The organism is Brevundimonas sp. GCM10030266 (genome assembly GCF_042666595.1).
Lineage (GTDB): Bacteria > Pseudomonadota > Alphaproteobacteria > Caulobacterales > Caulobacteraceae > Brevundimonas.
On record NZ_JBHTCY010000001.1, the window covers coordinates 795035 to 850651 of the forward strand.

Below are 55617 nucleotides of genomic sequence, written 5' to 3' on the forward strand. Positions count from 1 at the left end.
GCCAGTCCCCCTCCGGCGCCCGCTGCCCCTCATGGGCCAGCTCCGCCCACGCCTCACGGGCCAACTCGGCGTCTGACCACAAATCAAAAGCCCTCCCGATGGCGGAGGGGGGAGGGTTGGGTGGGGGTGCGTCCGCCGGACCCACGGAAGCCGGCGCGAGAGGCTTCGTCGCCCTCGCCTTCCGCGCCTTTCTCGTCACCAGCGAGCGCGCACCCCCATCCCCGACCCTTCCCCCCTCGAGGGGGAAGGGAGCAGAATGCCTACCCACCGGTCACCTCTTCCCCTTCGGAGGCCACGCCCCGCCGCGCCCTCAGGAAGTCCAGCGCCGCCTGCCGCCCGCGCGCCATGCCCGCCTCATCCGCGCTGCCGTCCCCGGCCATGCCCGTCACCCCGCGCGCCAGCCGCTCCAGCGTCCCCGCCAGCCGGGCGTATGTATAGGCCCGCGTCGGCTGCAGCTCGCCCAGCATCAGGATCGCGGTCCGCGCCGCCGCCCGCGCCGCCTCGGCCAGGGACGCTTCGCCGCCCAGCCCATTGCACGGCGCCTCGGCCGGCGACCCCTTCACCGCCCTGGCCTTCTCGTCCAGCGCCTCCGGCGTCAGCACACAGCCCGCCTCGGCCTCATCCTTCCGCAGGCAGTCGTGCCGCTTCAGATGCGCATAGATGGTCCGCTCGGCCGGCCCGAACGCCTCCGACAGCGCCCGCGCCGTCACCCCGCGCGCGAACAGCGCCCGCACCTCCGCCCACTGCGTCCTGCTCAGCCGCCCGTACGGCTTCCGCTCCAGCCCCGTCGTCTCCGCCGCCTCACCGCCCCGTCCCCGCGCCATCGCCTCTCTCCCGGGCTCCATGCCCGGACGCAATTATCGGGGCGCCCGCAGGGACCGCTGGAAGACTGCCGACTCTTTTCGCCAGGCCATTGATTCCGGGACGTTTCACCGCGCGAGTTCGGCCGAACTCAGCTCACCTCTCCGCATCGCGGGGAGGGGGACCACCGGCGCAGCCGGTGGTGGAGGGGTCTGCCCGCCCCCCGCACGGTCTCCCGTCTCCTCCCCATCGCGATGGGGAGGGGGACCGCGAAGCGGTGGAGGGGCTCTTCACCCCAAGCTCAATCCCCCGCCGCCTCCCGCCAGTGCGGCCAGGTGACATAGGCCGTCACCGCCCCGTCCGCCCCCGCCCGGATCGTCACAGTCTCGTCCTTCGGCATATGGACGATATCCCCGACCCCGGCCTCCAGCGTCTCGCCCCGGCTCTCCACCGTCAGCCGTCCCTCCAGCACGATCATGGTGTCATGCACCTTCATCGTCTCGGTCAGGCTCTGGTCGGGGCCATAGCGGCCATGGCCGACGGTCACCGGCCCGCCGTCCGAGGCGTCGATTCCGTCGGCGGTGAAGATGTCGGCGTCCTGCCCCGGCGACCGCTCGAACGCGGCCTCGGCCAGCCTCAGCCGCCGCACCCTCACGGCACGACGCCCGTCGTCGGCCCGACCCCGTCGTCCTCGTCTTCACTCGTGGGCAGCGGTATCGCCCGCCCCGGCCGCTCCAGCGCCTCGACGTCCTCGCGCAGGTCTTCCAGCTCGTCGTCCAGCGGGGTGTCGGGATCGGTCATGGGAGGCTCCTTCTGTTGCGGAGAAGGAATGGCGGGGGACCGGACGGTGTTCCCATTCCTCGCCCTGCGGGGGAGGGGGACCCTGCGAAGCCCTCCGGGCGAAGCAGGGTGGAGGGGACTGTCAATTCAGCTTCCCTCGCCCTCCTAAGAAGGAATGTCGCTCCGTCGCAGCGACAGAGTGGGGGCGGTATAAGGGTGCGGTCGTAGGCCGTTCGCTGTCCGCATGCCGTGTCGTGGGAGCGGCGGACAGATCCGCAAGACGCGTACGCTCGCTTCCCAGCACGAGTGCGCTATTCCTTTTTCTGCTCCGAGGAGGGGCTTACGCTCGCGCTTGACGTAACGTGGGGAGGCTCTTGCGGCGGCATCAGCTTCTGCATCCACATACCGGCAGTAAATGCGCCACCTAGAAGGATCGCGAGGGCGCCGAGTGCCGCCCAGACATGGGATAGGCGTAGTGATCTGATGAAAGCGTACAAGCTCACCGTTCCCAGATCAGGCACTGTCTCCGACGGTCTCGGGGAAGTAGAGAGCCGCTGGCGCCAGTTGTCGAGCAGTCCGGCGAAGGTAGGGGTGTTCAGTGAGTTGGGGTTGATCGGGAGCTGGTGGACAAACCAATCGTTCCCTTTTTCGAGCAATCCATCGCAGCGGACATTCTGGTCAACAAGCACCAAGAGTGGGAGGTTGCGATTGTAAGCGAGAGCCGCTTCGATCTGATTCCATGGCGTCGCGAGGCCCGCGTCTTTGACCGCCTTTTGAGCGTCTGAACCCCGTCGCTCAAAGCCATCTCCGATCCAGTAGCGTTCGACCGCGATCACAACTACGCCCGAACACTTGTCCATCTGGTTGGTGATCGCGCGAAGAGGCGCATCGGCGCTAAAAGTGTTTCTACCGATGGTGCAGGGGGAGCAGCCGAGCGCTCTCAGCCGCGCCTCTACCGCGCTCACGAAAGCCTCCTGCTCGGCGCTAAGGCCGGTTCCCACGCTAACGAAGACGTCAATCATTTTGTCCCCCGACAACCCGTCTTAACGGACATCCGCTGGATATCCGTTGGCAAGCGGATTCAACTACCTCAGCGGGAGCTGTACGGCTAGGGGCGGGCTGTCCTTCGAGAGTGTCCGTTTGACATTGGCTGGGACTCTCTCTTTGGTTGAGTCAAGCAAAGCTTGGGGAGGCAAATATGGCCCGGCGGGTATTTTTCAGTTTTCACTATGCGCGCGATGTCATGCGCGTGACCCAAGTTCGCAACTCATGGGTGGTTAGGCCGGAGCATGAAGCCCAGCCGTTCTACGATGCAGCCGAGTTTGAAGAGGCGAAGAGGAAGGCCGGCGGGATCGAAAAATGGATCGAGTCCCAACTCTCTGGCACATCGGTCACCGTCGTCCTTTACGGCCATGAAACTGCGCAACGGGATTGGGTCATACATGAAATCAAGCGCAGCTATCAGTTGGGAAAAGGCATTCTTGCCATCGACATCCATCGACTCAAACACCCGACGACAGGCGCCGACCAGCCAGGCGTCAATCCGCTCACTAAGCTCCATATCGACAGGGGGGGGCAGAAGGTGCTGCTGAGCACCCTCTACAAGAGCTACGATTGGGTGAACGATAACGGCTATAGCAACATGGCGACTTGGATTGAGGCCGCAGCAAAGGCGGTCGGACGGTAAGTGATGGCGAGTCCCGGCCGTACCAAGTTGCTAAAGTCTTTTCCGCAAGCTCTGCACCAAGGTTATGGTGCATTCTTCGTTGGCGCCGGTATATCTCGGGCGGCTGGTTATCCGACTTGGTCGGAGCTGCTTAAGGATATTGGGGAGGAACTGGGGGTCCATTCACATGATATCTCGGATCTTGCGGCTCTAGCTCAGTGGCACATCACTGAGCGTGGCAACGCCACGGGAGTGCGTAATGTAATCAAGTCAGAGATTGGCGTTGATCGACCGGTGCCTGAATCTTTGGAGGTTATAGCGCGGTTACCAGCTCGCCATATCTGGACGACCAACTACGATCGTCTGGTAGAGCGAGCATTCGAGACCGTAAGGCGGCCGATTGATCCAGTTTCAGCTCCCAGCGATCTCACCCTGAAGCCCAAGCCTGGGGCTGCTCACCTCTACAAGATGCATGGATCGATTGATCGGCTGGATGACATTGTCATTTCGACTGAGGATTACGAGCTCTATCGCTCTCGCCGCGGCGCCTTTCTGCCTCTTCTGCAAGCGCATCTGACAAGCATGTCGATGCTATTTGTTGGCCTAAGTCTGACTGACCCCAACATCAGGCAAGTCCTGTCGACCATTCGCGAAAGTTTCGCCGAAACTCCGGGTGAGCATTTTGCGATTGTTAAACCGCCGGCCAGATCTGATTTTAAAACAGATGCGGAGTTCGAAGCCCGTGCGGCGCAACACCGGCTGTGGGCACAGGACCTAAGACGCTATGGTCTTATAACTGTAGAGGTCGATGAGTATTCAGAAATTCCGGAACTTCTCAAACAGATCGAGCGTCGCGTCGCAAGTATGCGGGTATGGGTAAGTGGTAGTTGGCCCTTGGAGGGAAGTGCATCCGGGGCTGCGGACCTGTACCGGCTGTCAGAAGGTGTTGGCGGTCTGATCGGTAGGATCGGTCGGGATTTGGTTTCTGGATCGGGCGTGCTTGTAGGTTCAGCAGCGATAGCCGGCTTCATCGATGCGCTCCGCCAGGAGGGTGGGTGGGATCTTGACCGGCGTCTCATCGTGCGCCCGTTTCTTCAGCCTCTAGAAGGCAAAGACCCAGATCGGACTCAGTGGGCGGCGCTTCGCGTCGAAATGTCCCGCTATGCCGGAGTGGTGATCTTCCTCGGTGGGGCGAAGCTGCAGGATGGCATCCTTGTCGATGCCGACGGGGTGTTTGCCGAGTATGAAGCAGCCCGAGCGGCCGGTGCTTTTATATTGCCTGTTGGCGCTACCGGGGGGGCTGCCAAAGCAATTGCCGACAACATTCGTGGGTCGGATATACCAACGACCGGTGTCAGAGCTTCAAGGCCGACAGATGATGAACTTGACCGACTTGGAGACCCTAACAACTCATCCGAAATTCTTCTGGCGATAATCGGTGATATAATAAATCGTCTATCAAAGGTCGATTGAGCTATCGACATGGTGGAGTATGTCACCCGCGATGAACTGCGCTCTGCCGCCGCCGGATTAAAGCTGGATGAACAGGTTGCGCGGCGTCGTAAGGCGTCTAGCCAAACGCTGACGGGTTCAACATTCCTCTCTCATTCGAGCAAGGATAAGGATCTCGTCCTTGGCGCAACAATTCTCCTCGAGAACCACGGAGCCAAAGTTTATCTCGATGAGATAGACCCTGCGATGCCTCCTTACACTAACGACGAGACCGCACGTCTGTTAAAGTCTCGCATCCGGCAAACTCATAGGTTCGTCTTGCTGGTGAGCCCCAATAGCAAGGAAAGCCGCTGGGTGCCGTGGGAACTCGGCGTAGCAGACGGCTATAAGAGCTTGGGTACTATAGCCCTCTTGCCGTCGGCGGACGATCCGTATGACCGAGCTTGGGCGGAGTGGGAGTATCTCGGCCTCTACCATCGGATCGTTTGGGGTGAGATTAACGGTGAGCCCAAGCCGCTTTGGATGGTCCTTGATCATCGAGCGAACACAGCTACGCCTTTAAGGCGTTGGCTGTCGGGCGGCTAGTCAACCGCTGGGGCGTAGTTTGTCGTTTCCCGTTTTCCAGTCGTCATAACGTTTGAAAACGGCTGCAGTTTCAGTTTTGGCTGACTTGTTTATGTATATGTTTGGAGAAGAACTAATATCTGTGAAATCTACCTTTGGGTATAACTCAAGATACTCTTGACCAGAGAAATCTAGATGCCCGTTTGGTGGTATGAGGGGGAGAATTGCAACGTTTCCATTCATTCCATCGAAGAAACCGAGTTCCCATGGCATCCACAGAGAGGTCCGTGAGTGTCTTGAATGAAGATAGAAGCAAGAATCGCTCTTGCGCATCTGTTTTCGCAACGTCTCGGCAGTGCCAACAGATATCGCGTTCCGATCCAATTCCGGATCCTCAATCCAGTCAACATAAACAGTTTTTCCGCTGGCCTCGAGAATCTTTTTTACGCCCAGAACCAAACCAGCATCTCGCATCGAGTGCGATAGAAATATGTCGTAGCGGTCCTTCAGTGCTAAAGCGGCGTTACCTATCATCAAAATCAGTTGAGCTGCAATGTCGGCCGTGAAGTCAGTCGTGTCGCCGCCTCGCGCGCGGGCATCATTTTCTTTCAAATACACGCCACTCTCCATCAGGTCTGGGTGTGCGGTCTCGTAGATACTTGTCTGTAAAAGCCAAAGATCCGCCAAAAAAAGGCGCCCCGGTCTCCCGGAGCGCCTTCTTCGTTCTCAGCTTGAACCGCTGAACTTCCAACCCCCGGCCTTCGCCGGGGCGTCCCGAGGCGAGCCTTTCGGCTCGCCTCGATCCGCTTAGAAGTCCATCCCGCCCATGCCGCCCATGCCGCCGCCCATGTCCGGGGCGCCGCCGGCCGAGGCCTTCTTCGGCGCGTCGGCGACCGCGGCTTCGGTCGTGATCAGGATGCCGGCCACCGAGGCCGCGTCCTGCAGGGCGGTGCGGACCACCTTGGCGGGGTCGATGACGCCCATCTTGACCAGGTCGCCGTACTCTTCGGTCTGGGCGTTGAAGCCGAACGAGGCGTCGGTCGATTCCAGCACCTTGCCGACGACGATCGAACCCTCGACGCCCGCGTTCTCCGAGATCTGACGGATCGGAGCCTGCAGGGCGCGACGGATGATGGCGATGCCGGCGGTCTGGTCGGCGTTGTCGCCCTTGACGTCGGCCAGGACCTTGGAGGCCTTGAGCAGGGCGATGCCGCCGCCCGGGACGATGCCTTCGTCAGCCGCGGCGCGGGTGGCGTTCAGGGCGTCGTCGACGCGGTCCTTCTTCTCCTTGACCTCGACCTCGGTCGAGCCGCCGACGCGCAGGACGGCGACGCCGCCGGCCAGCTTGGCCAGACGTTCCTGCAGCTTCTCCTTGTCGTAGTCCGAGGTCGTGGCTTCGATCTGGGCCTTGATCTGGGCGACGCGGCCTTCGATGTCAGCCTTCTCGCCGACGCCTTCCACGATGGTGGTGTCGTCCTTGGTGATGGTGACCTTCTTGGCGCGGCCCAGCATGTCGAGCGTGACGCTCTCCAGCTTGATGCCGAGGTCTTCCGAGATGACCTGGCCGCCCGTCAGGATGGCGATGTCTTCCAGCATGGCCTTGCGGCGGTCGCCGAAGCCCGGAGCCTTGACGGCGGCGACGCGCAGGCCGCCACGCAGCTTGTTCACGACGAGGGTGGCCAGGGCCTCGCCCTCGATGTCCTCGGCGATGATGATCAGCGGGCGACCCGACTGGACCACGGCTTCCAGGATCGGGAGCATGGCCTGCAGCGACGACAGCTTCTTCTCGTGGAGCAGGATGAGCGGCTCCTCGAGCTGGGCCTCCATCTTGTCGGCGTTGGTGATGAAGTAGGGGCTCAGGTAGCCGCGGTCGAACTGCATGCCCTCGACGATGTCGACGGTGGTTTCGGCGGTCTTGGCTTCTTCAACGGTGATGACGCCGTCGTTGCCGACCTTGGCCATGGCTTCGGCGATCAGGCCGCCGACTTCAGCGTCGCCGTTGGCCGAGATGGTGCCGACCTGGGCGATTTCCGAGTTGTTGGAGACCGGCTTGGAGCTGGCCTTGACCTCGGCCAGGACGGCGGTGACCGCCTTGTCGATGCCGCGCTTCAGGTCCATCGGGTTCATGCCCGCGGCGACGGCCTTCAGGCCCTCCTGCACGATGGCCTGGGCCAGGACGGTCGCGGTGGTGGTGCCGTCACCCGCCTTGTCGTTCGTCTTCGACGCGACTTCGCGGATCATCTGGGCGCCCATGTTCTCGAAGGCGTCTTCCAGCTCGATTTCCTTGGCGACCGAAACGCCGTCCTTGGTCGAGCGCGGGGCGCCGAACGACTTCTGGATCACCACATTGCGGCCCTTCGGACCCAGGGTGACCTTGACGGCGTTGGCGAGCACGTTGACGCCGCGCAGCATCTTGTCGCGCGCGTCGGTGTTGAACTGTACGATCTTGGCGGCCATTGGCGGCTGCTCCTTGAAAGAGGTGATTGGTGTTTGGTGGTTGGTGAGGATGGGATCAGCGGCGGCGGCGAACCGGTCTCGGTCGCGCCAGCCACCAATCACCCATCACCAATCACTCAGCTCAGGACGCCCAGGACGTCCGATTCCTTCATGATGATCAGGTCTTCGCCGTCGATCTTGATCTCGGTGCCCGACCATTTGCCGAACAGGATGCGGTCGCCGGCCTTCAGTTCCAGGGCCTGGACGACGCCGCTGTCGTCACGGACGCCGGCGCCGACGGAGATAACTTCGCCTTCCTGCGGCTTTTCCTTGGCGGTGTCGGGGATGATGATCCCGCCCTTGGTCTTGGATTCTTCTTCAACGCGCTTGACCAGCACGCGGTCGCCGAGCGGACGGAACGCCATCGGACTTCTCCCTGTAAACCCCCGGAACGGGGCGTTCTGAAATGATGGGAAGCACCCGCGCCGGATCGCCGTTTTGGCAGCCGACCCGTGAGAGTGCCAACGCGAGCGGCAAGTAGGGGGCGGACCCCCGACCGTCAAGCGTCAGCGGCTGGATTCGGGCGGCGTCAGTCCGTCGCGGCGGACAGGGTCCAGGCGGCCTCGACCTGTCGGGCGAACAGGGGGCGGGCGCCGCGCACGCGGGTGCGCCAGTCGCGGCCGCGGGCCTGCTGGCCCAGCAGATCGCCCAGCCCATCGCGGACCAGCACCAACGCCTCGTCGGAGCGGGCGCGGTTGATCAGGAAGCCGGCGTACTGTTCGGTCCCCGACAGCGCCGTCGCGTGGGCGGGGGGCAGGCGGTCGGCGGCGATGGACCGGGCCCGCTGGTACAGGCCCTCAGCCTCGGGCGCGCGGCCCAGCCGGTCCAGCACGGCGGCATAGCCGGTCAGGGTGTCGAGCAGGTCGGGGCTGTCGGCGCCCACGCCCGCCTCATAAACGGCCAGCCCCTCGCGGAACGGCGCCTCGGCCTCGGTCCAGCGGCCCTGGTCGGACAGGGCGTAGCCCAGGTTGGCGCGGGCGTTGCCGGTGAAGGGATGGTCCGGCCCGACGATCTCCAGCGCCAGTTCCAGCGCCCGGCGGAACGGCGCCTCGGCCCGCTCGCCCTGCTTGGTCACATGCAGATACCAGCCGTAGTTGGTCAGGCACTGGGCCAGCAGGACGGGATCATTGGCGCCCTCGGCGATGGCCACGGCGCGGACGTAAAGCGGCTCGGCCTGATGCGCCCGCCCGGTGCGGCGCAGGGAGTTGCCCAGGTTCGACAGCACGATGGCGACATGGAAGTCGTCCGGCCCGTACAGCACCTCATACATGCCCAGCACCTGCCGGTAGAGCGGATCGGCCTCGGCATGGCGGCCCTGGGCGGTCAGGGCGTTGGCGACCAGGTTCAGGCTGTCGGCGGTCTTCTCGTGCACCTCGCCCAGCTGGGTGCGGCGCAAGGCCAGGCTGGCGCGGGCCGAGGCCTCGGCCTCCTCGTTGCGGCCCAGGGCGTCGAGGATACGCCCCCGGTCGTACAGCAGGGTCGCCTGTTCCGCCGGGTCCGTCAGGGCCAACGCCCGCTCGATGTCGGCCAGCGCCCCGGCGTAATCGCCGTTCTCCAGCTTCAGCCGGGCCTGTGTCGCCAGCGGATGGGCCAGGGCCCGATCGTTCGGTCCCAGCCGGGTCTCGATCACCTCGACGGCGGCCCGGATGGCGGCGGCGGCCCCGGCGGCGTCTTGCGCGCCATAGCGTTCGACGCCCAGCGCCACGAGGGCCTCGGCGGCGACCTTCGCATCGCCCTCGCGCCGCAGGATGGTCGCCACGGGGTCGATCTCGCTCGGCGCCGAAATGCGGACCTCGGTCGGCGCCGGTGGCGGCGGAGGTGGTGGCGGTGGAGGAGGCGGTGGCGGCGGGGGTTGCTGCACCACCTGGGCGGCGGCGGGCGCGGCGACCAGCGTCAGGGCTAGGCCCGACGTTGTCGCCAGCAGCACGATCGCCAACAGCCGTTTCACCCAGAACGCCTCCCTTTCGCGGCCATCAGCCGACATTACAGCGATTTATGCAAGGTGAACCGAAACTGAACGGCCCCCTCCCGGCTTGTTCAGGCTGGCCCCTCCATAAAGGCCACACACCCGGCGGAGACGCCGGTCCGTTTGAAAGGAGCCGACCATGAAGACGCTTTCGAAATTCGCTATCGCCACGCCGGCCCTGGTCGGCGCCATGACCCTGATGGCCGCCGCCCCGGCCGAGGCCCAGAGCCGCGACCGTGACAATACCAGCCGCAACGCCGTGATCGGCGCGGTCGTCGGTGGTCTGGCCGGCGCGGCCATCGGCAACGGCGACGGCACCTACGCCATCGGCGGCGCCCTCGCCGGCGCGGCCCTCGGCGCCGCCGCCAGCAACCGCGGCGACGACTGCGGCTACTACCGCGGCGGCCGCTGCTACCGGAACCAGGGCCACTGGGAGCGCGAACACGGCATCAACAGCCGCGACCCGCGCTGGGAGCAACGTCGCGACTACCGCGAATGGCGCCGGGAGAACCGTCGCGATGAACGCCGCGACTACCGCTACGACCGTCGCTGGTAATCAGACACCCTTCCGTCCGGCCGCGTGAGTTCAGCCGGACGTGTGGGCGAGGAAGGCGGGCTTCGGAAACGAAGGCCCGCCTTTTTCCTGTCTGACGCCCCCCTCTGGCGCCCCCTCTGGCGTCCGGCCTAATCCCGGCGCAGGGTGCTGTCGGACAGGGAGGACATCACATGGCGGTCACCGGCATCGGCGGCTTCTTTTTCCGCGCGAAGGATCCCGAGGCCCTTGCGGCCTGGTATCTGGAGCATCTGGGCGTCGGCGCCCCTCCGGGCGTCTTCCTGTGGAACCAGCAGGCCGGGCCGACGGTCTTCGCGCCGTTCAAGGCCGACAGCGACTATTTCGCCGCCGACAAGGCCTTCATGCTGAACCTGCGCGTCGATGACCTGGACGGTCTGCTGACGTCGCTCCGGGCGGCCGGTATCGAGATCATCACCAAGCCCGAATGGGACGCCTCGCCCGAGATCGGCCGCTTCGCCCGCATCCACGACCCGGAAGGCAACGCCATCGAGCTGTGGCAGCCGCCGGCCTAGCCTTCTTCGGCGGCTTCCGCAGCCGCCGCCAATTCGCCGCGCTCGATCAGGGCGCGTCCCAGCATGATGGCCTGCGCCGCCGTCATCACCGTATCGACGGTCTGGCCCTGCCCTGCGTCGTACTGAGCCCGGCTGGTCGCCCACTCCAGATCGAGCGTGACAAGATCGTCGATGATCCCCGTCCCGAAGGCGATCAGGGGATGCAGGTCGGGGAAATCGTCTTCGGCTTCGCTCATACCATCAACCGCTTCATCAGCTCCGTCGTGGACGGATCCAGCCCGGCCGACGGTTCGCCGGCGGCGACATCCTTCAGGATGGCCTTGGCCAGCACCTTGCCCAGTTCGACGCCCCACTGGTCGAAGCTGTTGATGTCCTCAATCACGCCCTCGACGAAGGTCTTGTGCTCGTACAGCGCCAGCAGGGCGCCGACGGCTTCGGGGCTCAGGGCGTCCAGCAGGATGGTCGTGGACGGACGATCGCCGGGGAAGGTCTTGTGCGGGGCCAGACGGTCCGCCTCGGCCTCATCGGCGCCCGCCGCAATCAGTTCGGCGCGGGCGTCCTTCTCCGTCTTGCCGACCATCAGCGCCTGGGCCTGGGCCAGGGCGTTCGACCACAGCGGCGCATCGCCTTCGCGATCGTCGATGGCGGCCGCGGAGGTATGGGCGACCACCACGAACTCGGCGGGAACCACGGTCGGTCCCTGATGGATCTGCTGGAAGAAGGCGTGCTGGCCGTTGGTGCCCGGTTCGCCGAAGACGATGGGGCCGGTGGCGGTGTCGACGGGCGTGCCGTCGCGCTTCACCCGCTTGCCGTTCGACTCCATCTCCAGCTGCTGCAGGAAGGCGGGCAGGCGGCGCAGGCCGTGGGCATAGGGGGCGACGGTGCGGGCGTTGCGCCCCAAGCCCTCGACATTAAAGATCTGCGCCAGCGCCAGCAGCACCGGGGCGTTCTTCTCCAGATCGGCCTCGACGAAATGCTCGTCCATCGCCCGGGCGCCGGCCAGCACCCGCTCGAACACGTCCCAGCCCAGGGCGACCGCGACGGACAGGCTGACCGCCGACCACAGCGAATAACGCCCGCCGACCCAGTCGCGGAAGCCGAAGGTGCGGCCGCAGCCCCAGTCCTTCGCCTTCTCCGGCGCGGCGGTGACGCCGATCAGGTGGCGCACCATCCGGCGCGGCGACAGGCTTTCGGCCAGCCAGGCCTTGGCCAGCTCCGCATTGGCCAGGGTCTCCTGGGTGGTGAAGGTCTTGGACACGACCACGACCAGCGTCGTTTCCGGATCCAGTCCGGCCAGGGCCTCGGCCATGTCGCGCGGGTCGATATTGGCGACGAAGCGCAGGTCGATGGTCGGCTCCAGCGGCTTCAGCGCGTCCCACAGCAGGCGCGGGCCCAGGTCCGATCCACCGATGCCGATGTGAACGATGGCGGTGAACGGCTGTTTCGTTCCGCCCGTCTCGGCGCCCGAACGGATGTCGGTGGCGAACTCGCACATGGCGTCGCGGGTCTCGTCGACCTCCTTCGACACCGCCTCGCCCAGGGCGTGGAAGTCGGCGCCCTCGGCGGCGCGCAGGGCGGGGTGCAGAACCGCGCGGCCCTCGGTGTTGTTGACCGCCTCGCCGGCGAACAGGGCGTTGCGCCGTCCCTCGACATCGCAGGCGCGAGCCACATCCAGCGCCGCCTCGAAGCCTTCCGCGCTCCACGACTGCTTCGACAGGTCCAGATACAGGCCCGCGGCGTCCAGGCTCATCCGGTCCACCCGACCGGGGTCGGTGGCGAAATGGTGGACGATGCGCGCCCCGGCGTCCTTGCGCGCCACGGCGCGGAGCAGGTCGAGGGCTTGTTTGCGGGCGGTCATGGCGATCTCGGCGGCGTCGGACGGGCGGGGAGGCGTAAACCCTCGTTTACGGGTCAGGCGTAAGCCGGTTCAACGGCGAATCCATGATTCGTCGAAACAAATAAGGTTAGCCCCCGAGGTTCCCATGTCCTGCGGCGTCGCCCTGGCTCTTTCCCTGCTGCTCACCGACCCGAACGTCGCGCTGGCGGCGGAGCAGCCGCCCGCCCCCGCCGGGGCGCCGGTCTCGGTCGCCGGTGAGCCGCTGTTCGCGGATATCATCAGCCGCGCGGGCGCCCTTCGCTCGGTCGTTGGCCAGTGGCAGGCCAACCTGGCGTCTTCTCCGGACTGGTACATGACCCCGGAGGCGATCGGCCGGTTTGAAACCGAGACCACGGCCCTCGCCGCCCTCGACATGCAGGGTCACCTGATCCTCAAGGAGCGCGGCACCGACGGCGACCTGAAATGCATCCTGCGCGGCATTTCGGAAGACATGCCCAAAAAGGTCGAAGCCATCCGCACCGCCGGCACCCCGGCCGAACGCCGGGTCGCGCTGGATGAACTCCACTACCTGCTGAACGACAACGTCGAGGTCATCACCGCCCCGCCGGCGCCGCCGGTCTAGGCGGCGTCAGGGGTTTGCGTGACGGCGGGCGTCAGGCGTCCTCGTCCGCATATTTGATCGAACAGCCGTAGGGCGCCGCCAGATCGGTGCGGAGCGGGCGCTCGGACATCACGTCGTCCAGCGCCGAGCGGACGAAATTGGTCGCGCCCTGCAGATCGGCGACCTCGACGGTCGGTTTGTCGTCAATGCCGCCGACGAAGACCAGCCGCCCCTCGCGGTCGATGACCCGCATGTCGGGCGTGGTCTTGGCGCCGTAGGTCCGGCCGACCTGGCCGGTGGGATCGAGCAGCAGATGGGCGGCGTTCGCCCGGGTCCGCGTCTTCCAGTCACGGGCGTCCTGGCCCTCGACATAGCCCTGCTTGCCCGGGGCGGAGGAGATGATGCTCAGCCACACCACGCCGTCCTCGGCCGCCTCGCGCTGCAGGGCCTGCATGGCGCCGGAATAGTGTTTCTGGACGTAGGGGCAGCCCTCATTGGTCCACTCCAGCACCACCACCTTGCCGCGGAAGTCGGACAGGCTGCGCTGGACGCCGTCCGCATCGACAAGGGTGAAGGCGGGGGCCGGCTGGCCCGGCATGGGCATCAGCGCCGGCGCGGGAGAGGGTGAGGAGGCGGGGGCTTCGGCCTTCTCAGCGGGCGCGGCGGCCTGCTGCTGGCAGGCGAGCAGGAGGCTGGACAGGGCGACAACGGCGAGGGTCGATCGGATCATGGCTCAGCTCAGCAAAAGGTGGGCATGGGGGAAGTTGGTCGCGCCCCAGTGGGCGACGTAGACGTGAGGGGCGTCAAGCGCGACGCTCAACTGAACATCCGGGCGCAGGGCCCTCAGTTCCCGGAACTGGGTCTCGCTGAGGCGGGTGTTGCGCAGGCGCGCCGCGCGGATCTGGTCCATGAACGACGACCGGAACAGGCGCAGATAGTCCTCCATCGGTGTGGAGTTCCACTCGGCGTCACCGCCGGGCTCCACCTCCATGACGGGCGACAGGGAGTCGCTGAAGTCGAAGAAATAGAGGCGCGGCAGCCGCTTCGCCTCGGCCAGCCGGCCGATGAAGCCGCGCGTGCGGAAGTCCCGGCCGGTGCGCAGGCGCTGCAGGTCGGGCAGGTCCAGGTCGAAGAAGCCGGGCTCGGGCGGCTGGGGCAGGACCAGATCGGTCAGTCGGGGCATCAGCGCCAGCAAGGCCGGCGACTGGTCGTCCTCGACAGCCTTCTGGTTATGGTCGCCGGTGTCCGACTGGGGGATGGTCAGCTGAGTCAGGCGCGGGAAGGCGGGTGCGCGCTCAATGAGGGAGGCGAAGTCCCAGGTCGCCATGCCGTTGGCGCCCTCGTCCGGCCCGTCGATCTTCAGCGAGCCGATCCACGGCGCGACGGCCGGATCGGCGAGGGCCTCGAGCGCCTCGGGCCAGCCCTCATAGGTCGAGCCGAAATAGGTGACCGCCAGCAGGCCGCCCACGTCCGCCGCCGTCAGCCGGGGACAGCCGCCGTCGATGTGCTGCAGGCGCGACGGCGGGTCGACCGGTTCGTCGGCGCCCGGATCCAGATCGTCCTCGGAGAGGGCGGCGTTGATGTCGGACTGGGCGTCCAGAATTCTCCGCAGGGCCGCTTCGATATCCGGGTTCGTCATCGACATCTCCCTACGGGTTCGCGCTTTCGTTCAGGGCCTCGACGACGACGCCCTCGGTCAGCAGTTGCGGCAGCACCTCCGGCTCGGTCTGGCCGGGGCGATAGAACAGGTACAGGGGAACGCCCGAGCGTCCGTGGCGCTGCAGCTCGGCGGTGATCGCGTCATCACGTCGCGTCCAGTCGCCGACCAGATAGACGGCGCGCGTCTCGTCCATCGCCCGTTTCACGCCCGGCGTGGTCAGGGAGGTGCGCTCGTTGATCTTGCAGGTCACGCACCAGTCGGCGGTGAAATTGACCAGCACCGGACGGCCCTCGGACAGGGCGGCCTGGACGGCCTCTGCGGACCAGGGCGACGACGCGAGACCGGATGTTCCGTCTTCGGACGATCCGTCCCGGGCCTCCACTGGCGCGCGGGCGGCGAGGGTCGCGGCACCCAGGGCGGCCAGCAGAAGGGCGGCGCCGGCGATGGTGTGGATCACCCCTCTGCGGCCCAGCGCCCGTTCGCCCTGACCGGCGCCGATCAGCCACAGGCCCGCGGCGGCGGCCAGTCCGGCGACGAACAGCAGGCCCAGCCCTTCGGCGCCCGTCTGGTTGCTGAACACCCAGGCCAGCCACAGGGCGGCGCCGTACATCGGGAAGGCCAGCAACGACTTCAGCCGCTCCATCCAGGCGCCGGGGCGGGGCAGCTTCGCCAGCAGGCGCGGGCTCAGGCTGACCACCACATAAGGCAGGGCCAGACCCAGTCCCAGCATCAGGAAGACCGCCAGCGCCATCGGCCAGGGCATCAGCAGGGCGGCGCCCAGGGCGAAGGCCATGAAGGGGGCGGTGCAGGGGGCGGCGACCACCACCGCCAGGGCGCCGGTGAAGAAGGCGCCGACGCCGCCGGGCAGGCGCGACAGCGGCCCGGAGCCCACACCCTGCAGCCCGCCGCCGATGTGGAAGACGCCGGACAGGTTCAGCGCCACGGCCAGCATCAGCAGGGCCAGCCCCGCCGTGACCGGGGCGGACTGCAGTTGGAAGCCCCAGCCGACCGCCTCGCCCGCAGCGCGCAGGCCAAGCAGGACGCCGGCCAGCAGCAGGAAGGTCGCCAGCACCCCCGCGAGGAAGGCGAGGCCGTCGGTTCGCGATCGCCTCGTGTCATGGGCCGAGGCCGCCAGCGCCGCCGCCTTCATCGCCAGAATGGGAAAGACGCAGGGCATCAGGTTCAGGATCAGACCGCCGATCAGGGCGAACAGCATGGCCTGTCCGAACACGGCCCATCCTGTTCCGGCGACGGCCGGCGCGGGCGTCGGGGCGGCGTCGTCCAGAGGGTCCAGATCGCCTGATCCGGTGGCGCCGGTCAGGGCCGGACCCGGCTCGGCGGTGATCTCGAAGGCGCCGTGAGAGGTGGCCAGCACGCCGGACACCGGTCCGGTCAGGCCGGCGGAGGCCAGTTTCATGCCCGCCGAGAGGACCAGCGTCAGGCCCTCCGGTCCCCACGATCCGCTCTGGGCGGCGGCGTGATCCAGCGCACCGCTCTCGAACGGGAAGAAATAGCTCGCGCCCGGATCCTTGCCCGCCAGAGGGCCGCCGGTCGCGGTGACGGTCAGGACGCCGTTCTCAAGCGTGGCGTGGGCGCGGATGCCGGCGGGGCGCGGGGCCTGTTCGAGGATGCGGGCGATGGCGGTGCCGTGGGCGCTGTCCTGCGGCGCGGCGCCCTCGCGAACCGGCAGGTCCAGGCCCAGCGTCAGCTCACGCGGGATGCACATCTCGTCGCTGCACACCAGAAACAGCGCCTTCACCCGCAAGGGCAGGGTCGTTCCGGGGCGGGCGTCGGCGGGCACCTCGATCGGCACGGGCAGATAGACCGCGCCCTCATAGCCGTAGTTGACGAGTCCCTGCAGGCGCTGCCGCTCGGGCAGGGGCCAGACGATCTCGCCCGCCGTGACGCCGGTCGGCAGGGTCCAGTCCAGGGTCGTCGGCCCGCCGGAATCGCCGGGATTTCGCCAATAGGTATGCCAGCCCGGCTCGATGGCCTGACGGACGGCGACCACGACGGTTCCTCCCGGCGTCGCCCAGCTGCTCATGGAGACCAGTTCGGCCTCGATCTCGTCGGTGCGCTGGGGGCCTGTCTGGCTGCTGGTCTGGCCTGTCGTCTGGGCGGCCGCCATGCCGGCCGGGGCCAGCAGCAGGGTCAGCAGGATCAGGAAGCGGAACAGGCGGCGCACGCGACGGTCTCTCTGTGAGGATGGGCGACCTTAGCCGCCCGGACCCCCCGCCGTCACCGTCGGCGACAGCGGCAGGTCGCCTCATCGGCGCCGGATCAGCTTCTGATCAGCTTCGGGGCGAGGCCTCGACGACCACCTCGGTGCGGCGACGCAGAGGCTCGTTGGCCCCGGCGGCGGTGGTCGCGCCGGCGTCGCCCACGGCGCCCAGCTCGAAGGCGGGGCTCGGCCAGCCGGCGGCGACCAGCGCCTCGGCCACGGCGATGGCGCGGCGCTCGGACAGGCTCAGATTGGCGGCCACGTCGCCGGTGGCCGAGGCCAGGCCGACGACCTGCACCCGCCGGATGTCGCAGCTCTGCAGCTGGGTCGCGGTCAGGCCGATCGCCTGCAGCGCCGCATTGGTCAGCCGCGCCTCATTCTCCGCGAAATAGACATCGAACCGCTTGGTCACGCACGGCGAGACCTCCGCCACCACGGCGCTTCGGTCCCGCATCCCCGGCGTCCAGCCGCAACCCGCCAGAACCGCCGCACCCGCCGCGATCACCACGAAACGCTTCATCTCCAACCCCTCTCAACCCGCCCAGCCCCCGCCGGCGCATGAAAAAGGGCGGCCCGCCTTCCGACAAGCCGCCCCTGAACTCAGGCTTTCGCCATTACTATCAGTAGCGGCGCTGACCGTTTTCCCAGTAGCATTCGCTCTGACGGCCATCGTAGCAGTAGTAATAACGGCCCTGGCTGTCGGTGTAGCGACGCTGGTTGGCGCGGTCCTGCGAGGAGCCGCGGATGGCGCCGGCGGCGCCGCCGACGACAGCGCCGATGGCGGCGCCGGTGCCGGCGTTGCCGTCACCCACATTGTTGCCGATGATGGCGCCGGCGACAGCGCCGATGCCGGCGCCGATGGCGCCCTGGCGGACGGTTTCGTTGGTGCCGTAGCCGTTTCCGTAGCCGTCGCTGGCGCAGGCCGAAGCCATCATGCCGACAGCCGCAATCGCGATGATCGCCTTCTTCATAATGCTATTCCTTCATCCCTCGGGTTTCCCCCATGGGGTGAGAACGCTGGATAAGCGTGGCGGTTCCCGGCCCTGTGAACAAGGTTAAGCCTGTACTAGGCTTGGCGACGGCGTGGCGGAGGGCTACGCCGGAAACGGGTGCAGACGGGGGTTTCGTATGCGTTTTTCCGAACCGGCTCGAATGACGGCCGATGATCACAGTCCGATCTGGGCGCGCAAGAAGCGTCGCCGCGGGCCCAATCCGCTGGCCAGCATCCTGGTGACCCTGCTGGCCGTGTTCGGCGTCCTGACGGCCGTGCTGGGCGTCAAGGAGCGGTCGCTGGCCGAGGGCGGCGCGATCATGGACGGCTGGATCGCCGCCGGGGTCGCGACGGTGCGGGGCGAGGCGCCGAAAGTCGCCGATGAAGCGGTCGACACCGCGGGCGCCGCCGCCGGCAAGGCCGGCGATGCGGTTCAGGCCGGCGCCGCCGCCGCGACGGAAGAGCTCAAGAAGTAGGCCTGCGCCCGGATCGCCGGAACTCTCGCAGACGCGAGGCGTTCGGGCGGCATGGGCGATACAATGGCTAAGGTTGAAGACATGGCGGCTCCGGCTCCGGACGGGGTCGCCGAAACGCATGCGCTGACCCCGCATGCCGCGATTTCGCGCGTCATCATGCTGGTCAACCCGCTGTCCGGCAGTGTCGGGCCGCGCGCCGCGGACGAGGCTGAGGCCATTCTGGCCGAGTACGGCTGTGAGGCGTCTGTGGTGGCGCTGGAAGGCGGCCAGTTCGACGACCAGATCAACAAGGCGCTGGAGGCCGATCCGGACGTCCTGTTCGTGCTGGCCGGCGACGGCACGGCGGGGACCATCGCGTCGCGCGCCGGGCCGGACGGACCTCTGGTCGCCCCCCTGCCCGGCGGCACCATGAACATGCTGCCCAAGGCGCTGTACGGCACCGCCGACTGGAAGCTGGCCTTGCGTCGGGCGCTGGAAGAGGGCGCGCCCCAGGCTGTGGCGGGCGGCGAGGTGACCGACGGCGAGTTCACCCAGTCCTTCTATTGCGCCGCCATCTTCGGCTCTCCGGCCCTGTGGGCGCCGGCGCGGGAGGCGATGCGAACCGGCAAGCTGAAGCTGGCGCTGACGCACGCCAGGCGGGCCTTCAAGCGGGCCTTCAGCGGGCGGCTTCGCTTCGCGCTGGACGGCAGCAAGGAACGTCGCGCCGAGGCGCTGGTTCTGATCAGTCCGATGATCTCCCGCGCGATGGAGGAGAACACCGGACTGGAGGCGGCGGCCATGAACCCGAGCGACGCCATGGAAGCCTTCCGTCTGGCCGCCCATGCGGTGATGGACGACTGGCGACAGGATCCGGCGGTGACGACCCGCGCGACCCAGAAGGTCGTGCTGCGCGCCCGTTCGAAGATTCCGGCGGTGATCGACGGCGAGCCGGTGCAACTGCATCACGAGACGAAGGTGCGCTTCGTCCGCAAGGCCTTCCGCGCCCTGGCGCCGGTTCCGCCGGCGGCGGAGGATTCCGTCTAGTGGGGCGCATCCTCCAGTTTTCGGACATTCATTTCGGCTGTGAGCACAGGCGGGCCTGCGCCGCCGCGCTGGACTACGCCCACGCCAATCCCGCCGACCTGATCCTGATCACCGGCGATATCACGCAGCAGGGCTTTCCGGACGAGTTCGCCGCGGCGGGGGACTGGATCCGGCGCATGCCCGATCCGCGCTTCGTTATCGTGGGCAATCACGACGTCCCCTACTGGAGCCTGACGGCCCGCCTCTTCCATCCGTGGAAGGCGTTCGAGAAGGCGACCGGGCATCCGGCCCATGACCACCAGTTCCTGAGCCCGAACCTGATGGTGCGCGGCGTGGTCACGGCGCGCGGTTGGCAGGCGCGGCCCAACTGGTCCAAGGGCGTCATTGATCTGGACCAGACCCGCAAGGCGGCGGAGGCCCTGCGCCAGGCGCCGGTGGGGGCGCTGAGGGTGCTGGCCTGCCACCACCCGCTGGTCGAGATGATCGGCACCCCGATGACCGGGGATGTGAAGCGCGGCGACGAGGCGGCGCTGATCTTCGCCGAGGCCGGCGTCGACATCATCACCACAGGCCACGTCCATGTGCCCTTCGCCCTGCCGATCAATCTGGGCGACCACTGCTCCTATGCGATCGGGTGCGGAACACTGTCCCATCGTGAGCGCGGCGCGCCGCCCAGTTTCAATCGCATCGAGTGGGATGCGCACGAGATCACCGTGACCGCCGTGGCCTGGACCGGCGACCGGTTCGAGGACAAGCAGGTCTGGCGTCTGCCGAGGCGTCAGGACACCCGCAAGCCGGCGACCGCGCCGGATCCCAATGTGCCCGGCGAACGCGAGGCCGCGGCGGTCTGAGGTTGCGCGCTCGCCCGAACCGCGCTTGAGGTCCGGACATGAAAATCATCCATGTGATCGGCGCCGGCCCCGCAGGCCTGATGGCCGCCGAGCGGCTGGCCGGGAGCGGTGTTCGCGTCATCGTCCACGAAGCGATGCCGTCCGTTTCGCGCAAATTTCTCATGGCGGGCCGGGGTGGCCTGAACCTGACCCATTCCGAGCCCATCGAGGGCTTTCTCGCCCGCTATGGCGAGGCGTCGCCCGTGGTCGCGCGCTGGCTCGACCGGTTCTCTCCCACCCGGCTGATCGGCTGGGTCGAGGGACTGGGTCAGTCGACCTTCACCGGCTCGTCGGGGCGGGTGTTCCCGAAAGCGATGAAGGCCTCGCCCCTGCTGCGGGCCTGGCTGAAGCGACTGTCGGACCTCGGCGTCGAGGTGCGGACCCGTTCGCGCTGGACCGGACGTCGTGACGGCGGCTGGGTGTTCGCCGGGCCCGAGGGCGAGACGGTCGAACAGGCCGACGCCGTGGTGCTGGCCCTGGGCGGCGCCAGCTGGCCGCGCCTGGGGTCGGATGGATCCTGGGTGCAGACGCTGCGTGAGGCGGGTGTGGAAGTCGCCGATTTCAGGCCCTCCAACGTCGGCTTCGACGTGGCGTGGAGCGAGGTGCTGATCGAGCGGTTCGCGGGCGAGCCGCTGAAGACCATCGCCCTGGGCCACGCGGGACAGAGCGTGCGCGGCGACCTGATGCTGACCAGATACGGACTGGAGGGCGGGGCCGTCTATGCGCTGTCGGCGGCCTTGCGCGACGCGATCGCGCGGGACGGTTCGGCGGAACTGGTCGTCGACCTGCGGCCGGACCTGTCCATCGAGGCGCTGGCGGCCCGGCTGACCAAGCCGCGCGGCAAGGACAGTGTCACCAACTGGCTGCGCAAGGCGGGCGGGCTGTCGCCGGCGGCCGTCGGCCTGCTGCGTGAGATTCCCGGCGCTATCCCGGAGGGCGCGGACAAGCTTGCGCGACGGATCAAGGCGGTGCGTCTGACCCTGATCGGAGTGCGGGGGCTGGAGCGCGCCATCTCCTCCGCGGGCGGGGTCCGGCTTGATCAGGTCACGGATGATCTGATGCTCAAGGCCCTGCCGGGCGTCTTCGTCGCGGGCGAGATGCTGGACTGGGAGGCGCCGACGGGCGGCTATCTGCTGCAGGCCAGCTTCGCCTCCGGCGTCGTGGCGGCTGACGGCGTGCTGGACTGGCCGGGCGCGCCGGGGCAGGGTGCCGCCCTCCCCTGATCGTCTTCCTCACTGCCCGGAGTAAATCATGCGCCTGAAATCGATCCTCGTTTCGACCACGGCGCTGCTCTGTTTCGCGGGGGCGGCCCCCACTCTGGCATGGGCCCAGCAGGCCGATCCGGCCCGGCTGAATGAGTACACGCGGGTTCTGGCCTCGGACGAGTTCGAAGGGCGCGGCGTAGCCACGCCGGGTGAACAGAAGACGGTCGACTATGTCGTCAGCCAATTCCAGGCCCTGGGCCTTGAACCCGGCGGGCCGGACGGTCAGTGGGTGCAGGTCGCGCAGCTGAGCCAGACCCAGCAGTCCGGTCCGGCGACCATCACCGCCACCGTCAACGGCCAGACCCGCACGCTGGAGCGGGGACCGCAGATCCTCGTGTCGAGCGACCGGCCGGTGGATCGCATCACCCTGACCGACGTGCCGGTGGTCTTCGCCGGCTATGGCGTCGATGCGCCCGAGAAGGGTTGGGACGACTTCAAGGACGTCGATGTGCGGGGCAAGATCATCCTCGTCATCGTCAACGACCCGGACTTCGGCGCGCCCGAGGGGCATCCTGTGGCCGAGCGGTTCGACGGCAACGCCATGACCTTCTACGGCCGCTGGACCTACAAATTCCAGGAGGCCGCGCGGCAGGGCGCGGCCGGCGTGCTGGTCATCCATGACACACCCGGGGCCGGCTACGGCTGGAGCGTGCTGGAGGGATCCTCGACCGCGCCGGACTTCGACATCGTGCGTGCGAACTGGGAGGCCGAACGGGTTCCGGCCCAGGGCTGGGTCCAGGGTGACGTGGCCGAGCAACTGATCCGTGACGCGGGACTGGACTACGCCCAGCTCCGCTATCAGGCCCGTAGCGAGGCCTTCACCCCGGTGGAGCTGCCGGGGGTGACGATGTCGATCGACTTCGGTCAGACCCACGCCACGATCGAGAGCCGCAACATCCTGGCCCGTATTCCGGGTTCGGAGCATCCAGAGGAGACGGTGCTCTACGGCGCGCACTGGGACGCCTATGGCCGCGCCAAGCCGCAGAACGGCGACGACATCTATAACGGCGCCGTGGACAATGCGACGGGCGTGGCGGCGATGATCGAGCTGGCCCGGATGTTCAAGGAAGGGACGCCGCCGGAACGCTCGGTGGTCTTCGCCGCCTGGACCGCCGAGGAGGCCGGGCTGCTGGGCGCCGAATACTATGCCGCCAATCCGGTCTGGCCGCTGGAGACCACGGTCGCCAACATCAACATGGACAGCTTCCTGCCGGGCACGGAGGTCTCGCCCGAGATCGTCGTCATCGGCGCCGGCAAGAGCGAGACGGACGCCTGGGTCGAGCGGCGCGCCACCGAACAGGGCCGTCGTTTGATCCCCGATCCGGCTCCGCAGGCAGGCGGCTTCTACCGCTCGGACCACTTCCCGCTGGCCAAGATGGGCGTGCCGGCCCTGTTCGCCGCCGCCGGCTTCACCGGTCATAACGACGCCAGCCGCGACTACGTCCAGAACCGCTATCACAAGCCCACGGACGAATGGACGCCGGATTGGGTGATGGACGCCGCCGCCGTGGACGTGAACCTGCTCTACGCCGTGGGCCGCGATCTGGCCGACAGTCGCGAGTGGCCGGAGTGGAACGAGGGCGCGGAGTTCGAGGCGGCGCGGGAGGCTTCGGCGGATCGGCGCGAATGACCCCGAGTTTTCATGACGGCAGTCTGACGGGTATCCGGACCTCTGTCGGGACTGCGACCTTGTTCATCACGCGAGTGGATGGCGCACACTGGGCAGTGGAACTGGAGGATGTGGAGCAGTTGCTGGCTAACGATTTCCGGCAAGGCAACATTATCTCCAGCTTTGAAGTGCTGACCGGAGTTTCCGTTCGGCGAGATTGGCTTGAGGAACTCATGCCGGGTCCGCACCCTTCAGCAGCAAACCCCTTTCACGATGCGCATGTCGTTGTTCTTGATCGGACCCTGTCACGGATCGCCGCGAGCGAGCTCAATCTGGTGGTGATTAGCCCTTCCTACGGATGTGATTTTCTGGCGCTTTGTGGGCGAGTGAAGATAGCCCCCGCGTGACGGATGATCCCGTCGGCGCTAGACCCCTCGCATGACCGATCTTCCTGACATCCACGGCGTCTGCCCGCCTCAGTTCGCCGCCGTGAAGGACGCCTTTGCGGCCAACTTCACCGACGCCCCCGAGGGGCTGAACGAGCAGGGCGCGCGGTTCAGCGTCCGCATGGGCGGCGAGACGGTCATCGACCTGTGGGGCGGATCGGCCGATGCGGCGGGGACGGTCCCGTTCGGAGAGCGGACCCTGACCCCGGTCTTCTCGACCGGAAAGGCGGTGATGGCCCTGCTGATCGCCACCTGCGTCGAGCGCGGTCTGCTGGACTATGAGGCGACCGTGGCCAGCTACTGGCCGGCCTTCGGTCAGGCGGGGAAGGATCAGATCACCGTCGCCCAGATGATGAGCCATCAGGCGGGCCTGCCGGGCTTCGACACGCCGGAAGATCCCGCCATCTGGTTCGACCGCGAGGCGACCCTGGCCCGGTTGTGCGCCCAGGCGCCGATGTGGGCGCCGGGCACGGCTTCGGGCTACAGCCCTATCGTCATCGGCTATCTGGCGGGCGAACTGTTCCGCATCGTAGACGGCCGGACCATGGGCACGGCCCTGCGCGAGGACTTCCCTGGGCTGGATCTGTGGATCGGCCTGCCGGAGGCTGAACACGACCGGGTGGCCCAGATGCGCAAGCCGGCCAAGGCCACCAATCTCGGTGAGATCGACGCGATCAAGAAGGCCGCCTTCCTCGACAGAGGCTCCTCGCCCGGCGGGCGCGGCTCGACCGAATGGCGGATGATCGAGATCCCGTCGGCCAATCTGCACGGCACGGCGCCCGATCTGGCGCGGATCGTGGGGATTCTGGCCGATGGCGGCGCCTTCGAGGGGCGTCCGGTGCTGTCGCCGGAGGTGCTGGCCGCCGCGACCCGTGAGCGTATCCATGGGCAGGACCGCGTTCTGCCCTATGAGATGAGCTGGGCCGCCGGCTTCACCCGGAACGCGGGCCTCAACATCTTCGGGACCAACCCGGACGCCGTGGGCCACTGCGGCTGGGGCGGCTCTTGCGTCTTCGCCGATCCGGCGAAGGGCCTGTCGGCGGCCTATGTGATGACCCGCCAGTCGCCGCATCTGATCGGCGACCCGCGCGCCCAGCGGCTGATCAGGGCGCTGTACGGGGCGCTCTAGCTAGCCGTTCACGACCTCGCTGGCGCTGTTCTTCAGCGCCAGCCTCGCCGCGCGCTGGCGCAGGAAGGCCGCCGCCGCGAAGACGCCCGCCCCGGTCCAGATGAAGGCGAAGGAGGCGATGCGCAGGCCGGTCAGTTGCTCGCCCGCCCAGACGCCGACCGCGAACTGCAGCGTCGGGGCCAGGAACTGGATGAAGCCGATGGTCGACAGGGGCAGGCGCCGCGCTGACCAGGCGAACAGGGCCAGAGGCAGGACGGTCGCCGGACCGTTGGCCAGCGCCCACATCAGGTTGGTCGGGCTGTCGAAGCCGGCGCTGGCGCCGGTGTGGACCAGCCACAGCACCCACAGCAGGCCCAGCGGGGCCAGCAGCAGGCACTCGATGAACAGGCCTGCCTGCGCCTCGATCGGCACGCGCTTGCGGATCACGCCATAGCTGGCGAACGAGATGGCCAGCGCGATGGAGATCCACGGCGGACGGCCCAGCGCCAGCGCCTGCAGCAGGACGCCGACCGCCGCCAGACCGATGGCGACCCAGCCCCATCTGTCGATCTTCTCGCGGAAGAGCCACAGCCCCACGACCATGTTGAGCAGCGGGTTGATGTAGTAGCCGAGGCTGGCTTCCAGCGTGGCGTGGTGGGTGGTCGCCCAGACGTACAGGCCCCAGTTCACCGCGATCAGGGCGGTGGACAGCATCAGCCACGCCAGGGTCTTCGGCGAGCGAAACACCGCCAGCACCTGCCCGCCCTGTTTCGCCAGCACCACCAGCAGCCCGGCCACCAGAACCGCCCAGAGGGCGCGGTGGGCCAGAATCTCGAAGGCGTCGAAACCGATCGCGTGCTGGCCCATGAACAGCAGGGGCATCAGCCCCCACAGCACATAGCAACCGAAAGCGGACAGCAGGGCGGGGCGGCTCGCGTCGGAGCCGGTGGCAGTGGTCATGGGCTTCTCCATCGCCGGGGGAGCGGCGAGACGGAAAGGGTCTTAGACGGTCAGGGTGCGGTAGCCGGAGGACGACTTGATCGTGCCCGTCTCGTCCAGAAGCTGGGCGATCTGGACGGCGTTCAGGGCCGCGCCCTTGCGCAGGTTATCCGAGACGACCCAGAACGACAGGCCGTTCTCGACCGTGTGGTCCTTGCGGATGCGGCTGACGTAGACGGCGAACTCGCCCGCGGCGTCGACCGGGGTGATGTAGCCGTCGGCCTCGTGCTTATCGACGACCTGCACGCCCGGGGCATCGCGCAGGATGGCGCGGGCCTCGTCCGGGCTGATCGGGCGGTCGAACTCGACCGTCACGGCTTCCGAGTGGCCGACGAAGACCGGGACGCGGACGCAGGTGACGGTCAGCTTGATGGACGGATCCATCATCTTCTGCGTCTCCATCCACATCTTGGCTTCCTCATCGGTGTAGCCGTCGTCGCGGAACGAACCGATGAAGGGCAGGACGTTGAAGGCGATCTGCTTGGGGAATTTCTTCGGCGTGGCGTCGCCCAGGCCGTAGATGGCCTTGGTCTGGTTCCACAGCTCGTCCATGCCTTCCTTCCCGGCGCCCGAGACGGACTGGTAGGTCGAAACGACGACGCGCTTGATCTTGGCGGCGTCATGCAGCGGACGCAGGGCGGTGACCAGCTGGATGGTCGAGCAGTTGGGGTTGGCGATGATGTTCTTCTTCGTCGCCAGCTTGACGTCGTCCGGGTTCACCTCCGGCACGATCAGCGGCACGTCCGGGTCCATGCGCCAGGCCGAGGAGTTGTCGATCACGATCGGACCGGCCTGGCCGATCTTCTCCGACCATTCCTTCGACACCGAACCGCCGGCCGACATCAGCACGATGTCGACGGTCGAGAAGTCGAACTGCTCGAGGTCCTGACACTTCAGGGTGCGGTCGCCGAACGCGACCTCGACGCCCTTGGATTTTCGCGAGGCGATGGCGTGGATTTCGTCGACGGGGAAGTCGACTTCCTCGAGGATGTTCATCATCTCCCGACCGACATTGCCGGTGGCCCCGACGACGGCGACGCGATAGCCCATCTTGGTGTGTCCTTCGGACGCGCTATCGCTCGGCTCGCGGAGCCTCGCTGCTTGAGCGCGAAAAGAGTGTGATCGTGGAGCCCTGCATGTAGTCCTTCGCGGCTGCGAAGCAATCGGTTTTGCGAGGGCGGGCGGACGATCCAGCCCGAGAACGACGCCGTTTCCCATACATTGGCCTTATGGCCGAACCGTGATGGGCGCTTTTCTCGCCGCCCCTGCGGGGCTAGACCGTGGGGCGATGACCTCCCGCATCCGCTCCGCCTACGACATCCGCATCGAGGAAGGCGTCCTGGTCCCCGACCCGGCGCAGGAGCCGCTGATCGCGGCGCTGGAGCGGCTTGAGCTCGACCTGACAAAGAAGAGCCTGTTCGGAAAACCGCCCGCGGTGCAGGGGCTCTACATCTGGGGCCCGCCGGGACGCGGCAAGTCCATGCTGATGGACCTGTTCGTCTCCAGCTCGCCGGAACCGCGCAAGACCCGCGCCCATTTCCACGCCTTCATGGCCCGCATCCACAAGCTGGTCGACCAGTGGCGCAAGGGCGACAGGAAGACCCGTCAGGCCATCTTCGGCACCCACAGGGGCGATGACCCGATCGAGCCGATCGCCGAGCTGATCGCCTCGGAGGCGCGACTGCTCTGCTTTGACGAACTGCAGGTCACGGACATCGCCGACGCCATGATCCTTGGGCGGCTGTTCGAGGCTCTGTTCGAACGGCGCGTGGTGCTGGCGGTCACGTCGAACCGGGCGCCGACGGACCTCTACAAGAACGGCCTGAACCGCCAGCTCTTCCTGCCCTTCATCGCCGAACTCGAGAAGCGCTGCGTGGTGGTCGAGATCGACGGCGCGCGTGACTGGCGGCTGGACCGGCTCATGGGGTCGCCGGTCTGGTTCACGCCGGACCAGCGACCGGCCTTCGAGACCCTGTGGTCGGAACTGCGCGGCGGCGAGCCGGAGGAACCCGCGCAACTGGTCGTGCTGGGGCGCGAGGTGACGGTCGAGCGCACGGCCGGGGGCATGGCCCGCGCGACCTTCGAGGAACTCTGCAGCCGGCCGCTGGGTCCGCAGGACTATCTCGCCATCGCCGAGCGCTTCCACACCGTCTTCATTGATGAGGTTCCGGTTCTCGGGCCCGGCAACCATCACGAGGCGCGTCGTTTCGTGACCCTGATCGACGCGATGTACGAGGCGAAGACCCGGCTGGTCGCCCTCGCCGCCGCCCCGCCCGAGGCGTTGTATACCGAGGGCGTCGGGGCGTTCGAGTTCGAGCGGACGGTGTCGCGCCTGAATGAAATGGCTTCCGCGGACTGGCTGTCCCATGAGCGGTCGGTCTAGCCTGCGGCCACAATTCCGCTCCGGCGATCCGGCTGGATCAGGAGCCCTACGGAGATCGACATGCGCCGACTGACCGCCTTCGCCGCCCTTTCCGCCGCCGCCGGCCTGCTGCTCGCAAGCGCGCCCGCGATGGCCGGTGACCGGGGGCAGACGCCCGTGGCGCCGACCGCGGGGCAGGCTTCGGCGCAGGCCTCGCCGGCGGATCGCGGGGTGACCGGGGCGGAGGTCAAGACCTGGCTGACGGGGCTGGGCGGCAATGTTGCGGACCCGTCGCCGATCGAGGGCGGCTTACTCGTGCGGGTCGCCGATGAGCCCTTGCCGTGGAGTCTCAGCCTGTTCGGCTGCCAGACCCGGTGTGACGACGTCCAGTACAACGCGGTCTTCACCGGCCCGATCACAGAGGCCCAGGTCACGGCCTGGAATCGCGAGAACCGCTATCTGAAGGCGGTATGGATCGCGCCGACGACGGCGGGTGGCGATGCGACGATCCGGGCCCAGTACGATGTCCTGCTGCTGACCAACGGCGCCGAACAACTGCAGGAGCCGACCTATATCTGGCTGCAATTGCTGACCCAGTTCGCCCGGACCCTGTTCGCCAGCCTCGCGCCCGCAGAGGCGCCGGCCGCGCCGCCTGCCGGTCAGTAGGCGCCCGGGAGGGCGTCAGTCGTGATCGGTGCGATACGCTCGCGTTCCACTCTGAAGGGGCGGACGGAGAAAGAAATCGGGACGGAGCAGTTCTCGATCCGACGCTCCAGCAGCAGGTAGCGGCGCACCGTATCGCCTTCGCGATAAAGGAGGTCGTTCGCCATCACGCGGTCGCTGAGGGCCTCAGCGACGCCGGGCGCGGCGTATTGTAACTGCGGATTGGTGCAGGTGCGCTCCTGCCGGGACAGCAAACGGTCGTCCTGCGACACGAGAGGCAGCGGTTCGACCCAGAGGGGCTCGGTGATTGTCGGGTCGGTGATCAGGGCCAGAATGAGGGGCAGCATGAGGCGTCTCCCTAGTGTCTGGCCCGCAGGATAGTCGCATCTTCGGGTTGCGTCGAGGTTGGGCCACATCGGGAGGTCGCGCGCGAAAAAGGGCCGCGGATTGCTCCACGGCCCTCATTCTTCTTGGCCCTAACGCTCGGCTCGCGGAGCCTCGCTGCTTGAGGGCGAACGGCTTGCGCTCAAGTCGCGAGCGTTAGCGCCGCTGGCGTCAAGCCAGCGACGGCTCGATGTCCTTACAGGCCTGGATAAGGCCCTGGACCGACTCCACCGACTTGGCGAACATCGCCTTCTCTTCGTCGTTGGTGGTGAACTCGACGATCTTCTCGACGCCGGCGGCGCCGATCAGGGCCGGGACGCCGACGTACAGGTCCGACAGACCGTATTCGCCCGACAGCCACACGGCGCACGGCAGAACGCGCTTCTGGTCCAGCAGGTAGGACTTGGCCATGGCGATGGCCGATTCCGCCGGGGCGTAGAAGGCCGAGCCGGTCTTCAGCAGGGCGACGATTTCGCCGCCGCCCTTGCGGGTGCGCTCGACGATAGCGTCCAGTTCGGCCTGCGACAGGAAGCCGGCGGCGACGGCGTCCGGCAGCGGCAGGCCGCCAACGGTCGAGTGACGGACCATCGGGACCATGTCGTCGCCGTGGCCGCCCAGGGTCCAGGCGTGGATGTCCTGCACCGACACGCCGGTCTTTTCAGCCAGGAAGTAGGCGAAGCGGGCCGAGTCCAGCACGCCGGCCATGCCGACGACCTTCTCCTTCGGCAGGCCCGAGAATTTCTGCAGGGCCCAGACCATGGCGTCGAGCGGGTTGGTGATGCAGATGACGAAGGCGTTCGGGGCGTGCGCCTTGATGCCTTCACCCACGGCCTTCATGACCTTGAGGTTGATGCCGATCAGGTCGTCGCGGCTCATGCCCGGCTTGCGCGGCACGCCGGCGGTGACGATGCAGATGTCGGCGCCGGCGATGTCGGCGTAGTCATTGGCGCCCTTCAGGGCCACATCCTGACCGAAGACGGCCGAGGCTTCGGCGATATCCAGCGCCTTGCCCTGCGGCGTGCCCTCGGCGATGTCGAACAGGATCACGTCGCCCAGCGCTTCGCGCGCCGCAACGTGGGCCAGGGTGCCGCCGATCATGCCGGCGCCGATAAGGGCGATCTTCGCGCGAGCCATACTGTCAGTCTCCGGGAGGGAAGGTGTGTGCGGTTGCGAACCGCGGTCGGCGGCGGTCTAGACCCGCAAGGCCGGACCTGCAACCGTGACGCCGCGAGAGGCCTTGATGACAGCATGACCCGACCCCCCGAAACCCTGCCCGAGTTCGTCTCTCCGGACGAGGTGCCGTCCGCCCTGGTCCCCATCACGGACGAGCGCGAGGTGAAGGCCCAGATGGAGATCTGGCGCGAGAAGGTGCTGAAGCGGCCCGGCCTGTGGGACAAGGCGACGCGCGGAACGCAGGACCGGATCAATCGCATCATTCCCGAACGGGTCCACGCCATCATCACCACGGGGGTGGAGGCGATGACGAAGGGCATCCTGTTCGGCTCGGACCTGCTGAAGGCGAAGCCGGTGCATCAGGGCTCGTTGGCCGCGCGTGAGGAAAAGGCCCGGGCGACGATCCGCGCCTATCGCAACACCGCCAGCATCGAGGGCGGCGTGGCGGGGGCGGGCGGCTTCGTGCTGGCCGCCGCCGACTTTCCGGCCCTGATGGCCATCAAGGTGCGGATGCTGGGCGAGATCGTCGCCGCCTACGGCTGGGGCGGCGGTTCGGTGCGCGAGCGGCTGTTCGTGCTGCATATCTTCCACCTGGCCTTCGCCAGCGCCCGCCGACGGCCCGAGGCCCTGGCCGATCTGGAGAAGTGGATGGCCGATATCGATCAGCCGCGGGTCCTGACGGAATACGACTGGCGCACCTTCCAGATCGAGTACCGGGACCACATCGACCTGGCCAAGATGGCGCAGCTGCTGCCTCTGGTCGGCGCACCGGTGGGGGCCGTGGTCAACTGGCGACTGGTCGAGCGGCTGGGCGAAACCGCGATCATGGCCTGCCGGATGCGATGGTTCGCGGAGGCCGGCGCGGCCCTTCCGCCGCCGGATTAGGGCGGGTCGGTCCCGTCGGACGCCGGACGGCCTCTGCTGAGCCGCCGCGCGGCGAGTGCGCCGGCGAGCAACAGCGCACCCACGACCAGGAAGGAGGCGGCGCGGACGATGCCCTCAAGCTGGCTGAGATCGAAGAACAGCACCTTCACCGCCGTCGCCAGCAGCACGATCAGACCGGCCCAGCGCAGTGTCGCATCGCGATGGATCGTCCCGAGGCTGAGTGTCGCCAGACCGAAGGCCGTCCACAGGGTCGAGAAGGTCCAGGTCTCCAGCCCGCTGCCCGGCGCGGCGTCATGCATGGCCACGCCGTGGAAGACCGCGCGGATCACAAGGGTCAGCAGGACGAAGAGGATGCCCACCGTCACCGCTCTGGCGCCCTTGCCGAGTCCGTCGGGCCGGCTTCGCATTCCGAACGCCAGTCCAGCGCCGGCGGCGTACAGGCCGAGCAAGAGCAGAACATGCGGGAGGGACGACATCGGCGTGTTCTGCGGCCCCCACCAGGGACTGGCGCCGTAGCCGAACACCAGCGCCGACACGGTCAGCGCGATCCAGCTGAGACCAACCCCGAGCGTTCGGGTCCACTCCGCCTTCGCCGCGGCGGAGATCAGTCGGGCGGTCAGCAGGAACAGCACGGCATAGGCCGCGCTCTCGGCAAGCCCGATCCCGGCCTCGCTCATGTCGGCGCCGTGGAACAGATGGCGGAGGACCATCAGCACCCAGAGGAAGGCGAACAGGGCGCCGGCCACGGCCCAGATCCGGGTCCAGCCGTCCACAGGCGTCCGGCGACGGGCGCTCAGTGCCAGGAGGGCCGCGGGCGCCAGGAACGACAGGATCAGCGTATTCAGAACCGGCAGGCCGACCGGCGCCTCGCCAAGGCCCCACCAGGGGTTCAGGAACAGCCCCTGGGCCATCACGCCGTGAAGCACGCCGGCTCCGGTGAGGAGAATGGCGCGCCATGTGGCGATGGGCCCTTCGTCCGTCCGTCGCTGCGTGACGAGCAGAAGGCCTGCGGACAGCAACAGCAGGGTTCGCATCGCCGCCGCGAAAAGTTCACCCGAGGCGACGCCGGCCTCCACGCCTGACAGGAGCACATGCAGGCCGATGAACAGGCCGGTCAGCAGGGTCAGCAGCGCGGCCGTGGTCTGGGCCTCGACCGCATTCCGGTCAGCACCGCCCTGGCCGCGCATCAGCCGGGCGCTGAAGTAGACCACAGCCGCCGCGCCGATGGAGATAGCCATGGCGAGCGGCAGCGACAGCCGGCCTTCCAGCGCCGCGTTGACGAAGGCGGGGCGGAACAGGACGACAAGGGTGAGCATGCCGCCGACCACGGTGATCTGGGCCAGACCGCGCCACTTCAGGCGACTGGCGGCGGCGCCCAGCAAAAGGGCTGCGAGCGCAAACGCGACGGCTTCGAGATGGGCCGGGACGGAGGCGTGGATCGACAGGAAGGCCAGCTGCGCGGCGCCGCCGAGCCAGAAGACCAGACCCTTGTCCGTCGCCGGTTGCTCCACCCGCTGGGCGATGACCGGCGCGGTGGCGAACATGCCCGCGCTCAACAGGGCGGCGGGCAGCCAGGGCAGGATCACATCCAGCCTGTCCAGCAGGGGCCAGGACAGGGTGGCCAGAACGGCCAGGCTGACGCCGCCGATGGTCAGCATGGTCGTGCGTGTGGCGGCGGCTGAGCGCAGCGCGCCGACCAGGGTGGCGATCACGATCACCCCCATCAGTCCGTACAGCCAGGGCAGGGCCGCCAAAGGCGGGGGCTGGAAGGCCAGGGTCATCAGGGCGCCGATGACGGCGACGATGACCGGGACCGCGAAGATCGCCGGGGTCGCCAGTCCGGTCACCACCAGCCCGGCGCCGAGGGCGACCAGCACACCGGCGACCAGGATCGCCTCAGGCAGATGGGCGACGGGTGACATCAGCCAGATCAGGCCGCCGGTCAGACTGGTCAGGATCAGGGCCACGGCGGGCTGATGTCGGAACAGGGCCGACGACGGCGCCTCCGGATCATCGGAACGGGCCTTGCGCCTCCACAGCACCGCGGCCAGCGGACCCGTCGCAGCCAGAAGCAGCAGGGCGGCTCCACCATCGAAGCGATGCGACAGGCTCCAGATCAGCAGGCCGATGACGGTCAGCAGACCCGCCTTGGCCCACAGGCGGACGGCGCTCATGCCGAAGCCCGTGACGCCGATCAGCAGGACGTAGCCGAATAGCACCGGGGTCGGCCAGGCGCCGACGCCGGTCACCCAGGGCGTGATCACCGCGCCGAACAGGGCCAGCAGGGCCAGCGGCTCGCCGTGCCGCAGCGACAGGGCGAGCAGGCCCACGGAGATCGCCGCGGTCAGAAGCGCCGCGACCGGGAAGGCGATCATCCCGTACAGGGTGTAGGCGGCGCAGACCGCGCCATACAGGGTCACCGCGCCGGCCCCGGCCGAGACGGCGGCGGCCAGAAGATGGCGTCCGCCCGGCGCGCGCTTCTGGCGCAGGATCCATTCGCTGGCGCCGATCATCAGCGCGCCCAGCGCGACGGCGGCGGCGACGCGCAGGGGCGGGCCGAACACGCCCTGTTGTGCGGCGTAGACGACCAGCAGCAGACCACCCAGCGCCAGCCCGCCGCCACCGAGCCAGGCCAGACCGTTCTCGGCCAGCCAGGTGGACAGGGCGGTCCAGCTCAGGTCCGAGGAGGGCCGGTGCTCAGGATGCGGCTCGGGGCGAGACGCCCGACGCGGCTCCGGTCGCGGGGCCGGGTCATTGTCTGAAATGCTCCAGTCATCGACGGGCGTGCGCAGGGCCGGCGGAATCGCCCTGGCCGGTTCAACGGGCGGGGGTGGCGTGGCCGCGCGCACGGGCGGGCGGAGCTCGGCGACAGGGGCGGGAGGCGAAACAGGCGCGGTTGTCTGGGCCCTGGGCTTCAGGGGCGCGGGGTTTCGCCGCAGGTCATCCAGGGTGCGCACCAGATTGTCGATCCGGCGCTGGAGCAGCGTCAGACTGCGCGCCTGCGCGACCACGAAGGCCGCGAGCACGAGGGTCAGAGCCCAATGCAGCATGGATGTTCCCCCTTACGCACAGCCGCATCCGAAGATCGCGGACCTCGGCTATCGCGGGTCAGTTGTGCAGGAACGGTTACCTCCGGTCACCTTCTGCGGAGGCTGGCGTCGAAACGGGCTTGACCATAAGCCCAGCTGTTCGTGACGACAAAGTTTATTGATTATCCCTGTTGTCGATGTGGGCATAGGCTCGATCTTCACAACATCAGGGAGAGATGACCATGGACGGACACGCTGGAGGCGCCACGCCCCTCAATGACCCGAAGAAGGAGCCGGCCGCGCTGCGCAGTCTTCTGGGCCGGACCAACCGTGACTGGTGGCCCAACCAGCTGACAATGGACATCCTGCACCAGCAGGGGAAGTCGGGCGATCCGATGGGCGACGACTTCAACTACGCCGAGGCGTTCAAGACCCTCGATCTGGCGGCGGTGAAGCGCGACCTGACCGCCCTGATGACCGACAGCCAGCCCTGGTGGCCGGCGGACTATGGCCACTACGGCCCCTTCTTCATCCGTATGGCCTGGCACTCGGCGGGCACCTATCGCACCGGTGACGGGCGTGGCGGCGCGGGTGCGGGGCAGCAACGGTTCGCCCCGCTGAACAGCTGGCCGGACAACGGCAACCTCGACAAGGCGCGCCGCCTGCTGTGGCCGATCAAGCAGAAATACGGCGCCAAGCTGTCGTGGGCCGACCTGATGATCCTGGCCGGCAATGTCGCCATCGAGAGCATGGGCGGGCCGGTCTTCGGGTTCGGCGGCGGGCGTGCCGACGTCTGGGAACCCGAGAAGGACGTCTACTGGGGCACCGAGGAGAACTGGGTCGGCGACGAGGGCAACCAGACCCGCATCCGTCCTGATGACGGCGCCGCGCTGGAGGCCCCGCTGGCGGCCATCCAGATGGGCCTGATCTATGTGAATCCGGAAGGCCCCGGCGGCGTGCCCGAGGCCCTGCAGTCGGCCCGCGACATCCGCGAGACCTTCGCCCGGATGGGCATGAACGACGAGGAGACGGCGGCCCTGACCGCGGGCGGCCACACCTTCGGCAAGGCCCACGGCGCGGGCGACGCGTCCAAGGTCGGCGCCTCGCCGGAAGGCTCGGACATCGCCCAGCAGGGTCTCGGCTGGCAGTCGGGCCATGAGAGCGGCATCGGCGACCATACCATCACCTCGGGCATCGAGGGCGCCTGGACCCCGACCCCGATCACCTGGGACATGACCTATTTCGACATGCTGCTGGACCACGATTACGAGCTGGTCCGCTCGCCCGCCGGGGCGAAACAGTGGCAGCCGGTCGGCAATCCGGAAGAGACGCTCGCGCCCGCCGCCCACATGCCGGGCAAGCGCGTTCCGACGATGATGACCACGGCCGACATGGCCTTCAAGATCGACCCGGCCTACCGCGTCATCATGGAGAAGTTCCGGGCCGATCCCGCCTATTTCGGCGACGCCTTCGCCCGCGCCTGGTTCAAGCTGTGCCACCGCGACATGGGGCCCAAGGTCCGCTACCTGGGCCCGGACGTTCCGGCGGAAGACCTGATCTGGCAGGACCCGATCCCGGCGCCAACCGGCCCGGCGCTCACGGCGGCGGATGTCTCGGCGCTGAAGCAGAAGATCGCGGCGTCCGGCCTGTCGGTGAGCGAGCTGGTCTCGACGGCCTGGGCCTCGGCGGCGACCTATCGCGGCTCCGACCATCGCGGCGGCGCCAACGGCGGACGTCTGCGTCTGGCGCCGCAGAAGGACTGGGAGGTCAATGAGCCGGCGAAGCTGGCCAAGGTGCTCAAGGTCTATGAGGACCTCGCCGCGGCCTCCAACGCCTCGGTCGCCGACCTGATCGTGCTGGGCGGTTCGGTGGGGATCGAACAGGCGGCGAAGGCGGCCGGAAACGCGATCGAGGTGCCCTTCACGCCGGGCCGCACCGACGCCTCGGTGGAACAGACCGACGTCGAGGGCTTCGCGGTGCTGGAGCCGCGCGCCGACGGCTTCCGCAACTATCTGCAGGTGCGGTTCAACGTGCCGACGGAAGAGCTGCTGGTGGATCGCGCCCAGCTGCTCGGCCTGACCGCGCCGGAGATGACCGTTCTGGTCGGCGGCCTGCGGGTGCTGGGCGCCAACCACGGCGGCTCGACCCACGGCGTCTTCACGGACCGTCCGGGCCAGCTGACCAACGACTTCTTCGTCAACCTGCTGGACATGAAGACCGGCTGGAAAAAGGTCGATGGCGAGGGGGACGAGACCTTCGTCGCCACCGACCGCGAAACCGGCGAGGAGCTGTGGACCGCCACCCGCACCGATCTGGTGTTCGGATCCAACTCCCAGCTGCGCGCCCTGTCGGAAGTCTACGCATCCGCCGATGCGGGCCAGAAGTTCGTGAAGGACTTCGTCGCCGCCTGGGTGAAGGTGATGAACGCGGACCGGTACGATCTGAAGGCCTGATCGGGCTGTCTCCTCCCCGTCGCATCGCGATGGGGAGGGGGACCGCGAAGCGGTGGAGGGGTTCTTTCGGCGCGCGCCGCCCAGAACCCCTCCGTCTCCTCGCGAGGCTCGGAGCCACCTCCCCATTGCTGCGCAACGGGGAGGAGATGTGAAAGCGCGCTTCATTGACTTTGCCATGTCGATAACGACGCCTTATGTGGCGCGGATGCTTCCCACGCTCCGTCAGCTTCAGTATCTGCGTCTGCTCGCCGAGCACGCCTCCTTCAGCCGCGCCGCCGAGGCGGCCCATGTCAGCCAGCCCGCCCTGTCGGCGGGGGTGCAGGAGTTGGAGAAAATCCTCGGCGCCCCGGTGGTCGAGCGGACGCGGGGCAATGTGCAGCTGACCGCCGTCGGCGCCGAGGCCGTGCGCCGGGCCGAGGATGTGCTGGCCCGCACCGAGGATCTGGTCGAGGCGGCGCGCAATGTGGGCAAACCTCTGTCAGGCCGTTTCCGGCTGGGCGTCATCCCGACCGTCGCCCCCTTCCTGCTCCCCGCCCGCCTGCCGGACATCAAGCAGGACTACCCCGCCTTGCGCCTGTTTATCCGCGAGGACCTGACCCCCAAGCTGGTCACGGCGCTGAAGAGCGGTCATCTGGACGCGGCCGTGATCGCGCTTCCGTACAGCGCCACGGGCATCGAACATGCGCGGATCGGGGATGATGAAATCCTCGCGGCCGCGCCGCTCGGCCATGCGCTCGCCGGAGCCGGACCGATCCCGCCGGGGTCACTGAAGGCGGAGGATCTGATCCTTCTGGAAGACGGCCACTGCCTGCGCGATCAGGCTTTGGCCGCCTTCGACATCGAGGCCCCCAAGGGCGACGACGTGTTCGCCGCCACCAGCCTGCACACCCTGGTGCAGATGGTGTCCTCCGGACTGGGCGTCAGCTTCCTGCCCGAGATGGCGGTGCGGGCGGGTCTGGCCGATATGCCGGGCGTGGTCGTGCGCCCCATCGCCGCCAAGGCCCCGCGCCGCGAGATCGTGGTCGCCTGGCGCGCGGGCTCCAGCCGGGCCGCCGAGGCCAGGCTGCTGGCCGACGCCCTGCGGCTGGATTGAGCTTTATTACGAGTCTGTAAGGTGCGCCCCGAACCGGCCCTGATAGGGTCGCCTCCGCCCGTCGTCCGGGCGTCCGGAGCCCGCCTTATGAAGTCTCGCCTGATCCTCACCGTCGCCGCCTCGGCCCTGCTGCTCGGCCTGCCGGCCGCCGCGCCCGCCCTGGCCCAGACCGCCGCCTCCGCCCCCGCCGGCCAGATCGCCGTGCCGCCGCTGGGCTTCCAGGAGCGCACCCTGCCGAACGGGCTGAAGGTCTACACCTCGCGTGACACCTCCACCTCGAACGTCACCGTGCAGGTCTGGTATCGCGTCGGCTCCAAGGATGATCCGGAGCGTCGTTCGGGCTTCGCCCACCTGTTCGAACACCTGATGTTCAAGGCGACGCAGAACTTCCCGGACGAGACCTTCGACCGCCTGACCGAGGACGTGGGCGGCAACAACAACGCCTTCACCTCCGACGATGTGACTGCCTATCACGAGACCGTTCCGGCCAATCACCTGCAACGCCTGATCTTCGCCGAGGCCGACCGTCTCGGTTCGCTGGTGGTCAATGAGGCCGTGTTCGAGAGCGAGCGCGACGTGGTGAAGGAGGAGTACCGCCAGGGCGTTCTGGCCAGCCCCTACGGCCGCCTGTTCAGCCTGTTCGTGCCGGCGACCCTGTACCAGGACCACCCCTACCGCCGCTCGACCATCGGCTCGATCGAGGACCTGGACGCCGCGACCATTGAGGACGTGCGCCGCTTCCACGCCACCTACTACCGCCCGGACAACGCCTATCTGATCGTGGCGGGCAATTTCGATCAGGCCCAGCTGGACGGCTGGATCGACCAGTATTTCGGCCCGCTGACCAATCCGGATCGCCCGCTGCCGGCCAATGATGTGCGCGAGCCCGAGCCGACCGGCCCCCGCGACGTCACCTTCCATGCGCCCAACGTTCCGCTGCCCGCCGTCGTGCTGGCCTGGCCGGGTGTTCGCTATGACGACCCCGACCGTGCGGCCCTGACCGTGCTGGACGGCATCCTGTCCACCGGCGAGAGCTCGCGTCTGTACCGTTCGCTGGTCTACGATCAGAAGATCGCCACCCAGGCCAGCTCCAGCGTCGACGCCAGCCAGCAGGCCGGCTCGGTCATCACCTACGCCATCATGGCCGAGGGTGAGACGCCGGAAGCCGGTCTGGCCTCGCTGCGCGCCGAAGCCGCCCGCCTGCGCGACGCTCCGGTCACCGAGGCCGAGCTGACCGAGGCCCGGAACGAGCTGATCGCCGGCGCCCTGCGCGAGCGGGAGACGGTCGAGGACCGCGCCAATGTGCTGGGCTGGTCGCTGATCAACACAAGCGGGGCCGCCGCCGCGGACAGTGAGATCGCGGCCCTGCAGGCCGTGACCGCCGCCGACATCCAGCGCGTCGCCCGTCGCTATCTGACGGACAACCGCAGCATCAGCATCCGCTATCTGAACGCCGACGAGCAGAACCCGGTCACGGCGCAGTCGGTCGAGGTCACCGCCCCGGTCAAGGTCGCCGATCTGGCCCCGGTCGGCCGTATCTTCGAACTGCTGCCTGAAGCCGATCGCACGCCGATCCCCGCGGCCGGTCCGGCGGTTGATCTGGTCGCCCCGGCGGTGGAGACCTTCACCCTGTCCAACGGTCTGGAAGTCTATGTCGCCCGCAAGCCGGGTCTGCCGCTGGTCTCGGCCCGCCTCGGCCTCGCCGCCGGCTCGGCGGATGACGGCGCCAAGACCGGCCTGTCGGTCCTGACCGCCGGCCTGGTGACCCAGGGCTCCAGCGGCCGTGAGGCGCCGGAGATCGCCGCCGAGATCGAACAGCTGGGCGCCCAGCTCGGCGCCTCGTCGGGTCCGGACTTCTCGAACGTCTCGGTCAACGCCCCGGCCAACGTCTTCCCGCAGGCCCTGTCCCTGATGGCGGACGTCGTCCGCCGTCCGGACTTCGCCGCCGAGGAGGTCGAGCGCCAGCGGGATCAGACGCTGGACGGCCTGCGCGTCGCGCTCAGCTCGCCCGGCTCGGTCGCGGGTCTGGCCGCCGGTCGCGTGGTCTACGGCGACGCCCCCTATGGCGCGCCGGCCAGCGGCACGCCGGCCTCCCTGCCGGGCCTGACCCGCGAGGATGTGGCCGCCTTCCACGCCTCGCGCTATCGCCCCGAGACCGCGCGCCTGATCTTCTCGGGCGACATCACCGTGGCCCAGGCCCGGGCCCTCGCGGAGCAGGCGTTCGGCGACTGGCGCGCCTCCGGCCCGGCCCCCGCGCCGCGCGCCAATCCGGCGGGCGCCGAGGTCGCGCCGCGCGTGGTGGTCATCGACCAGCCCGGCGCCGGTCAGGCGGCGGTCTATGTGGCCATGCGCAGCGTCGCCCGGACAGACGCGGACTTCTTCCCGCTGACCCTCGGCAACACCCTGCTGGGCGGCAGCTTCACCTCGCGCCTGAACCAGGAAATCCGCATCAAGCGCGGCCTCAGCTACGGCACCCGCTCGAACCTGGGCCTGCGTCAGGATGACGGCGCCTTCGTCGCCTACGCCCAGACCCGCAACGACGCCGCCGCCGAGGTGGCGGATCTGATCCTGGGCGAGGTGAACCGCCTGTCGACCAGCCAGCCGACCGAAAGCGAGATGACCACCCGGCAGGCGATCGTCTCGGGCGCCTTCGGCAGCTCGCTTGAAAGCGTCGATGGTCTGGGCGGCGTGGTCGCCAACATGGCCCTGTACGGCCTGCCGATGAGCGATCTGGCGACCTACGTCGGCCGGGTCGAGGCGGTCACGCCGGATCAGGTCCAGTCGGCCTTCGCCGAACACCTGCCGGTCGCCAACGCCAGTCTGGTGATCGTCGGCGACGCCGCGCAGTTCATCGAGGCGATCCGCGCGAAACACCCGAACGTCGAGGTCCTGCCGCTGACGGCGCTGAACCTGGATACGGCAGCGTTGCAGTAGGGTTCGAAAGTCTCCCTCCCCGTCCCGGGGAGGGAGAAAGCTGCTCTAGGCTGACATGCAGACCACCCGCGCCACGCGCAGGTCCCGGCGCAGGTCGTCGGCGACGAGGCCGTAGTTGTCGACGGTGATGACCCGGCCCATCAGCGGCTCGTCCGCCGTCTGCACGCCGCGCACCGTGGGCTGGAAGGTCTCGGGCGAGGTCGTGTAGATGCGGCCCCGGCGGGGACTCTCGGCAATGGTCACGCCCACGACGCGGCCCTGACGGTCCATGACCGGGGCGCCCGACAGGCCCGCCAGGGTGCCGCCCAGGCCATCGGTCCGACCGACCTCGGCCCACGCCAGAACCGGCTCGTCCCTCTGGCCACGGCCCCGGACCTTGAGCATTTCGCGGCCCAGAAGACGGGAGGTGACTTCGCCGGCGCGCGCCTGCGGATAGCCCGGATGGAAGCCGCGCTGGCCGCTGCGCATGGCGTCCGCCGGGGCGATCGGCAGGGCCGAGGGACCGCCCTCGGTTTCGAGCACGGCGATGTCGGCGCGGGGCGACAGGCGCACGTCCGCGGCCACGGCCCGGCCGCCGCCGACCAGAATGGCGGGCTGGCGACAGCCCTCGACCACATGGCGCGCGGTCACCCAGCGGCCCTGACGGGCGACGGAGAAGGCCGTGCCGGTCGCGGGCTGGAACGGAATGTCGGGCGCATTGACGGTGACCGCCGGGTCGAATGGCGTCACCGGACCCAGAAGCGCGCCTTCGGCTTCATCGGGGGGCGGCGGCGCAGGCGGGGCGTCGGCGTTCTCACGGTGGTTCAGACAGGCCAGGATGATGACTCCGACCACGCCCGAATAGATCAGCCAGTCGGGCGGACGCATCACAGGTTCTGGGCTCTGGGGTTGAGGTGCTGAGGGGCGGCAGACGTGTCACCGGGACCGCGCTCATTCAGCCGGCGGCGAAGGGCGTTCAGCATTCGTCCGACTTCTTCCGCAAGGTCCAGCACCGGGGTGATGTGCTCCTTCTTTGAGAGCATCAAATCTATCGCCAACAGGAGGAAGGTTTCCAGCTCAGCCACTGACCCCTTCGCAATGCTGACAAAGTGCGCGTAGTCCTTGCGGGTGCCTCGCCCATGGCCCTCGGCGATGTTCGCCGGGATGGAGGTCGCTGCGCGGATCATCTGGCCGGAAATCCGATACTCCTCGTGCTTGGGAAACTCGCGCGTCAACCAATACACGTCAGCCGCCAGAACCATGCTTTTCTGCCAGACGATCAGGTCGCGATAGGAGCGAACTGTCATGCGACCAACCCTCCAACCTGACCCCTAGAGCCTGAAACCTTATCCTGTCAGCGCTGCGGCGAGGATCAGCGCCGTCGCTAGCTTGGCGCCGACCAGAAGGACGGACGCGGAAATCTCGCCGTCGCGAATCCGCTGGGGCAGTCCGGTCAGCAGCATGTCGATCAGGCGGAAGGCGAGCAGTTGCAGCGCCAGCGTGGCCACGCCCCACAGGGCGATATCCTTGATCGAGGTGGAGACGCTCAGGCTGACCGCCAGAGGGATCGCGAGACCAACCAGCACCCCGGCGAAGGCGACCGCGGCGGCCGCGTTGCCCTCGCGGATCAGGGTGATCTCCTTCCACGGCGTGAACAGGGCGTAGATCACCGCGCCCGCCAGCAGCAGCCCCAGCGTCACGGTCAGGTGCGCCAAGGTCGTGGGGAAGCCCGTCGCGAAGGCCTGCACCTCGGCGCTGTCGAGCACTCTGGAAAGGGACGAGCTGTCCATGGGAGTCCGCTGGTCAGGAGATCAACGACGATTGCCCGCTTTTCGCCCCAATCCGCAAGCGCACCGATGCCACAGGTGGTCAAGATTGGTGTCGGGGTGTGTCGGGGAGGGAGTAGCGAGCAGGCAGCAGTGAGCAGGAAGAGCTTGCTCGCCGTCGTCTGATCGAAATCCTGCTGCCTGCTGCCTGCTGCCTGCTGCCTGCTGCCTGCTGCCTGCTGCCTGCTGCCTTAGGCCGCTTCCGCCTCTCCCGCAGCCGATTCCGCCTTGCGCAGCGCCGACGCCCGCACCTTTTCGCTTTCGGACTTCAACTGGCCACAGGCGGCCAGGATGTCGCGACCGCGCGGGGTGCGGATCGGGCTGGCGTAGCCGGCCTTGTTCAGGATGGCGGCGAAACGCTCGATCGTCTTCCAGTCCGAGCACTCGTATTCGACGCCCGGCCAGGGATTGAACGGGATCAGGTTGATCTTGGCCGGAATGCCCTCGATCAGCTTCATCAGGGCGCGGGCTTCCTCGGGGCTGTCGTTGACGCCCTTCAGCATGACGTACTCGAACGTCACGCGGCGGGCGTTCGACAGGCCCGGATAGGCCCGGATCGCCGCCATCAGCTGCTCCAGCGGGTATTTCTTGTTCAGCGGCACCAGCACGTCACGCAGCGGATCGTTGGTGGCGTGCAGGCTGATGGCCAGCATGGTCTGGGTGCGCTCGCCCAGCTCGGCGATCTTCGGCACCACGCCCGAGGTCGACACCGTGATCCGACGACGCGAGATGGCGATGCCCTCGTTGTCCGAGATGATGTCGATGGCGTTGGAGACGTGGTCCAGATTGTAGAGCGGCTCGCCCATGCCCATGAACACGATGTTCGACAGGCGGCGGTCTTCCTTGGGCGACGGCCATTCGCCGAGGTCGTCGCGGGCGACCTGGACCTGGGCCACGATCTCGGCGGTGGTCAGGTTGCGGACCAGCTTCTGGGTGCCGGTGTGGCAGAAGGTGCAGTTCAGGGTGCAGCCGACCTGCGAGGACACGCACAGGGCGCCGGCGCGGCCCACGTCCGGAATGTAGACGGTCTCGATCTCGATGCCCGGCGCCGTGCGGATCAGCCATTTGCGGGTGCCGTCCTTGGACACCTGCCGCTCGACGATCTCGGGACGGGTCAGGGTGAAAGCCTCGGCCAGTTTGGCCTGCATGTCCTTGGCGACGTTGCTCATCGCCGCGAAGTCGGTGACGCCGTAGTGGTGGATCCAGCTCCACACCTGCGACGCCCGCATCTTGGCCTTCTCGGGCGGACAGACCCCGGCGTCGATCAGCGCCTGCCGCAGCTCCGCGCGCGTCAGACCGGACAGGTTGACGGGGGCGGTCACAGCAGGGGCGCCAGAAGCGCTGGGCGTGCGCGAAAGGTCGAGCGTCAGGCTCAAGGCGGCATCCTTCGAAGTCGGGAGACCGGCCTTATACCACAGATCGCGCTGGATTTAAGGCGGGCCTCGCCTGACCAGGGGAGGGCGCACTGCGTGGCGCCGATAGCGGCCCGGTGTTCAGCCCTTCGGATCAGGGCTGAACACCGGCTGCGCCTTAGTAGCGGTAGTGTTCCGGCTTGAACGGGCCTTCGACCGGCACGTTGATGTAGTCGGCCTGGTCCTGGTTCAGGACGGTCAGCTTGGCGCCCAGCTTGGCCAGGTGCAGGAAGGCGACCTTCTCGTCCAGATGCTTGGGCAGGGTGTAGACCGCGTTCTCGTACTTGGCGGCGTTGGTCCACAGTTCGATCTGGGCCAGCGTCTGGTTGGTGAACGAGGCCGACATCACGAACGACGGGTGGCCCGTGGCGTTGCCCAGGTTCACCAGACGGCCTTCCGACAGCAGGATGATCTTCTTGCCGTCCGGGAATTCGATGTGGTGGACCTGATCCTTGATCTTGTCCCACTTGAAGTTCTTCAGGCCGGCGACCTGAATTTCGCTGTCGAAGTGGCCGATGTTGCAGACGATGGCGTTGTTGCGCATCGCGCGCATGTGCTCGACGCGGATGACGTCCTTGTTGCCCGTGGTGGTGACGAAGATGTCGGCCTTGTCGGCGACGTCTTCCAGCGTCTGGACCTCATAGCCTTCCATCGCCGCCTGCAGGGCGCAGATCGGGTCGATCTCGGTGACGATCACGCGGGCGCCGCCGTTGCGCAGCGAGGCGGCCGAGCCCTTGCCCACGTCGCCGTAGCCGCAGACCACCGCGACCTTGCCCGACAGCATGACGTCGGTGCCGCGACGGATGGCGTCGACCAGCGATTCACGGCAGCCGTACAGGTTGTCGAACTTCGACTTGGTGACGCTGTCGTTGACGTTGATCGCCGGGAACGGCAGCTCGCCGCGCTCGGCCATCTGGTACAGGCGGTGGACGCCGGTGGTGGTCTCTTCCGACACGCCGCCGATGGCGTCGCGGATGGCCGAATAGAAGCCCGGCTTTTCCTTCAGGTAACGCTTCATGACCGAGAAGAGGGCTTCCTCTTCCTCGTTCTGCGGGTTGTCGAGGACCGAGGCGTCCTTCTCGGCTTTCGGGCCGAGCACGCACAGCAGGGTCGCGTCGCCGCCGTCGTCGAGGATCAGGTTCGGATAGCCGCCGTCGGCCCATTCGAAGATCTTGTGGGCGTAGTCCCAGTACTCGACCAGGTTCTCACCCTTGAAGGCGAAGACCGGCGTGCCCGAGGCGGCGATGGCGGCCGCGGCGTGGTCCTGGGTCGAGAAGATGTTGCACGACGCCCAGCGGACCTCGGCGCCCAGCGCTTCCAGCGTCTGGATCAGCACGGCGGTCTGGATGGTCATGTGCAGGCTGCCGGCGATGCGGGCGCCCTTCAGCGGCTGGCTGGCACCGTACTCGGCGCGCAGGGCCATCAGACCGGGCATCTCGGTCTCGGCGATGGCGATTTCCTTGTTGCCGAAGTCGGCGAGCGTGATGTCGCGAACGATGTAGTCGGTCATGGGTCGGTCCTGATCGTAGGTTTGCCGGGCCTATAGACCGCCGGGCCGCGCGGGGCAAGAAACATATAAGGATATCCTTATATCCACACTCAAAGTACGGGTTTTCCCCTACGGTTGCATTAAGAACACCCAAGCTTCGCGGCGTTACGCCGTCCCCGACTTCAGTATGAGAGCGTGAGACAATGTCGGACGACCATATGGAACAGCGCACGGCCTTCATGGGGCTGGGTGCGCCGTCGGAGGCTTACCGGTCGATCGGTCCTGTCCTGCGCAAGGCTTTGCCGGAGGCGCTGGACGCCTTTTACGACAAGGTCCGCGCCACGCCGGAGATGCGCCGCTTCTTCCGCGACGAAGACCACATCAACGGCGCCAGCACAGCCCAGCAGGGCCACTGGGCCGCGATCGTGGAGGGCCGCACCGACGCTGCCTACAGCCAGTCGGTTCGCACCATCGGACAGGTCCACGCCCGGATCGGGCTGGAGCCTCGCTGGTACATCGGCGGCTACAGCGTGCTGCTGGCCCATCTGATCGAGCGCGTGACGCAACGCCCGCGCAAATGGATGCAGAAGGCCGCGGACCATGACCGGATCACCGCCGAGGCGGTCGCCGAACTGACCCAGCGGGTCATGCTGGACATGGATCTGGCCATCTCCACCTATCTGGAGGCCCTGCAGGCCGAACGGAGCCGCAGCGAGGCGGCCCGCGCCGAGGCCGAGGCCCGGCAGGCCCAGGTCGTGGCCGTGGTCGGGGAGGCCCTGACCGGTCTGTCCCACGGCGACCTGACCTCCACCGTCGAGCAGGACTTCCCGGACGCCTACCGCCCCCTGAAGGACGACTTCAACACCGCCGTGCGCCAGTTGAACCGCGCCATGACCGCCGTGGCGGACAATGTCGGCGCCATCCACTCGGGTTCCGGTGAGATCACCCAGGCCGCCGACGACCTGTCGCGCCGCACCGAGCAGCAGGCGGCCTCGCTGGAAGAGACCGCCGCCGCTCTGGATCAGATCACCGCCACGGTGAACCGGACCGCTTCCGGCGCCCGTCAGGCCTCGGATGTGGTGCAGGGCGCGCGCGGCGACGCCCAGACCTCCGGCGCCGTGGTGCGTCAGGCCGTCGACGCCATGGACGCCATCGAAAAGTCCTCCCAGGAAATCGGCCAGATCATCGGCGTGATCGACGAGATCGCCTTCCAGACCAACCTTCTGGCCCTGAACGCCGGAGTCGAGGCGGCGCGGGCGGGCGAGGCGGGGCGCGGCTTCGCCGTGGTGGCGTCGGAAGTGCGGGCGCTGGCCCAGCGCTCGGCCGACGCGGCCAAGGAAATCAAGACGCTGATCTCGGCCTCCAGCAGCCAGGTGGCCTCGGGGGTGGATCTGGTCGGCCAGACCGGCGAGGCCCTGCAGCGCATCGTCAGCCGCGTGGCGGAGATTGACGAACTGGTCTCCGAGATCGCCGCCTCGGCCCAGGAGCAGGCCGTGGGCCTGCGCGAGGTCAACACCGCCATCAACCAGATGGATCAGGTGACGCAGCAGAACGCCGCCATGGTCGAACAGACCACCGCCGCCAGCCACGCCCTGTCCCGGCAGGCCGAGAGCCTGTCCGGCTCGGTCAGCCGCTTCCGGCTGGCCGCCATGTCCCATCAGTCCCCGATGCGCCGGGTCGCCTGACCCTGAAACAGAACCGCCTCCCCGCATGGACGGAGAGGCGGCGGGTCAGGTTCGGCCGAAAAATCAGCGCGTGTAATAATAGTCCGCGATCTGGCAGACGTTGATCCGCATCCGGGTCAGCTCCTGCCCGTTGGTGAAGCGGGCCTTGAAGTCGTAGAGGCAGCCGCCGTTGCCGTCGTCGATGTTCATGGTGACGCTGGCGCCGTTCGACAGCACGCCCGAGCCCAGCATGTCTTCCTGCCAGTCGTCGATGCGCGAGTCCGAGGCGTAGAAATGGGTCATGGTCCAGCCGGTCTGGTTGTGGACGCGGACCCGGCGGTTCTGACCGTCGCGCGACTGGACCACGATGGTGGCGACCGGCTGGGCGGCGATGCGCGGCTCGCTCGCCGTGGCGGCCGAGGTGGTTCCGAAGGCGGCGGCCAGAAGGGCCGCGCCGGCGATGAGGTTGAGGGCCTTGTTCATTTCCGTTCTCCCCGAGCCGTCCCCCGGCTCTGATAACAGCGTGATGCGCCCGGATTTCGCTGTCGTCTCCTGACGGAGACTGACGACTGAATCGCCCAAGGGCCTTGCAGGCAGGGGGGTGTTTCCCATATCGGCGTCAATCCCCGGAAGACCCCGCAGATCGTGGGGCTTTCCAAAAACCGACAAACCCTGAAATCGGGGGCAGTCACGCGCGGCGCTTCGCTTTAAAAGGCCGCCGCACCGCCCGCTGAGATGGAGTGAGAGACTAAAGCATGGCCAAGATTATCGGCATCGACCTGGGTACGACCAACTCGTGCGTCGCCGTCATGGACGGCAAGAACCCCAAGGTCATCGAGAACGCGGAAGGCAACCGCACCACCCCGTCGATCGTCGCGATCCAGGATGGTGGCGAAGTGCTGGTGGGCCAGCCCGCCAAGCGTCAGGCCGTGACCAACCCGACCAACACCTTCTTCGCCATCAAGCGTCTGATCGGCCGCGCCTTCAGCGACCCCGTCGTGGCGAAGGACAAGGACATGGTCCCCTATGAGATCGTCAAGGGACCGACCGGCGACGCCTGGGTGAAGGCCCATGGCAAGGATTACTCGCCGCAACAGATTTCCGCCTACACCCTGGGCAAGATGAAGGAGGCCGCCGAGGCCTATCTGGGCGAGACCGTCACCCAGGCCGTCATCACCGTTCCCGCCTACTTCAACGACGCCCAGCGTCAGGCGACCAAGGACGCCGGCAAGATCGCCGGTCTGGAAGTCCTGCGCATCATCAACGAGCCGACCGCGGCCGCCCTGGCCTATGGTCTGGACAAGGCTGACGGCCAGAAGATCGCTGTCTACGACCTGGGCGGCGGCACCTTCGACGTCTCGATCCTCGAGATCGGCGACGGCGTGTTCGAGGTGAAGTCGACCAATGGGGACACCTTCCTGGGCGGCGAGGACTTCGACCTGCGTCTGGTCGACTATCTGGCCGACGAGTTCAAGAAGGAACAGGGCGTCGATCTGCGGACCGACAAGCTGGCCCTGCAGCGCCTGAAGGAAGAGGCCGAAAAGGCCAAGAAGGAACTGTCCTCGACCACCCAGTACGAGGTCAACCTGCCGTTCATCACCATGAACGCCTCGGGCCCGCTGCACCTGAACATCAAGCTGTCGCGCGCCAAGCTGGAGGCCCTGGTCGAGGACCTGGTCGCCCGCACCATCGAGCCGTGCAAGAAGGCCCTGGCCGACGCCGGTCTGAAGGCCGGCGACATCGACGAAGTGGTGCTGGTCGGCGGCATGACCCGCATGCCCAAGGTGCAGGAAGCCGTGAAGGCCTTCTTCGGCAAGGAGCCGCACAAGGGCGTGAACCCCGATGAAGTCGTTGCGCTGGGCGCGGCCGTTCAGGCCGGCGTTCTGCAGGGCGACGTCAAGGACGTGCTGCTGCTGGACGTGACCCCGCTGACCCTGGGCATCGAGACCCTGGGCGGCGTCTTCACCCCGCTGATTGAACGCAACACGACCATCCCGACCAAGAAGTCGCAGGTCTTCTCGACCGCTGACGACAACCAGTCGGCCGTGACGATCCGCGTCTTCCAGGGCGAGCGTCCGATGGCGGCCGACAACAAGGTGCTGGGTCAGTTCGACCTGATGGGCATCCCGCCCGCGCCGCGTGGCATGCCGCAGATCGAGGTCGCCTTCGACATCGACGCCAACGGCATCGTGCACGTCACCGCCAAGGACAAGGCGACCAACAAGGAGCAGTCGATCCGCATTCAGGCCAACGGCGGCCTGTCGGACGCGGACATCGACAAGATGGTCAAGGAAGCCGAGGCCAACGCCGCGGCGGACAAGGCCCGCAAGGAGCTTGTCGAGGCCCAGAACGGCGCCGACAGCCTGATCCACTCGACCGAGAAGGCCCTGTCGGAGCACGGCGACAAGATCGGCGACGCCGATAAGACCGCCATCCAGTCGGCCATCGACGACCTGAAGTCGGCCAAGGACGGTACGGATCCGGAAGCCATCCGCGAGAAGACCAACACCCTGGCCCAGGCCTCTATGAAGCTGGGCGAGGCCATGTACGCGGCCCAAAACAACGCCGACGCCTCGGCCTCGGACGAGAAGCCCGCCGATGACGGCGTGGTCGACGCCGAGTTCGAGGAAGTCTCGGACGCCGACGACAAGAAGAGCGCGTAAGCCACGGCTTTCGTGTGAGCTGAACCAGACCCCGCTTGTCCTGCGACGGGCGGGGTCTTTTCATGAAACTTGCATCACGGGATCGGGCGCCCATGTCAGCCCGGTCAGCCCCTTTGACCTCAGCGCCGGGAACAGGCGCGCGGACAGGGCCAGAGTAAGAGGACAATCGCCGGATGGCGCGGGACTATTACGAGATTCTGGGGGTCGAGCGGACCATCGACGCGGCGGGCCTGAAGTCGGCCTATCGCAAGCTGGCCATGCAGCACCACCCGGACCGCAATGGCGGCTCGGAAGAGTCCATGGCGATCTTCAAGGAGATCTCCGAGGCCTATACCGTCCTGAGCGACGACCAGAAGCGCGCCCACTATGACCGCTTCGGCCACGCCGGCGGCGGGGCAGGCGGCAATCCCTTCGGCGCCGGCGGCGGCCAGGGCTTCCACGACCTCAACGACATCTTCTCCCAGGTCTTCGGCGACGCGTTCGGAGACGCCTTCGGTGGCCGTCAGGGCGGCGGACAACGGGGCGGCCCGCGTCGCGGCTCGGACCTGCGCTACGATCTCGAGATCACCCTGGAGCAGGCCTACAAGGGCGCTGACGTGGAGATCTCGGTCCCCACCACCGCGACCTGCGACACCTGCGAGGGCTCGGGCGCCAAGCCCGGCACCCAGCCGACCACCTGCACCACCTGCCAGGGTGCCGGCCGCGTGCGCTCGGCTAACGGCTTCTTCCAGGTCGAGCGGACCTGCCCCCGCTGCGGCGGCAACGGCAAGATGATCGCCGAGCCCTGCGGGACCTGCCACGGCCACGGTCAGGTGCGGAAGAACCGCAAGCTGCAGCTCAAGGTCCCCGCTGGCGTGGACGACGGCTCGCGCATCCGCCTGTCGGGCGAGGGCGACGCCGGCCAGCGCGGTGGTCCGCGCGGCGACCTCTACGTCTTCCTGTCCGTGACCCCGCACGAGCTGTTCGAGCGGGACAATCTGGACCTTCTGGTCACCGTGCCGGTCCCCATGACCGTCGCGGCCCTGGGCGGCGAGATCGACGCCCCCTGTCTGGTGTCCGAGGCCTGCGACGGCCGTTGCCGCGCCGCCGTGGACGTCCCCGCGGGCTCGCAGACCGGCAAGACCGTCCGCATCAAGGGCAAGGGCATGCCCCACCTGAACGGCCGCCAGCGCGGCGATCTGGTGGTCGAGCTGTTCGTCGAGACCCCGACCGATCTGACCCCGCGTCAGAAGGAGCTGCTGGAAGAGCTGGCCGCCTCGTTGGGCGAGACCCAGACGCCGCGCAACTCGTCCTTCGCGGGCAAGGCCAAGCGGTTCTGGGCCGACATCCTTGGCGACAGCAAGGAAACGGCCCAATAGGGTGGGATTTCCGTCCTTGGGGGAACTGATTTGAGCGCGATTTTCCACGCCGGCATCTCGGGCGCCCGCGGGCGCATGGGCCGGGCGGTCTCCACCGTTCTGGACGCCCGCGAGGATGTGGTCGTCTCCGCCCGCTTTGACCGCGGCGAGACCCCGGACCTGTCCCTGTGCGACGTGGTGATCGATTTCTCGACCCCTGAGGCCTCCGTCGAACTGGCCCAGACCTGCGCGGCGCGCGGCGGCCCGGCGCTGGTGATCGGCTCGACCGGCTTTTCGCCCGAACAGGACGCCGAAATCCTCAAGGCGGCCGAGACCGTGGCCATCGTGCGCAGCGGTAACTTCTCGCTGGGCGTCAACATCCTGATCGGTCTGGTCGAGCACGCCGCCCTGCGGCTGGACGCGCGCGACTGGGATATCGAGATCACCGAGGCGCATCATCGCCGCAAGATCGACGCCCCCTCGGGCACTGCCCTGATGCTGGGCGAGGCCGCCGCGGCGGGCCGCAACGAGGATCTGGACGACGTCCGCATGGCGCCGTGGGACGGCATCACCGGCGCCCGCGAGAGCGGCAAGATCGGTTTTTCGTCGGTCCGTGCGGGCGGGATCATCGGCGAGCACACCGTGCTGTTCGCCTCGGACGACGAGGTCCTGACCCTCAGCCATTCGGCCATCGACCGCTCGCTGTTCGCGCGCGGCGCCGTGGCCGCCGCCGCCTGGGTGCGCAGCCGCAAGCCGGGGCTGTACGACATGCAGGATGTGTTGGGGTTTCGACAGGCGTAGCCGCTTCGCGGCTTCGCCCTTTGCCCTGGGCCGCTTCGCGGCGCGCTAACGCTCGGCTCGCGGAGCCTCGCTGCTTGAGCGCATTTCGATCATCACTGAGGGCCAGTTAGCCTGCGCGAAGCGCCAGGTCGCGTCGGGTCGAGAAGGCGGAGCCTTCTGACCGCGGCCCAGCAAAAATGCACTGAGCCGTCAGGCTCAGTGCGCGTGCACCCGCCGGCGGCTGCCGCCCGTGAACAGCGTCTTGATCAGGAAGAAGACCGCGATGACGATCGCATAGCCCAGGAACAGGGCCAGCACGGTCATCCAGAAGTTCAGGGTCAGCAGCGGCGGCAGGACCAGCGAGCCGCCGTCCAGCACCGGCCGGATCATGCCGATCAGGATATGCACGAAGGCGGCGCCCAGGCTGGAGGCCCACAGTCGGCTCCATGCCGGCATCAGCAGGGCGGCGATCACCGCGATCAGCAGGCCCATCACCTGATTGACCCCGTCGAACCCGCCCTGGGCCAGGCCGAACAGGCCGGACAGGAAGGCGGTGATTGAATCGATCAGGGATTCCATGGCGGTCGTCTCCGTCTGCATACGGCCAAGCCTGACCGCTTCGCAGGGTTAACGCCGCTTCCGCGGAATCGCTCCCTAGCGCCCGGTGGAGCCGAAACCGCCCGCGCCGCGCGCCGTCTCGTCCAGCGCCTCGACCTCGACGATGGTCGCCTGTTCGTGGCGGGCGATGACCATCTGGGCGATGCGTTCGCCGCGCTGGATCACGAAGGGTTCCTGACCGTGATTGACCAGGATGACCCCGACCTCACCGCGATAGTCGCTGTCGACCGTGCCGGGCGAGTTGAGGCAGGTGATCCCGTGCTTGAGCGCCAGACCCGAGCGGGGACGCACCTGGGCCTCATAGCCCGGCTCCAGCGCGATCTTCAGGCCCGTCTTCACCAGCGCCCGCGCGCCCGGCGCCAAGGTCAGGGGCTCGGCCTCCGGCAGGGCCGCGCGCAGGTCCATGCCCGCCGAGCCCGTGGTCTCATAGGCCGGCAGCGGCAGGCCCTCGGCATGCGGCAGGCGTTCGACGCGGACGGTCGTCATGGGCGCGGGTCTTTCTGGCTCAGGCCTTGAAGTGATCGGCGATGCGGGCGGCCAGCTTGCGGGCCACCTCGGTCTTGGACTGGCGCGGCCAGCTTTCGGCGCCGCCGTCCCTGGTGAACAGGGTAACGGCGTTGCCGTCGGCCCCGAAGACATCGTCAGACACGTCATTGCCGACGATCCAGTCGCAGCCCTTGCGCGACAGCTTGGCGCGGGCGTTGCCCTCCAGATCCGACGTCTCGGCGGCGAAGCCCACGACAAGGGTCGGGCGCGACTTCCCGGGCTTGGAAACGCCGGCGAGGATGTCCGGGTTCTCGATCAGGGCCAGGGACGGCGGGCCGCCGGGGGCTTTCTTGATCTTGCCCGAGGCGACGCCGTCCACGCGCCAGTCGGCGACGGCGGCGCTCATCACCGCGACGTCGGCGGGCAGGTGTTTCTGGACCTCGGCCTGCATCTCGCGGGCGCTTTCGACCCAGACGCGGGTGACCCCCACGGGGGCGTCCAGCGCCACCGGACCGGAGACCAGGGTCACCTCGGCGCCCAGCTCGGCCAGGGCCGTGGCGATGGCGTAGCCCTGCTTGCCGCTGGAGCGGTTGGTCAGGCCGCGCACGGGATCGATCGGCTCGAAGGTCGGCCCGGCCGTGACCACCGCCCTGCGGCCCGTCAGCGGGCGTCCGTCCGGTCCGGCCAGCAGGCCCTGAATGGCCGACAGGATGGCGGCGGGCTCGGCCATGCGGCCCGGCCCGAACTCGCCACAGGCCATCTCGCCCTCGTCCGGCCCCACAACGGCGACGCCGTGGAAGCCGTCAAAGCCCTTCAGCCGCGCCACATTGGCCTGCACCGCCGGGTGCAGCCACATGCGCACATTCATCGCCGGGGCCAGCAGAACCTTCTTGTCGGTGGCCAGCAGGGTCGTGGAGGCCAGATCATCGGCCAGACCGTTCGCCGCCTTGGCGATCAGGCCCGCCGTCGCCGGGGCCACCACCACCAGATCGGCCCAGCGCGACAGCTCGATATGGCCCATGGCCGTCTCGTCCTCGGGCATGAACAGGGCCTGCCGCACCGGATGGCCGGTCAGGGCCGCCAGCGACATGGGGGTGACGAACTCGGCGCCCGCCGATGTGAGCACGCTCATCACCTCGGCGCCCGACTTCTTCAGCAGGCGCACGAGCTCCAGCGCCTTGTAGGCGGCGATGCCGCCGCCGACGATCAACAGGACCTTGCGTCCGTACAGCGATGCCGTGGTCATTCCGTTGATCTAGCGACGGCGCCCGTCCGCGTCGAGTGACGCTTCCGCAAAACAGAACATTGCAAGAACTGTTAACCTGTGGTTAGGATTTGTCCCAGCGGGTTTCAACGTGGGAGGGTGTCATGCGGAAAACGGTTCTGATCGCGGCCATGGCCGCGCTGGGCGTGGGGGCGACCGGTCTGGGGGGCTGCGGGGATGGCGGGTCGGCCGTCGAAACGCGGGACCGGGCGGTGGAGGGCGCGCAGGCCGCGCTGACCTCCGCCGCAGCCACGCCGGCGGAGGCCGCCGAGGCGACCGCGGAGGTCAAGCCGGTGCTGACCGCCAACCGCCGGGAGACGGTCGACGCCAAGGTCGCGCGCCTGTTCGAGCGGAACGGCGCGGACTTCGGCGCGCGGACGGCCGAGGACTATCTGGCCCGGGTCACGGCCTTCACCACCCGCCCGCCGGCGGACGTGGAGCGGGTGGAGCGGCCCAATGGCGACGTGCTGCTGTACCAGGCGTCGACCAACACCTTCGCGGTGGTGTCCCGCGAGGGCGTGGCCAAGACGATGTTCAAGCCGCGCGAAGGCGCCGCCTACTGGGCTGAGCAGAAGGCGGCGGCCCCGACCTTTGGTCGGCGGCGGTCATCGGAGAACGAAGCCGGGTAAGGCGGCGAGGAGGCTACTCCTCGTCCGTCTCCTTGCGGTCGGCCATGTCGCGGATCAGCTCGAGCGCCAGCTTCTGCTGACGGGTCGAGAGCTGCGGCGACAGGCGGCCGATCTCGATCGTGTAGCGGGTCGCCGGGAAGTCATGCTCGAAGGCGGTCTCGCCTTCGGCCATGCCCGCCAACTGCGCGCCGGTCAGACCTTCGAAGAAGTAGCCGATGTCCACCTTGAAGAAGCGGGCGATGTCCCACAGCTTCGAGGCGGAGATGCGGTTCGCGCCCTTCTCGTACTTCTGGATCTGCTGGAAGGTCAGGCCCAGGGCCCGGCCGAGGTCGCTCTGGTTATAGCCGAGGGCGAGTCGTTTCTCGCAGACACGCCGGCCAACATGCCGGTCCACGGGATGCGGGCCATCTTCGCCCTTGCCTCTCGCCATAGTCTTACGCCTTTTGAAGTCGGTATATCGGCCAAGCCTGAATGCTCTGCCAGCGCCGCTGTGTCACCAAAAAATGCAGAAATCAGGGCCACTACGGAGTGTTAGTTGCCGTTAAGGCGCCCTGTTT

The 55617-nt window shown here is 67.8% G+C and carries 54 protein-coding genes; 24 read left to right on the forward strand and 30 right to left on the reverse strand.

Annotated elements, in window-relative coordinates; translation table 11 throughout:
• Nucleotides 1-260: 260 nt before the first annotated feature.
• The 4 genes from ACFQQC_RS04185 to ACFQQC_RS04200 form a co-directional block, all read right to left on the reverse strand.
• Complete coding sequence (locus ACFQQC_RS04185; protein ID WP_376859981.1) at nt 261-824, reverse strand: hypothetical protein; 564 nt, start codon at nt 822-824, stop codon at nt 261-263.
• A gap of 278 nt (nt 825-1102) precedes the next feature.
• Nucleotides 1103-1456, reverse strand: a complete 354-nt coding sequence (locus tag ACFQQC_RS04190; RefSeq protein ID WP_376859983.1) for an ethanolamine utilization protein — start codon at nt 1454-1456, stop codon at nt 1103-1105.
• On the reverse strand, nt 1453-1602 hold the full coding sequence (locus tag ACFQQC_RS04195) for a hypothetical protein (protein ID WP_376859985.1): 150 nt from the start codon (nt 1600-1602) through the stop codon (nt 1453-1455). The genes ACFQQC_RS04190 and ACFQQC_RS04195 overlap by 4 nt, the downstream gene beginning before the upstream one ends.
• A 290-nt stretch (nt 1603-1892) precedes the next feature.
• On the reverse strand, nt 1893-2603 hold the full coding sequence (locus tag ACFQQC_RS04200; protein WP_376859987.1) for a hypothetical protein: 711 nt from the start codon (nt 2601-2603) through the stop codon (nt 1893-1895).
• A gap of 176 nt (nt 2604-2779) precedes the next feature.
• Between ACFQQC_RS04200 and ACFQQC_RS04205 the strand changes: the two genes are divergently transcribed.
• From ACFQQC_RS04205 to ACFQQC_RS04215, 3 genes are read left to right on the forward strand one after another with little or no spacing between them, the layout of a single operon-like run.
• Complete coding sequence (locus tag ACFQQC_RS04205; RefSeq protein WP_376859988.1) at nt 2780-3268, forward strand: TIR domain-containing protein; 489 nt, start codon at nt 2780-2782, stop codon at nt 3266-3268.
• Nucleotides 3269-3271: 3 nt separating this feature from the next.
• On the forward strand, nt 3272-4720 hold the full coding sequence (locus ACFQQC_RS04210) for an SIR2 family protein (protein WP_376859990.1): 1449 nt from the start codon (nt 3272-3274) through the stop codon (nt 4718-4720).
• Nucleotides 4721-4729: 9 nt separating this feature from the next.
• Nucleotides 4730-5284 carry a toll/interleukin-1 receptor domain-containing protein gene (locus ACFQQC_RS04215; RefSeq protein ID WP_376859992.1) on the forward strand — a complete coding sequence of 185 codons (555 nt, stop codon included), beginning with the start codon at nt 4730-4732 and terminating at the stop codon, nt 5282-5284.
• Here the strand turns inward: ACFQQC_RS04215 and ACFQQC_RS04220 are convergent, their stop codons facing one another.
• The 4 genes from ACFQQC_RS04220 to ACFQQC_RS04235 form a co-directional block, all read right to left on the reverse strand.
• Complete coding sequence (locus tag ACFQQC_RS04220) at nt 5285-5881, reverse strand: toll/interleukin-1 receptor domain-containing protein (protein WP_376859994.1); 597 nt, start codon at nt 5879-5881, stop codon at nt 5285-5287.
• A 189-nt stretch (nt 5882-6070) separates the two neighbouring features.
• The gene (gene groL / locus ACFQQC_RS04225; protein WP_376859996.1) at nt 6071-7720 is read right to left on the reverse strand and encodes a chaperonin GroEL; all 1650 of its coding nucleotides are present in this window, start codon (nt 7718-7720) and stop codon (nt 6071-6073) included.
• Between the two features lie 116 nt (nt 7721-7836).
• The gene (gene groES / locus ACFQQC_RS04230; protein WP_376859997.1) at nt 7837-8124 is read right to left on the reverse strand and encodes a co-chaperone GroES; all 288 of its coding nucleotides are present in this window, start codon (nt 8122-8124) and stop codon (nt 7837-7839) included.
• A 164-nt stretch (nt 8125-8288) separates the two neighbouring features.
• A complete protein-coding gene (locus ACFQQC_RS04235; protein ID WP_376859998.1) occupies nt 8289-9707 on the reverse strand; it encodes a tetratricopeptide repeat protein in 1419 nt (472 codons plus the stop codon).
• Nucleotides 9708-9864: 157 nt separating this feature from the next.
• Between ACFQQC_RS04235 and ACFQQC_RS04240 the strand changes: the two genes are divergently transcribed.
• Together ACFQQC_RS04240 and ACFQQC_RS04245 are read left to right on the forward strand one after the other, a co-directional pair.
• Nucleotides 9865-10281: a hypothetical protein gene (locus tag ACFQQC_RS04240; RefSeq protein ID WP_376859999.1), complete on the forward strand. Its 417-nt coding sequence runs from the start codon at nt 9865-9867 to the stop codon at nt 10279-10281.
• Nucleotides 10282-10451: 170 nt separating this feature from the next.
• Nucleotides 10452-10811 carry a VOC family protein gene (locus ACFQQC_RS04245; RefSeq protein ID WP_376860001.1) on the forward strand — a complete coding sequence of 120 codons (360 nt, stop codon included), beginning with the start codon at nt 10452-10454 and terminating at the stop codon, nt 10809-10811.
• On the opposite strand, the gene ACFQQC_RS04250 is transcribed toward ACFQQC_RS04245, so the two are convergent.
• Together ACFQQC_RS04250 and pgi are read right to left on the reverse strand one after the other, a co-directional pair.
• Nucleotides 10808-11047 carry a hypothetical protein gene (locus ACFQQC_RS04250; RefSeq protein WP_376860003.1) on the reverse strand — a complete coding sequence of 80 codons (240 nt, stop codon included), beginning with the start codon at nt 11045-11047 and terminating at the stop codon, nt 10808-10810. The genes ACFQQC_RS04245 and ACFQQC_RS04250 overlap by 4 nt on opposite strands.
• Nucleotides 11044-12669 carry a glucose-6-phosphate isomerase gene (gene pgi / locus ACFQQC_RS04255; protein ID WP_376860005.1) on the reverse strand — a complete coding sequence of 542 codons (1626 nt, stop codon included), beginning with the start codon at nt 12667-12669 and terminating at the stop codon, nt 11044-11046. Before pgi ends, ACFQQC_RS04250 begins: the two co-directional genes overlap by 4 nt.
• Before the next feature lie 124 nt (nt 12670-12793).
• Between pgi and ACFQQC_RS04260 the strand changes: the two genes are divergently transcribed.
• Nucleotides 12794-13270 carry a hypothetical protein gene (locus ACFQQC_RS04260; protein WP_376860007.1) on the forward strand — a complete coding sequence of 159 codons (477 nt, stop codon included), beginning with the start codon at nt 12794-12796 and terminating at the stop codon, nt 13268-13270.
• 31 nt (nt 13271-13301) lie between these two features.
• Here the strand turns inward: ACFQQC_RS04260 and ACFQQC_RS04265 are convergent, their stop codons facing one another.
• The 5 genes from ACFQQC_RS04265 to ACFQQC_RS04285 form a co-directional block, all read right to left on the reverse strand.
• On the reverse strand, nt 13302-13979 hold the full coding sequence (locus ACFQQC_RS04265) for a thioredoxin family protein (RefSeq protein ID WP_376860009.1): 678 nt from the start codon (nt 13977-13979) through the stop codon (nt 13302-13304).
• Between the two features lie 3 nt (nt 13980-13982).
• Entirely contained in the window at nt 13983-14888 is a 906-nt protein-coding gene (locus ACFQQC_RS04270; protein WP_376860010.1) for a hypothetical protein, read from the reverse strand.
• Between the two features lie 10 nt (nt 14889-14898).
• On the reverse strand, nt 14899-17094 hold the full coding sequence (locus ACFQQC_RS04275; protein WP_376860012.1) for a protein-disulfide reductase DsbD family protein: 2196 nt from the start codon (nt 17092-17094) through the stop codon (nt 14899-14901).
• Nucleotides 17095-17200: 106 nt separating this feature from the next.
• Nucleotides 17201-17650 (reverse strand): OmpA family protein, encoded by a 450-nt coding sequence (locus tag ACFQQC_RS04280; RefSeq protein ID WP_376860014.1) that lies wholly within the window; start codon nt 17648-17650, stop codon nt 17201-17203.
• Nucleotides 17651-17750: 100 nt separating this feature from the next.
• A complete protein-coding gene (locus ACFQQC_RS04285; protein ID WP_376860016.1) occupies nt 17751-18101 on the reverse strand; it encodes a YMGG-like glycine zipper-containing protein in 351 nt (116 codons plus the stop codon).
• A gap of 181 nt (nt 18102-18282) precedes the next feature.
• Here ACFQQC_RS04285 and ACFQQC_RS04290 point away from each other — a divergent pair, with 181 nt between their 5' ends.
• The 7 genes from ACFQQC_RS04290 (at nt 18283) to ACFQQC_RS04320 (ending at nt 24959) form a co-directional block, all read left to right on the forward strand.
• Complete coding sequence (locus ACFQQC_RS04290) at nt 18283-18597, forward strand: hypothetical protein (protein ID WP_376860017.1); 315 nt, start codon at nt 18283-18285, stop codon at nt 18595-18597.
• Between the two features lie 63 nt (nt 18598-18660).
• Nucleotides 18661-19620 carry a diacylglycerol/lipid kinase family protein gene (locus ACFQQC_RS04295; RefSeq protein ID WP_376860019.1) on the forward strand — a complete coding sequence of 320 codons (960 nt, stop codon included), beginning with the start codon at nt 18661-18663 and terminating at the stop codon, nt 19618-19620.
• Entirely contained in the window at nt 19620-20471 is an 852-nt protein-coding gene (locus tag ACFQQC_RS04300; protein WP_376860021.1) for a metallophosphoesterase family protein, read from the forward strand. The genes ACFQQC_RS04295 and ACFQQC_RS04300 overlap by 1 nt, the downstream gene beginning before the upstream one ends.
• A 38-nt stretch (nt 20472-20509) precedes the next feature.
• Nucleotides 20510-21733, forward strand: coding sequence for an NAD(P)/FAD-dependent oxidoreductase (locus tag ACFQQC_RS04305; protein ID WP_376860023.1), 1224 nt, complete (start codon nt 20510-20512; stop codon nt 21731-21733).
• A gap of 28 nt (nt 21734-21761) precedes the next feature.
• Nucleotides 21762-23405 (forward strand): M20/M25/M40 family metallo-hydrolase, encoded by a 1644-nt coding sequence (locus ACFQQC_RS04310; RefSeq protein WP_376860024.1) that lies wholly within the window; start codon nt 21762-21764, stop codon nt 23403-23405.
• Nucleotides 23402-23791 (forward strand): hypothetical protein, encoded by a 390-nt coding sequence (locus tag ACFQQC_RS04315; protein WP_376860026.1) that lies wholly within the window; start codon nt 23402-23404, stop codon nt 23789-23791. Before ACFQQC_RS04310 ends, ACFQQC_RS04315 begins: the two co-directional genes overlap by 4 nt.
• 31 nt (nt 23792-23822) lie before the next feature.
• Nucleotides 23823-24959: a serine hydrolase domain-containing protein gene (locus tag ACFQQC_RS04320; RefSeq protein WP_376860028.1), complete on the forward strand. Its 1137-nt coding sequence runs from the start codon at nt 23823-23825 to the stop codon at nt 24957-24959.
• On the opposite strand, the gene rarD is transcribed toward ACFQQC_RS04320, so the two are convergent.
• Together rarD and ACFQQC_RS04330 are read right to left on the reverse strand one after the other, a co-directional pair.
• A complete protein-coding gene (gene rarD, locus ACFQQC_RS04325; protein ID WP_376860030.1) occupies nt 24960-25898 on the reverse strand; it encodes an EamA family transporter RarD in 939 nt (312 codons plus the stop codon).
• 42 nt (nt 25899-25940) lie between these two features.
• A complete protein-coding gene (locus ACFQQC_RS04330; RefSeq protein ID WP_376860032.1) occupies nt 25941-26987 on the reverse strand; it encodes an aspartate-semialdehyde dehydrogenase in 1047 nt (348 codons plus the stop codon).
• 238 nt (nt 26988-27225) lie between these two features.
• Between ACFQQC_RS04330 and zapE the strand changes: the two genes are divergently transcribed.
• Complete coding sequence (zapE, locus tag ACFQQC_RS04335) at nt 27226-28320, forward strand: cell division protein ZapE (RefSeq protein WP_376860034.1); 1095 nt, start codon at nt 27226-27228, stop codon at nt 28318-28320.
• Nucleotides 28321-28380: 60 nt separating this feature from the next.
• Nucleotides 28381-28965 (forward strand): hypothetical protein, encoded by a 585-nt coding sequence (locus tag ACFQQC_RS04340; RefSeq protein WP_376860036.1) that lies wholly within the window; start codon nt 28381-28383, stop codon nt 28963-28965.
• Here ACFQQC_RS04340 and ACFQQC_RS04345 read toward each other — a convergent pair.
• Both ACFQQC_RS04345 and mdh read right to left on the reverse strand, forming a co-directional pair.
• The gene (locus tag ACFQQC_RS04345) at nt 28959-29309 is read right to left on the reverse strand and encodes a hypothetical protein (RefSeq protein WP_376860038.1); all 351 of its coding nucleotides are present in this window, start codon (nt 29307-29309) and stop codon (nt 28959-28961) included. The genes ACFQQC_RS04340 and ACFQQC_RS04345 overlap by 7 nt on opposite strands.
• A gap of 208 nt (nt 29310-29517) precedes the next feature.
• Nucleotides 29518-30480, reverse strand: coding sequence for a malate dehydrogenase (gene mdh / locus ACFQQC_RS04350; protein ID WP_141625442.1), 963 nt, complete (start codon nt 30478-30480; stop codon nt 29518-29520).
• A 114-nt stretch (nt 30481-30594) separates the two neighbouring features.
• Here mdh and ACFQQC_RS04355 point away from each other — a divergent pair, with 114 nt between their 5' ends.
• A complete protein-coding gene (locus ACFQQC_RS04355; protein WP_376860040.1) occupies nt 30595-31404 on the forward strand; it encodes an EcsC family protein in 810 nt (269 codons plus the stop codon).
• On the opposite strand, the gene ACFQQC_RS04360 is transcribed toward ACFQQC_RS04355, so the two are convergent.
• Nucleotides 31401-34454, reverse strand: a complete 3054-nt coding sequence (locus ACFQQC_RS04360; protein WP_376860042.1) for a DUF2339 domain-containing protein — start codon at nt 34452-34454, stop codon at nt 31401-31403. The two genes, ACFQQC_RS04355 and ACFQQC_RS04360, sit on opposite strands and share 4 nt — an antisense overlap.
• Nucleotides 34455-34675: 221 nt before the next feature.
• Between ACFQQC_RS04360 and katG the strand changes: the two genes are divergently transcribed.
• The 3 genes from katG to ACFQQC_RS04375 all read left to right on the forward strand — a co-directional run bounded on the left by katG (nt 34676) and on the right by ACFQQC_RS04375 (nt 40913).
• On the forward strand, nt 34676-36886 hold the full coding sequence (katG, locus tag ACFQQC_RS04365; RefSeq protein ID WP_376860044.1) for a catalase/peroxidase HPI: 2211 nt from the start codon (nt 34676-34678) through the stop codon (nt 36884-36886).
• 205 nt (nt 36887-37091) lie between these two features.
• The gene (locus ACFQQC_RS04370) at nt 37092-37979 is read left to right on the forward strand and encodes a hydrogen peroxide-inducible genes activator (protein WP_376860046.1); all 888 of its coding nucleotides are present in this window, start codon (nt 37092-37094) and stop codon (nt 37977-37979) included.
• 87 nt (nt 37980-38066) lie between these two features.
• Nucleotides 38067-40913, forward strand: a complete 2847-nt coding sequence (locus ACFQQC_RS04375; RefSeq protein ID WP_376860048.1) for a M16 family metallopeptidase — start codon at nt 38067-38069, stop codon at nt 40911-40913.
• A 45-nt stretch (nt 40914-40958) separates the two neighbouring features.
• Here the strand turns inward: ACFQQC_RS04375 and ACFQQC_RS04380 are convergent, their stop codons facing one another.
• The 5 genes from ACFQQC_RS04380 to ahcY all read right to left on the reverse strand — a co-directional run bounded on the left by ACFQQC_RS04380 (nt 40959) and on the right by ahcY (nt 45640).
• Nucleotides 40959-41780, reverse strand: a complete 822-nt coding sequence (locus tag ACFQQC_RS04380) for a serine protease (RefSeq protein WP_376860050.1) — start codon at nt 41778-41780, stop codon at nt 40959-40961.
• Nucleotides 41780-42199 (reverse strand): four helix bundle protein, encoded by a 420-nt coding sequence (locus ACFQQC_RS04385; protein WP_376860052.1) that lies wholly within the window; start codon nt 42197-42199, stop codon nt 41780-41782. Before ACFQQC_RS04385 ends, ACFQQC_RS04380 begins: the two co-directional genes overlap by 1 nt.
• 39 nt (nt 42200-42238) lie before the next feature.
• Nucleotides 42239-42682 carry a DUF350 domain-containing protein gene (locus ACFQQC_RS04390; RefSeq protein WP_376860054.1) on the reverse strand — a complete coding sequence of 148 codons (444 nt, stop codon included), beginning with the start codon at nt 42680-42682 and terminating at the stop codon, nt 42239-42241.
• Between the two features lie 227 nt (nt 42683-42909).
• Entirely contained in the window at nt 42910-44094 is a 1185-nt protein-coding gene (rlmN, locus tag ACFQQC_RS04395; protein WP_376860056.1) for a 23S rRNA (adenine(2503)-C(2))-methyltransferase RlmN, read from the reverse strand.
• A gap of 154 nt (nt 44095-44248) precedes the next feature.
• The gene (gene ahcY, locus ACFQQC_RS04400; protein ID WP_376860058.1) at nt 44249-45640 is read right to left on the reverse strand and encodes an adenosylhomocysteinase; all 1392 of its coding nucleotides are present in this window, start codon (nt 45638-45640) and stop codon (nt 44249-44251) included.
• A gap of 182 nt (nt 45641-45822) precedes the next feature.
• On the opposite strand from ahcY, the gene ACFQQC_RS04405 reads away from it, so the two are divergent.
• Entirely contained in the window at nt 45823-47304 is a 1482-nt protein-coding gene (locus ACFQQC_RS04405) for a methyl-accepting chemotaxis protein (RefSeq protein WP_376860060.1), read from the forward strand.
• Between the two features lie 63 nt (nt 47305-47367).
• On the opposite strand, the gene ACFQQC_RS04410 is transcribed toward ACFQQC_RS04405, so the two are convergent.
• Complete coding sequence (locus ACFQQC_RS04410; RefSeq protein ID WP_376860062.1) at nt 47368-47766, reverse strand: hypothetical protein; 399 nt, start codon at nt 47764-47766, stop codon at nt 47368-47370.
• Nucleotides 47767-48038: 272 nt separating this feature from the next.
• On the opposite strand from ACFQQC_RS04410, the gene dnaK reads away from it, so the two are divergent.
• The 3 genes from dnaK (at nt 48039) to dapB (ending at nt 52084) form a co-directional block, all read left to right on the forward strand.
• Nucleotides 48039-49946: a molecular chaperone DnaK gene (gene dnaK / locus ACFQQC_RS04415; RefSeq protein WP_376860064.1), complete on the forward strand. Its 1908-nt coding sequence runs from the start codon at nt 48039-48041 to the stop codon at nt 49944-49946.
• Between the two features lie 173 nt (nt 49947-50119).
• Complete coding sequence (gene dnaJ, locus ACFQQC_RS04420; protein WP_376860066.1) at nt 50120-51304, forward strand: molecular chaperone DnaJ; 1185 nt, start codon at nt 50120-50122, stop codon at nt 51302-51304.
• A 30-nt stretch (nt 51305-51334) separates the two neighbouring features.
• Complete coding sequence (gene dapB / locus ACFQQC_RS04425; RefSeq protein WP_376860068.1) at nt 51335-52084, forward strand: 4-hydroxy-tetrahydrodipicolinate reductase; 750 nt, start codon at nt 51335-51337, stop codon at nt 52082-52084.
• Nucleotides 52085-52279: 195 nt separating this feature from the next.
• On the opposite strand, the gene ACFQQC_RS04430 is transcribed toward dapB, so the two are convergent.
• The 3 genes from ACFQQC_RS04430 to coaBC all read right to left on the reverse strand — a co-directional run bounded on the left by ACFQQC_RS04430 (nt 52280) and on the right by coaBC (nt 54413).
• Nucleotides 52280-52642 carry a hypothetical protein gene (locus ACFQQC_RS04430; protein WP_376860069.1) on the reverse strand — a complete coding sequence of 121 codons (363 nt, stop codon included), beginning with the start codon at nt 52640-52642 and terminating at the stop codon, nt 52280-52282.
• A 75-nt stretch (nt 52643-52717) separates the two neighbouring features.
• Nucleotides 52718-53167, reverse strand: a complete 450-nt coding sequence (gene dut / locus ACFQQC_RS04435) for a dUTP diphosphatase (protein ID WP_376860071.1) — start codon at nt 53165-53167, stop codon at nt 52718-52720.
• 19 nt (nt 53168-53186) lie between these two features.
• Nucleotides 53187-54413 carry a bifunctional phosphopantothenoylcysteine decarboxylase/phosphopantothenate--cysteine ligase CoaBC gene (gene coaBC / locus ACFQQC_RS04440; RefSeq protein WP_376860073.1) on the reverse strand — a complete coding sequence of 409 codons (1227 nt, stop codon included), beginning with the start codon at nt 54411-54413 and terminating at the stop codon, nt 53187-53189.
• A 122-nt stretch (nt 54414-54535) separates the two neighbouring features.
• On the opposite strand from coaBC, the gene ACFQQC_RS04445 reads away from it, so the two are divergent.
• Nucleotides 54536-55060, forward strand: coding sequence for an S-type pyocin family protein (locus ACFQQC_RS04445; protein WP_376860075.1), 525 nt, complete (start codon nt 54536-54538; stop codon nt 55058-55060).
• A gap of 13 nt (nt 55061-55073) precedes the next feature.
• Here the strand turns inward: ACFQQC_RS04445 and ACFQQC_RS04450 are convergent, their stop codons facing one another.
• On the reverse strand, nt 55074-55490 hold the full coding sequence (locus ACFQQC_RS04450) for a helix-turn-helix domain-containing protein (protein WP_376860077.1): 417 nt from the start codon (nt 55488-55490) through the stop codon (nt 55074-55076).
• Between the last annotated feature and the right edge of the window lie 127 nt (nt 55491-55617).

Coding starts and splice junctions, on each gene's coding strand:
- ACFQQC_RS04185 (WP_376859981.1), bottom strand. CDS start 824: ATGGCGCGGGGACGGGGCGGTGAGGCGGCGGAGACGACGGGGCTGGAG.
- ACFQQC_RS04195 (WP_376859985.1), bottom strand. CDS start 1,602: ATGACCGATCCCGACACCCCGCTGGACGACGAGCTGGAAGACCTGCGC.
- ACFQQC_RS04200 (WP_376859987.1), bottom strand. CDS start 2,603: ATGATTGACGTCTTCGTTAGCGTGGGAACCGGCCTTAGCGCCGAGCAG.
- ACFQQC_RS04205 (WP_376859988.1), top strand. CDS start 2,780: ATGGCCCGGCGGGTATTTTTCAGTTTTCACTATGCGCGCGATGTCATG.
- ACFQQC_RS04210 (WP_376859990.1), top strand. CDS start 3,272: ATGGCGAGTCCCGGCCGTACCAAGTTGCTAAAGTCTTTTCCGCAAGCT.
- ACFQQC_RS04215 (WP_376859992.1), top strand. CDS start 4,730: ATGGTGGAGTATGTCACCCGCGATGAACTGCGCTCTGCCGCCGCCGGA.
- groL (WP_376859996.1), bottom strand. CDS start 7,720: ATGGCCGCCAAGATCGTACAGTTCAACACCGACGCGCGCGACAAGATG.
- groES (WP_376859997.1), bottom strand. CDS start 8,124: ATGGCGTTCCGTCCGCTCGGCGACCGCGTGCTGGTCAAGCGCGTTGAA.
- ACFQQC_RS04240 (WP_376859999.1), top strand. CDS start 9,865: ATGAAGACGCTTTCGAAATTCGCTATCGCCACGCCGGCCCTGGTCGGC.
- ACFQQC_RS04245 (WP_376860001.1), top strand. CDS start 10,452: ATGGCGGTCACCGGCATCGGCGGCTTCTTTTTCCGCGCGAAGGATCCC.
- ACFQQC_RS04250 (WP_376860003.1), bottom strand. CDS start 11,047: ATGAGCGAAGCCGAAGACGATTTCCCCGACCTGCATCCCCTGATCGCC.
- pgi (WP_376860005.1), bottom strand. CDS start 12,669: ATGACCGCCCGCAAACAAGCCCTCGACCTGCTCCGCGCCGTGGCGCGC.
- ACFQQC_RS04260 (WP_376860007.1), top strand. CDS start 12,794: ATGTCCTGCGGCGTCGCCCTGGCTCTTTCCCTGCTGCTCACCGACCCG.
- ACFQQC_RS04265 (WP_376860009.1), bottom strand. CDS start 13,979: ATGATCCGATCGACCCTCGCCGTTGTCGCCCTGTCCAGCCTCCTGCTC.
- ACFQQC_RS04270 (WP_376860010.1), bottom strand. CDS start 14,888: ATGACGAACCCGGATATCGAAGCGGCCCTGCGGAGAATTCTGGACGCC.
- ACFQQC_RS04280 (WP_376860014.1), bottom strand. CDS start 17,650: ATGAAGCGTTTCGTGGTGATCGCGGCGGGTGCGGCGGTTCTGGCGGGT.
- ACFQQC_RS04285 (WP_376860016.1), bottom strand. CDS start 18,101: ATGAAGAAGGCGATCATCGCGATTGCGGCTGTCGGCATGATGGCTTCG.
- ACFQQC_RS04290 (WP_376860017.1), top strand. CDS start 18,283: ATGACGGCCGATGATCACAGTCCGATCTGGGCGCGCAAGAAGCGTCGC.
- ACFQQC_RS04295 (WP_376860019.1), top strand. CDS start 18,661: ATGGCTAAGGTTGAAGACATGGCGGCTCCGGCTCCGGACGGGGTCGCC.
- ACFQQC_RS04305 (WP_376860023.1), top strand. CDS start 20,510: ATGAAAATCATCCATGTGATCGGCGCCGGCCCCGCAGGCCTGATGGCC.
- ACFQQC_RS04310 (WP_376860024.1), top strand. CDS start 21,762: ATGCGCCTGAAATCGATCCTCGTTTCGACCACGGCGCTGCTCTGTTTC.
- ACFQQC_RS04315 (WP_376860026.1), top strand. CDS start 23,402: ATGACCCCGAGTTTTCATGACGGCAGTCTGACGGGTATCCGGACCTCT.
- ACFQQC_RS04320 (WP_376860028.1), top strand. CDS start 23,823: ATGACCGATCTTCCTGACATCCACGGCGTCTGCCCGCCTCAGTTCGCC.
- rarD (WP_376860030.1), bottom strand. CDS start 25,898: ATGACCACTGCCACCGGCTCCGACGCGAGCCGCCCCGCCCTGCTGTCC.
- ACFQQC_RS04330 (WP_376860032.1), bottom strand. CDS start 26,987: ATGGGCTATCGCGTCGCCGTCGTCGGGGCCACCGGCAATGTCGGTCGG.
- zapE (WP_376860034.1), top strand. CDS start 27,226: ATGACCTCCCGCATCCGCTCCGCCTACGACATCCGCATCGAGGAAGGC.
- ACFQQC_RS04340 (WP_376860036.1), top strand. CDS start 28,381: ATGCGCCGACTGACCGCCTTCGCCGCCCTTTCCGCCGCCGCCGGCCTG.
- ACFQQC_RS04345 (WP_376860038.1), bottom strand. CDS start 29,309: ATGCTGCCCCTCATTCTGGCCCTGATCACCGACCCGACAATCACCGAG.
- mdh (WP_141625442.1), bottom strand. CDS start 30,480: ATGGCTCGCGCGAAGATCGCCCTTATCGGCGCCGGCATGATCGGCGGC.
- ACFQQC_RS04355 (WP_376860040.1), top strand. CDS start 30,595: ATGACCCGACCCCCCGAAACCCTGCCCGAGTTCGTCTCTCCGGACGAG.
- ACFQQC_RS04360 (WP_376860042.1), bottom strand. CDS start 34,454: ATGCTGCATTGGGCTCTGACCCTCGTGCTCGCGGCCTTCGTGGTCGCG.
- katG (WP_376860044.1), top strand. CDS start 34,676: ATGGACGGACACGCTGGAGGCGCCACGCCCCTCAATGACCCGAAGAAG.
- ACFQQC_RS04370 (WP_376860046.1), top strand. CDS start 37,092: ATGCTTCCCACGCTCCGTCAGCTTCAGTATCTGCGTCTGCTCGCCGAG.
- ACFQQC_RS04375 (WP_376860048.1), top strand. CDS start 38,067: ATGAAGTCTCGCCTGATCCTCACCGTCGCCGCCTCGGCCCTGCTGCTC.
- ACFQQC_RS04380 (WP_376860050.1), bottom strand. CDS start 41,780: ATGCGTCCGCCCGACTGGCTGATCTATTCGGGCGTGGTCGGAGTCATC.
- ACFQQC_RS04385 (WP_376860052.1), bottom strand. CDS start 42,199: ATGACAGTTCGCTCCTATCGCGACCTGATCGTCTGGCAGAAAAGCATG.
- ACFQQC_RS04390 (WP_376860054.1), bottom strand. CDS start 42,682: ATGGACAGCTCGTCCCTTTCCAGAGTGCTCGACAGCGCCGAGGTGCAG.
- ahcY (WP_376860058.1), bottom strand. CDS start 45,640: ATGACCGACTACATCGTTCGCGACATCACGCTCGCCGACTTCGGCAAC.
- ACFQQC_RS04405 (WP_376860060.1), top strand. CDS start 45,823: ATGTCGGACGACCATATGGAACAGCGCACGGCCTTCATGGGGCTGGGT.
- ACFQQC_RS04410 (WP_376860062.1), bottom strand. CDS start 47,766: ATGAACAAGGCCCTCAACCTCATCGCCGGCGCGGCCCTTCTGGCCGCC.
- dnaK (WP_376860064.1), top strand. CDS start 48,039: ATGGCCAAGATTATCGGCATCGACCTGGGTACGACCAACTCGTGCGTC.
- dnaJ (WP_376860066.1), top strand. CDS start 50,120: ATGGCGCGGGACTATTACGAGATTCTGGGGGTCGAGCGGACCATCGAC.
- ACFQQC_RS04430 (WP_376860069.1), bottom strand. CDS start 52,642: ATGGAATCCCTGATCGATTCAATCACCGCCTTCCTGTCCGGCCTGTTC.
- dut (WP_376860071.1), bottom strand. CDS start 53,167: ATGACGACCGTCCGCGTCGAACGCCTGCCGCATGCCGAGGGCCTGCCG.
- coaBC (WP_376860073.1), bottom strand. CDS start 54,413: ATGACCACGGCATCGCTGTACGGACGCAAGGTCCTGTTGATCGTCGGC.
- ACFQQC_RS04445 (WP_376860075.1), top strand. CDS start 54,536: ATGCGGAAAACGGTTCTGATCGCGGCCATGGCCGCGCTGGGCGTGGGG.
- ACFQQC_RS04450 (WP_376860077.1), bottom strand. CDS start 55,490: ATGGCGAGAGGCAAGGGCGAAGATGGCCCGCATCCCGTGGACCGGCAT.